At 61.7% G+C, this 50,357-nt stretch carries 40 protein-coding genes, 1 pseudogene and 1 riboswitch (1 of these 42 only partly in view); of the genes and pseudogenes, 25 read left to right on the top strand and 16 right to left on the bottom strand.

Annotated elements, in window-relative coordinates; translation table 11 throughout:
• From ACKAMS_RS19360 to metE, 6 genes are all read left to right on the top strand, one after another.
• On the top strand, positions 1-630 hold the 3' portion of the coding sequence (locus ACKAMS_RS19360; RefSeq protein WP_019745004.1) for an ABC transporter ATP-binding protein. Its footprint begins 327 nt before the window's first position; 630 of the gene's 957 nt are visible here — the last part of the coding sequence; the start codon falls outside the window, past its left edge; the stop codon is at positions 628-630.
• Positions 630-1,424 (top strand): ABC transporter permease, encoded by a 795-nt coding sequence (locus ACKAMS_RS19365; RefSeq protein WP_019745005.1) that lies wholly within the window; start codon positions 630-632, stop codon positions 1,422-1,424. The genes ACKAMS_RS19360 and ACKAMS_RS19365 overlap by 1 nt, the downstream gene beginning before the upstream one ends.
• On the top strand, positions 1,425-2,549 hold the full coding sequence (locus tag ACKAMS_RS19370; RefSeq protein WP_021332163.1) for a sensor histidine kinase: 1,125 nt from the start codon (positions 1,425-1,427) through the stop codon (positions 2,547-2,549). It begins immediately after the preceding gene.
• Positions 2,546-3,175, top strand: a complete 630-nt coding sequence (locus tag ACKAMS_RS19375) for a response regulator transcription factor (protein ID WP_019745007.1) — start codon at positions 2,546-2,548, stop codon at positions 3,173-3,175. Before ACKAMS_RS19370 ends, ACKAMS_RS19375 begins: the two co-directional genes overlap by 4 nt.
• 220 nt (positions 3,176-3,395) lie before the next feature.
• A complete protein-coding gene (locus ACKAMS_RS19380; RefSeq protein WP_019745008.1) occupies positions 3,396-3,833 on the top strand; it encodes a helix-turn-helix domain-containing protein in 438 nt (145 codons plus the stop codon).
• Positions 3,834-3,938: 105 nt separating this feature from the next.
• Positions 3,939-4,140: riboswitch (cobalamin riboswitch) on the top strand.
• A 158-nt stretch (positions 4,141-4,298) separates the two neighbouring features.
• Positions 4,299-6,563 carry a 5-methyltetrahydropteroyltriglutamate--homocysteine S-methyltransferase gene (gene metE / locus ACKAMS_RS19385; protein WP_256063182.1) on the top strand — a complete coding sequence of 755 codons (2,265 nt, stop codon included), beginning with the start codon at positions 4,299-4,301 and terminating at the stop codon, positions 6,561-6,563.
• Between the two features lie 58 nt (positions 6,564-6,621).
• Here the strand turns inward: metE and ACKAMS_RS19390 are convergent, their stop codons facing one another.
• Complete coding sequence (locus tag ACKAMS_RS19390; protein ID WP_317830550.1) at positions 6,622-8,220, bottom strand: ABC transporter substrate-binding protein; 1,599 nt, start codon at positions 8,218-8,220, stop codon at positions 6,622-6,624.
• Positions 8,221-8,394: 174 nt separating this feature from the next.
• Positions 8,395-9,009, bottom strand: coding sequence for a TetR/AcrR family transcriptional regulator (locus tag ACKAMS_RS19395; RefSeq protein WP_113683316.1), 615 nt, complete (start codon positions 9,007-9,009; stop codon positions 8,395-8,397).
• A gap of 104 nt (positions 9,010-9,113) precedes the next feature.
• Between ACKAMS_RS19395 and ACKAMS_RS19400 the strand changes: the two genes are divergently transcribed.
• The 5 genes from ACKAMS_RS19400 to ACKAMS_RS19420 all read left to right on the top strand — a co-directional run bounded on the left by ACKAMS_RS19400 (position 9,114) and on the right by ACKAMS_RS19420 (position 15,096).
• Positions 9,114-9,665 carry a MarR family winged helix-turn-helix transcriptional regulator gene (locus tag ACKAMS_RS19400; protein WP_019745012.1) on the top strand — a complete coding sequence of 184 codons (552 nt, stop codon included), beginning with the start codon at positions 9,114-9,116 and terminating at the stop codon, positions 9,663-9,665.
• Positions 9,666-9,774: 109 nt separating this feature from the next.
• A complete protein-coding gene (locus ACKAMS_RS19405; RefSeq protein WP_019745013.1) occupies positions 9,775-10,974 on the top strand; it encodes a homogentisate 1,2-dioxygenase in 1,200 nt (399 codons plus the stop codon).
• The gene (locus ACKAMS_RS19410) at positions 10,971-11,840 is read left to right on the top strand and encodes a hypothetical protein (protein WP_019745014.1); all 870 of its coding nucleotides are present in this window, start codon (positions 10,971-10,973) and stop codon (positions 11,838-11,840) included. The genes ACKAMS_RS19405 and ACKAMS_RS19410 overlap by 4 nt, the downstream gene beginning before the upstream one ends.
• Positions 11,837-13,027, top strand: coding sequence for a fumarylacetoacetase (fahA, locus tag ACKAMS_RS19415; protein WP_408989393.1), 1,191 nt, complete (start codon positions 11,837-11,839; stop codon positions 13,025-13,027). The genes ACKAMS_RS19410 and fahA overlap by 4 nt, the downstream gene beginning before the upstream one ends.
• 203 nt (positions 13,028-13,230) lie before the next feature.
• Entirely contained in the window at positions 13,231-15,096 is a 1,866-nt protein-coding gene (locus tag ACKAMS_RS19420; protein WP_408989394.1) for an FAD/NAD(P)-binding protein, read from the top strand.
• A 52-nt stretch (positions 15,097-15,148) separates the two neighbouring features.
• Here ACKAMS_RS19420 and ACKAMS_RS19425 read toward each other — a convergent pair whose 3' ends face one another.
• The 4 genes from ACKAMS_RS19425 to ACKAMS_RS19440 all read right to left on the bottom strand — a co-directional run bounded on the left by ACKAMS_RS19425 (position 15,149) and on the right by ACKAMS_RS19440 (position 20,313).
• The gene (locus tag ACKAMS_RS19425) at positions 15,149-17,572 is read right to left on the bottom strand and encodes an ATP-dependent Clp protease ATP-binding subunit (protein WP_408989395.1); all 2,424 of its coding nucleotides are present in this window, start codon (positions 17,570-17,572) and stop codon (positions 15,149-15,151) included.
• 114 nt (positions 17,573-17,686) lie between these two features.
• The gene (locus ACKAMS_RS19430; RefSeq protein WP_283384010.1) at positions 17,687-18,202 is read right to left on the bottom strand and encodes a hypothetical protein; all 516 of its coding nucleotides are present in this window, start codon (positions 18,200-18,202) and stop codon (positions 17,687-17,689) included.
• Positions 18,203-18,214: 12 nt separating this feature from the next.
• Complete coding sequence (locus ACKAMS_RS19435) at positions 18,215-19,414, bottom strand: MFS transporter (RefSeq protein ID WP_283384011.1); 1,200 nt, start codon at positions 19,412-19,414, stop codon at positions 18,215-18,217.
• Complete coding sequence (locus ACKAMS_RS19440) at positions 19,411-20,313, bottom strand: NAD(P)-dependent oxidoreductase (protein WP_408989396.1); 903 nt, start codon at positions 20,311-20,313, stop codon at positions 19,411-19,413. The genes ACKAMS_RS19435 and ACKAMS_RS19440 overlap by 4 nt, the downstream gene beginning before the upstream one ends.
• A gap of 102 nt (positions 20,314-20,415) precedes the next feature.
• Here ACKAMS_RS19440 and ACKAMS_RS19445 point away from each other — a divergent pair, with 102 nt between their 5' ends.
• The gene (locus ACKAMS_RS19445) at positions 20,416-21,000 is read left to right on the top strand and encodes a CGNR zinc finger domain-containing protein (protein WP_408989397.1); all 585 of its coding nucleotides are present in this window, start codon (positions 20,416-20,418) and stop codon (positions 20,998-21,000) included.
• Here the strand turns inward: ACKAMS_RS19445 and ACKAMS_RS19450 are convergent.
• Positions 20,997-21,626, bottom strand: coding sequence for a TMEM175 family protein (locus ACKAMS_RS19450; RefSeq protein ID WP_019745022.1), 630 nt, complete (start codon positions 21,624-21,626; stop codon positions 20,997-20,999). The two genes, ACKAMS_RS19445 and ACKAMS_RS19450, sit on opposite strands and share 4 nt — an antisense overlap.
• 216 nt (positions 21,627-21,842) lie before the next feature.
• On the opposite strand from ACKAMS_RS19450, the gene ACKAMS_RS19455 reads away from it, so the two are divergent.
• The 3 genes from ACKAMS_RS19455 (at position 21,843) to ACKAMS_RS19465 (ending at position 25,531) form a co-directional block, all read left to right on the top strand.
• Complete coding sequence (locus tag ACKAMS_RS19455; protein WP_408989398.1) at positions 21,843-23,093, top strand: MFS transporter; 1,251 nt, start codon at positions 21,843-21,845, stop codon at positions 23,091-23,093.
• Positions 23,094-23,109: 16 nt separating this feature from the next.
• Positions 23,110-24,774: an amidohydrolase gene (locus ACKAMS_RS19460; protein WP_408989399.1), complete on the top strand. Its 1,665-nt coding sequence runs from the start codon at positions 23,110-23,112 to the stop codon at positions 24,772-24,774.
• 97 nt (positions 24,775-24,871) lie between these two features.
• Positions 24,872-25,531 carry an LppP/LprE family lipoprotein gene (locus ACKAMS_RS19465; protein ID WP_021345351.1) on the top strand — a complete coding sequence of 220 codons (660 nt, stop codon included), beginning with the start codon at positions 24,872-24,874 and terminating at the stop codon, positions 25,529-25,531.
• A 94-nt stretch (positions 25,532-25,625) separates the two neighbouring features.
• Here ACKAMS_RS19465 and ACKAMS_RS19470 read toward each other — a convergent pair whose 3' ends face one another.
• Complete coding sequence (locus ACKAMS_RS19470; protein WP_408989400.1) at positions 25,626-29,081, bottom strand: indolepyruvate ferredoxin oxidoreductase family protein; 3,456 nt, start codon at positions 29,079-29,081, stop codon at positions 25,626-25,628.
• Positions 29,082-29,402: 321 nt separating this feature from the next.
• Between ACKAMS_RS19470 and ACKAMS_RS19475 the strand changes: the two are divergent.
• Positions 29,403-30,158 (top strand): annotated as a pseudogene (locus ACKAMS_RS19475) (MerR family transcriptional regulator).
• Positions 30,159-30,164: 6 nt separating this feature from the next.
• Here ACKAMS_RS19475 and ACKAMS_RS19480 read toward each other — a convergent pair.
• Positions 30,165-32,684: a response regulator transcription factor gene (locus tag ACKAMS_RS19480; protein ID WP_408989401.1), complete on the bottom strand. Its 2,520-nt coding sequence runs from the start codon at positions 32,682-32,684 to the stop codon at positions 30,165-30,167.
• Between the two features lie 364 nt (positions 32,685-33,048).
• Here ACKAMS_RS19480 and ACKAMS_RS19485 point away from each other — a divergent pair, with 364 nt between their 5' ends.
• Both ACKAMS_RS19485 and ACKAMS_RS19490 read left to right on the top strand, forming a co-directional pair.
• Positions 33,049-34,050, top strand: coding sequence for a helix-turn-helix domain-containing protein (locus ACKAMS_RS19485; protein ID WP_283384333.1), 1,002 nt, complete (start codon positions 33,049-33,051; stop codon positions 34,048-34,050).
• 50 nt (positions 34,051-34,100) lie between these two features.
• Positions 34,101-34,706, top strand: coding sequence for a hypothetical protein (locus ACKAMS_RS19490; RefSeq protein ID WP_408989402.1), 606 nt, complete (start codon positions 34,101-34,103; stop codon positions 34,704-34,706).
• Between the two features lie 411 nt (positions 34,707-35,117).
• Here ACKAMS_RS19490 and ACKAMS_RS19495 read toward each other — a convergent pair whose 3' ends face one another.
• The 3 genes from ACKAMS_RS19495 to sthA all read right to left on the bottom strand — a co-directional run bounded on the left by ACKAMS_RS19495 (position 35,118) and on the right by sthA (position 38,539).
• The gene (locus ACKAMS_RS19495; RefSeq protein ID WP_283384018.1) at positions 35,118-35,984 is read right to left on the bottom strand and encodes a bifunctional 2-polyprenyl-6-hydroxyphenol methylase/3-demethylubiquinol 3-O-methyltransferase UbiG; all 867 of its coding nucleotides are present in this window, start codon (positions 35,982-35,984) and stop codon (positions 35,118-35,120) included.
• A gap of 88 nt (positions 35,985-36,072) precedes the next feature.
• The gene (locus ACKAMS_RS19500) at positions 36,073-36,975 is read right to left on the bottom strand and encodes a hypothetical protein (protein WP_019745033.1); all 903 of its coding nucleotides are present in this window, start codon (positions 36,973-36,975) and stop codon (positions 36,073-36,075) included.
• Between the two features lie 151 nt (positions 36,976-37,126).
• Positions 37,127-38,539, bottom strand: coding sequence for a Si-specific NAD(P)(+) transhydrogenase (sthA, locus tag ACKAMS_RS19505; RefSeq protein ID WP_007733953.1), 1,413 nt, complete (start codon positions 38,537-38,539; stop codon positions 37,127-37,129).
• Positions 38,540-39,010: 471 nt separating this feature from the next.
• Here sthA and ACKAMS_RS19510 point away from each other — a divergent pair, with 471 nt between their 5' ends.
• The 6 genes from ACKAMS_RS19510 (at position 39,011) to ACKAMS_RS19535 (ending at position 45,299) form a co-directional block, all read left to right on the top strand.
• Positions 39,011-40,543, top strand: a complete 1,533-nt coding sequence (locus ACKAMS_RS19510; protein WP_408989403.1) for a condensation domain-containing protein — start codon at positions 39,011-39,013, stop codon at positions 40,541-40,543.
• Positions 40,476-41,948 (top strand): condensation domain-containing protein, encoded by a 1,473-nt coding sequence (locus ACKAMS_RS19515; RefSeq protein WP_269576980.1) that lies wholly within the window; start codon positions 40,476-40,478, stop codon positions 41,946-41,948. The genes ACKAMS_RS19510 and ACKAMS_RS19515 overlap by 68 nt, the downstream gene beginning before the upstream one ends.
• A complete protein-coding gene (locus ACKAMS_RS19520; protein ID WP_269576979.1) occupies positions 41,948-43,330 on the top strand; it encodes a condensation domain-containing protein in 1,383 nt (460 codons plus the stop codon). Before ACKAMS_RS19515 ends, ACKAMS_RS19520 begins: the two co-directional genes overlap by 1 nt.
• A 78-nt stretch (positions 43,331-43,408) precedes the next feature.
• The gene (locus ACKAMS_RS19525; protein WP_269576978.1) at positions 43,409-43,870 is read left to right on the top strand and encodes a MarR family winged helix-turn-helix transcriptional regulator; all 462 of its coding nucleotides are present in this window, start codon (positions 43,409-43,411) and stop codon (positions 43,868-43,870) included.
• Positions 43,867-44,295: an organic hydroperoxide resistance protein gene (locus ACKAMS_RS19530; RefSeq protein WP_003939720.1), complete on the top strand. Its 429-nt coding sequence runs from the start codon at positions 43,867-43,869 to the stop codon at positions 44,293-44,295. The genes ACKAMS_RS19525 and ACKAMS_RS19530 overlap by 4 nt, the downstream gene beginning before the upstream one ends.
• A complete protein-coding gene (locus ACKAMS_RS19535; RefSeq protein WP_019745038.1) occupies positions 44,292-45,299 on the top strand; it encodes an NADP-dependent oxidoreductase in 1,008 nt (335 codons plus the stop codon). The genes ACKAMS_RS19530 and ACKAMS_RS19535 overlap by 4 nt, the downstream gene beginning before the upstream one ends.
• Positions 45,300-45,377: 78 nt before the next feature.
• Here the strand turns inward: ACKAMS_RS19535 and ACKAMS_RS19540 are convergent, their stop codons facing one another.
• The 4 genes from ACKAMS_RS19540 to ACKAMS_RS19555 form a co-directional block, all read right to left on the bottom strand.
• Positions 45,378-46,253 (bottom strand): oxidoreductase, encoded by an 876-nt coding sequence (locus tag ACKAMS_RS19540; RefSeq protein ID WP_020970568.1) that lies wholly within the window; start codon positions 46,251-46,253, stop codon positions 45,378-45,380.
• A gap of 51 nt (positions 46,254-46,304) precedes the next feature.
• Complete coding sequence (gene yidC, locus ACKAMS_RS19545) at positions 46,305-47,261, bottom strand: membrane protein insertase YidC (protein ID WP_020908879.1); 957 nt, start codon at positions 47,259-47,261, stop codon at positions 46,305-46,307.
• A gap of 113 nt (positions 47,262-47,374) precedes the next feature.
• Positions 47,375-47,680, bottom strand: coding sequence for a DUF6412 domain-containing protein (locus ACKAMS_RS19550; RefSeq protein ID WP_021345368.1), 306 nt, complete (start codon positions 47,678-47,680; stop codon positions 47,375-47,377).
• A gap of 34 nt (positions 47,681-47,714) precedes the next feature.
• Entirely contained in the window at positions 47,715-48,611 is an 897-nt protein-coding gene (locus ACKAMS_RS19555; protein WP_021332143.1) for a LysR family transcriptional regulator, read from the bottom strand.
• A 203-nt stretch (positions 48,612-48,814) separates the two neighbouring features.
• Here ACKAMS_RS19555 and ACKAMS_RS19560 point away from each other — a divergent pair, with 203 nt between their 5' ends.
• Positions 48,815-50,281 carry an MFS transporter gene (locus tag ACKAMS_RS19560; RefSeq protein ID WP_408989404.1) on the top strand — a complete coding sequence of 489 codons (1,467 nt, stop codon included), beginning with the start codon at positions 48,815-48,817 and terminating at the stop codon, positions 50,279-50,281.
• Positions 50,282-50,357: the final 76 nt, after the last annotated feature.

The following is a 50,357-nucleotide window of genomic DNA, read 5'->3' on the forward strand; positions in this document are numbered from 1 at the left end:
CTGACGGTTGCCGAGACGGTGCAGCTGACCGCCAGCCTGTACGCCCAATCCCGTCCGGTCGACGAAGTGCTGGGGAGAGCCGGAATCCTCGACATCTCCGATCGCCTGGTCAGCAAATGCTCAGGCGGACAACAACAGCGGTTGCGATTTGCGATGGCGTTGCTGTCGAACCCGCAATTGCTCATTCTCGACGAGCCCACCACCGGCATGGACGTCGAAGGGCGTCGGGACTTTTGGTCCGCCATCCGCGCCGACGCAGATCACGGTCGCACTGTGCTTTTTGCGACGCACTACCTCGAAGAGGCCGATGTCTACGCCGACCGCATCATCCTGGTCAGGCAAGGCACCGTGGTCGCAGACGGGACCACCGCCGAGGTCAAGGCGATGGCGTCCGGGCGCACCCTGCGCGCGACTGTTCCAGGCATCACCGACGAACTTCTGCGAGCCATACCGAACTCCGACGCCGTCGAGGTGCGCGGTGAGTCACTGCTCGTGCACTCGGGTGACACCGATGCCGTTGCACGGTTCCTGTTGACCAATACCCAGGCTCGCGATCTCGAAATCGTCTCGCGTGGCCTCGAAGACGCATTCATCGCACTCACGTCGAACAACTCCGAAGGACAGAAATGATGACCACTGCAACCGAAGCGAACACCTACGGAGCCGAGCGAACCGTCGTACCTCTCGGCGGATTCAACACGACGCTACTGCGACTGGAATTTCGTCGCCTGACCCGCAATCGGCGCACGATGATCTTCACGCTCGTCATGCCGGTTGTCTTCTTCCTCGTCTTCGGTCTCGGTCAAGGCGACGACGACCACGGGATCGGACACGGCAATGTCGCCGCGTACATCATGATCAGCATGGCCCTGTACGGCGCGATGCTTGCAACTACCAGTGGCGGAGCGATGGTCTCGATCGAGCGAGCGTCGGGATGGAGCCGTCAACTTCGGCTGACTCCCCTGACCCCGGTCGCCTACATCGCCGTCAAACTGATCATGGCGATGCTGCTCGGTCTCGTCTCGATCCTTGTCGTCTACGTCGTCGGCGCGTTCACCTCGGCGCAGATGGACGGATCACTCTGGTTCACAACGGCATTGATCGCCTGGTTGGGATCGTCGATCTTCGCGGCCTTCGGCCTGTTCATGGGGTATCTACTCCCCAGTGAGAACGTCATGCAGTTGCTCGGACCGGGACTGGCTCTGCTCGCCTTCGGCGGCGGACTCTTCGTGCCGCTCACCGACGGTTCCGTATGGGCGACCATCGCACAGTTCACCCCGATGTTCGGCATCAACGCCCTCGCCCACGCACCGTTGACGGGCAATAGCATTCACTGGACCTGGATCGTCAATATCCTGGTGTGGTTCGCCATCTTCGCCGGCGGAGCGATCTGGCGGTTCCAACGAGATACGGAGCGTGTGTAGTTGTCGCAAACGACTGACCGAGAAGATTCCGTCGCGCTCCCGCGGCGGAATCGTTTCGGCGTTCTCTTCGCGGCGGTCTGGATGGTATTTCTCGGCGGGCCACTGATCGAGGGATGGAATCTGCGCGACGAACTGCGCGGCTGGACAGGGATTCTCGCGACGGTCGCCTTCGGTGCGCTCTATCTCTACACGTTCGCCACAACGCAGCAGCGGCGTCGAATGACAATGACTCGGCCGACGATTCGCGAAGCTGCACTGGCTTTGGCCGCCTTGACCGCGTTGGCCGCCGTGATGATCGTCAGCGTCGGGCCGACTGGTTTGGCAGCCGCACCGTATCTCGCGGTGACAGCGGTGACGCTGCTGCCGACCGTCGCGGGCGGCATTCTCGCCTTGGTGTTCGCGGCCTCCGTGGAGATAGTGAGCCTCTCGTCCGGGTGGGGGAACTACTCCGGACTCTCGCTCGGAGTCTGCGCGGCCGCATTCGCGACCTGGGGCATCATGTCCCTGATCAGCCGCAACTTCGCCATGCTCCATGAACGCGAAGAGCAGGAGCAGCGGGCAATCATGGAGGAGCGAACGAGGATGGCGCGCGATCTGCACGACATCCTCGGGCACTCGCTGACCGTCATCACGATCAAAGCCGAACTGGCCAATCGCCTACTCGATGTCGATATCGAACGTGCGCGCAACGAACTCGACGACCTCGAAAGACTTTCGCGTGACGCGTTGGCAGACGTGCGTTCAGCCGTCGAAGGATTTCGTGGGATTTCTCTTCCCGTCGAGATAGCCCGAGCACGAGAGGCATTGCGTGCGGCTGGTATCGAGGACGAGGTGCCGAGCAGTACCGACATGGTTCCCACGCGTCTTCGCGAACTCTTTGCATGGACGATCCGTGAGGGCGTCACCAACGTCGTTCGACACAGCGGTGCGACCCACTGCCGGATCACGGTCGACGAAAATAGTGCGTCGGTCGTCGACGACGGGCAAGGGGCCGGGTCGACGTCTTCCGGCAACGGTCTGATCGGATTACGCGAGCGCGCCGGAGCGTCGGGCGCACGAGTGATCATCACTCATCCCCAGCCGCAGGGGTTTGCACTTCAGGTAGTCGAACAGGAGACAGAGTGAACAGCCAGGGCGATCGAGCAACCATACGGCTGCTCTTGGCGGACGACCAGGCGCTCGTGCGAGGAGCGTTGGCCGCACTACTCGATCTGGAATCCGACCTCTCCGTGGTGGCCGAGGTCGGTCGCGGCGACGAGGTTGTGGCCGCTGTTCTCGAACACCGCCCAGATGTCGCGCTTCTGGACGTCGAGATGCCCGGCATGGACGGAATCGCCGCGACGGCGGCCCTTCGCGAGGCCGCACCAGACACCCGAGTCCTGATCGTCACCACGTTCGGACGTCCCGGATTTCTTCGCAAGGCCCTGCACGCCGGGGCCGGCGGGTTCGTCGTCAAGGACACACCCGCCAGGCAGTTGGCCGACGCAGTCAGGCGTGTCCACGCCGGACTGCGCGTCGTCGATCCCACCCTTGCGGCCGACAGCCTCGTCAGCGGCGAGTCGCCTCTGACGGAGCGTGAGACCCAAGTACTGCGCGCCGCTCACGACGGCGCACCCGTGGCAGCCATCGCAGGGGCGCTCTTCTTGTCCGCAGGGACGGTTCGAAATCATCTGTCATCCGCAATGGGTAAGACGGGTGCGTCGACGCGCGCGGAAGCCGTCAGAATCGCCGAGTCGAACGGCTGGCTCTGATCCGCGTGGCCGGAATCCACTTCCCCGGCAAATAGTTCGCGGTTCGATTCTTGACGGCGATTTGTCCAAATCACTCAAAGTAGGGACCTTCTACCCTAGGGATTTTCCCTGCAAACGACCCCCTTCGCGAGAATCCAAAACAGCTAATCGTTCGATAACTGGCTATGATGCAGTTAATTGAATCGACGGAGCCTGTGCGTAACGGGGGAAGGGACGTCTCATGTCGAACCAGTTCAACGATCGCTTGAACTCGCTGTTCGAGACTGCCGACTTTCACGTCACCAACGCGATGGTCGTTCGCGGCATGACCGAGTTCGGCTGCCGCATCTCGACGCCGTACCTGTCCCAACTGCGCACCGGCGTCCGAACCAACCCGTCACCCGAAGTGGTTGCCGCCCTCGCCCACTTCTTCAACGTCCATCCGGACTACTTCTACGCCCCGTCCGATCAAACTCCGCCCGCGATCTCGGGCGGCGAGGCGGACCTCTCTCTCCTCGAACAGCTGCACAACGTGCGCCTGCGAAACCTCACCTCTCGCGTCGTCGATCTATCGCCGTCTTCGCAGGATCTGCTTGTCGAAATGGCGGAGAATCTACGTTCCTCCGAGAATCTTCCGCGCGTACCACCGGACTCGAATTCCTACATGTCACGCGCGTAGCGCCCTTCGCCGACTCTCCTTGACTGCTCAGGGAGGGTTGGCCTTATGCTGGTCGATGCAGCTGGTTCGCCCGGCGCGGTCATGAGGAGCCCCGAAGACCGTTCCCGGCGTCGAAGCCCCGTCAGCGCAAGCTGTCGGAGTGAGAGGGAACCCGGTGAAAATCCGGGACTGTCCCGCAGCGGTAAGCAGGAACGACCGCCGTTTATGTGCACTGGGCATCCGCCTGGGAAGCGACGGCCAGTAGGTTCGATCCAACTCGATCGAGTGCCCGCGAGTCCGAAGACCTGCCGACTGTGTCGGGCACGCCGTGCCCGACGGTCCACCGCCTCGTGGAATGGGCGTGTAGATCTCCATCGGACCTCGTGTGCGGTGCGGGCAGTACTGTCCGCCGAAACTCGAGGTCTCGTGAGGTGTACCCGTCTGCCGGCAGTGGCCATCAATGCATTGGCAATCTGGAGAAACTCCGTGACAACAACATTCACTTCGACCGTGCTGGGCTCACCGCGCATCGGTCCTCATCGAGAACTCAAGCGGGCAACCGAAAGCTACTGGGCAGGGCGCATCGACGCCGACGCCCTGCAGGCTGTCGCCCGTGACCTCCGTCGGCAGGGCTTGGCCGACCTCCGTGACCTGGGCCTCGACTCCATCCCGGTCAATACCTTCTCCTTCTACGACCAGATGCTCGACACCGCAGTTCTTCTCGGCGCGCTGCCCGACCGCGTCGCGTCGGTCGCCGATCCGTTGGACCGCTACTTTGCCGCCGCCCGTGGGACGGACACCATCGCGCCACTCGAAATGACGAAGTGGTTCGACACCAACTACCACTACCTGGTGCCGGAGATTTCACCGTCCACCACGTTCGCACTCGACCCGTCCAAGGTCTTGTCCGAACTGGCAGAAGCACTTTCCGACGGCATTGCAGCCCGCCCGGTCGTCATCGGACCGGTCACCTTCCTGCTGCTCTCGAAGGCTGTCGGCACAGACGAGCCGCTGCTCTCGCGGCTCGACGAACTACTCCCCCTCTACGCGGATCTACTCGGTCGGCTCGCGAAGGCCGGTGCGAGCTGGGTTCAGCTCGACGAACCCGCCCTCGTGGGCGATCGCACCGATGAGGAAATCGAAGCGGCACGCGCTGCGTACGAACAGCTTTCAGCGCTGTCCGAGCGGCCGTCGATCCTGTTGGCGTCGTACTTCGGTTCGCTGCGTGACGCGTTGCCCGCGCTTGCGTCCACCGGCGTCGAAGGATTTGCCGTCGACCTGGTGGCCGGTCAGGATTCGATCGGCTCCGTACCTGAACTCGCCCGCAAACTAATCGTCGCCGGAGTGGTCGACGGACGAAACATCTGGCGGTCCGATCTGGACTCGGCACTGAGCACTTTGGGTGCCTTGCTCGGCAGCGTCGACACGCTTGCCGTCTCCACGTCGTGCTCCCTGCTGCACGTTCCGTACACACTCGACGCTGAGTCCGATGTCGACAAGGCCCTGCGCTCGTGGCTCGCGTTCGGCACCGAGAAGGTCAAGGAAGTAGTAACTCTCGCAACCGCTCTCACACAGGGCAGAGAGTCGGTGGAGGACGAGTTCGCTCTGGCACGAGCGGCCGCGTCGACCCGCAAGGACGATCGCAGACTCAATGATGCGAGTGTTCGAGGCCGTCTGGACGCGGTGCTGAACTCGGCAACCGGTCGCGCGCCCGCCGCCGAACGTCGCGCTGCCCAGGACGAGCTGCTTTCTCTGCCGCCGCTGCCCACGACGACCATCGGTTCGTACCCGCAAACCTCGAAGATCCGCATCGCTCGCGCAGCGCTGCGCAAAGGTGAGATCGACGAAGCCGAGTACGTCAACCGTATGCGCGCCGAAATTGCCGAAGTTGTTGCGCTCCAAGAAAAGCTGGACCTGGACGTGCTTGTGCACGGTGAGCCGGAACGCAACGACATGGTCCAGTACTTCGCGGAGCAGTTGGACGGATTCTTCGCCACCGCCAACGGTTGGGTCCAGTCGTACGGCACCCGCTGCGTGCGTCCGCCGATTCTGTACGGCGACGTCTCGCGCCCGAAGCAGATGACCGTCGACTGGATCACGTACGCACAGTCCCTGACCGACAAGCCGGTCAAGGGCATGCTCACCGGACCCGTCACCATTCTGGCCTGGTCGTTCGTCCGCGACGACCAACCCCTCGCCGACTCGGCAAATCAAGTCGCACTGGCCATTCGAGACGAGACCGTCGACCTGCAGGCCGCCGGAATCGGAATCATCCAGGTCGACGAACCGGCTCTGCGAGAACTACTCCCACTGCGTGCCGAGGATCAGCGCGCCTACCTGGACTGGTCGGTCGGCGCCTTCCGGTTGGCCACCTCGGGCGTCGCGGATTCCACCGCGATCCACACGCACCTGTGCTACTCCGAGTTCGGAGCGGTGATCGGCGCCATCGCCGGCCTCGACGCGGACGTCACGTCCATCGAGGCGGCACGCTCACACATGGAGGTCCTCGACGATCTCAGTTCGGTCGGGTTCGATCTCGGCGTCGGCCCCGGTGTCTACGACATCCACTCGCCGCGGGTGCCGAGCGTCGACGAAATTGCCGAATCACTGCGTGAGGCACTCAAAGCTGTTCCGGTCGAGCGGTTGTGGGTCAACCCGGACTGCGGTTTGAAGACTCGCGGTTCCGTCGAGGTCGAGGCGTCACTGCGTAACCTCGTCGAAGCCGCGAAGTTGGTACGAGCGGAGCTTTAGGGGCGAAGCCCCGGTGCGCCTTTTTGGTAGTGGGCACTACCAAAAAGGCGCACGGGGGTCAGCTCAACCACGTGTTGCCGAAGAGCAGAATCCCGTCCGCACTCGGCATCACTCCGTGCACGTTCTCGCGCCACGGGATGAAAACCTTGCCGGAGTTGACCACGGCCATCGGCGCTGTCTCGTTGACCACGGTCTGAATATCGTCGATGACGGCTCGCCGCTCATCCTCGCCCGACGCTGTTTGCAGCTTGCCGAGCAACTCGTCCATCCGAGCGTTCTTGTAGCCGAGAATGTTCGACGGCGATTCGCTGAACAGGTTGCCGTACATACGCACGAACGGTGACTCTTCCAGCACGTTGAACGCGAAGTAGGACACGTCGTAGTCATGCTTCGCGTACAGCATGGAAATCAGATCGTTGATGCTGGTTGCGTAGGTGATGTCGACCGTGAAACCCACTGCCTGCAAGAGCGACTGAAACGTCAGTGCGCTGCGCTGCGTCGCCGGATCGTTCATACCGACGTACGTCAGTTTTCCGTCGTAACCGTCGGCCTTCGCCTCGGCGAGATACTTCTTCGCCGCCTCGGGGTCGAAGCCGTTCCCGGCCACCGATCCGTGCCACTGCGACCACGACGCGAACATGTCGGTGCCGGGTTCGCCGAAGCCGCCCTGAACTCGCTCGTTGAACGTAGTCGGGTCCACCGCAGCGACAATCGCCTTACGCACGCGCTCGTCCTTCGCTGCCCGATCGTCGCGCTGATTGATTGCCAGAACGCCGGCCATGCTGGCCGAGTACACAAATCCTGGATCACCGGCTTCGAAAGCCTCGTGTATGAAATCGGGAGACTTCAGATAGGCGACCTGAATTCCGTCGGTGTGCAATCCCTCGAGTTTGCTCTTCTCGTTGACGATTGCCGGAAAGCGCAACTTCTCGAGGTACGGTGCCCCGTCCCAGTACGTCGGACGGGCAGCGAGCACCAATTCGTCCTGGGAGGCGAACTTCTCGACGGTGAACGGACCTGCCCCGATCGGGGTGAACGTGCCGGTAGCCATCGACGAGGGCGCGACGATCATGCCGGGACCGGTGGTGAACATGATCGGGAACTCGTCCCACGGCTGCGCCAATGTGAAGACGACCGTACTCGGATCCGGTGAATTCCTCTCGCGCACAGTGGTCTTCCACACCAGCGCGTGAGTTCCCTTCTTCTGCAGATAGTGATCGATACTCCACAGGACTGCCGCACTGTCCATCGGAGTGCCGTCGCTGAAGGTGACGCCGTCGCGCAATTTCAGTGTCCACACCGTGTTGTCGCCGTTGGCCGACAAAGACTGCGCCAAGTGGGGAACGTATTCGCCCGCCGCCGTATCGAAGCGCATCAGAAGGTCGTAGATGGCCGCCATTTCGCTACCACCGGTAGCGCCGCCGTCCTGACGGTCAGCCGGATCGAGACTGCTGATCCCGTTGTAGGTGGCAAACGACACGGTGCCACCCGAGCGCGGCTCTCCCCCGTTGTTCTGGTCACCGACAACTCCGACCGTCACGTCCGATGCATCCGTGGTCGTACCTTGGCTGCTACCGGCGCACCCCGTCACCACCAGTGTCGCCGACGCCAGGACAACCATCCAGATTCGAGAGCGAGCTCGGTACGAGCGCTTCATTGCGACTCACTTTCACAGTTCACGGACACGTCGATCCTTGGATCGGACATCCCGGCAGTTTTGTAAGTGAATTCTAGGTAAGGACGCTCCCTGCGTCTTCGTTTTCACAAAGCTGCAGCGATGATTCGCATTCACAGCGACAGAAACAAGAACTGAATTCTAGAGTGACACCGTTCAGCGAAGTACCAGTCCGATGACGTCTTCGACGTTCCGCTGGGCCTCTGCGAATCCGATCCGGCCACTGGTCCACAGTGCAAGGGCCGTCAACATCGTGCCGCCCATTGCCACGGCCGCAACCCGCGCCGTCTCGGCCGGAATACCGTCCATCAATTCGAACAGCATTCTCCGATGTGCAGCCGCGCGCTGATCCAACGACTCGATCACGAACTGATCCGAGGACGAATGGAGTTCGATCTCGAGTCGAGCGAAGTGAGGCCTACGCTCGAATGCCTTCATCTCGCGGCGATGAAGTGCCAGAACCCGTTCGTACGCATTGCTCTCTTCGCCGCCTGTTCGCGGCTCCTCAGGACGACGAGCGGATTCGAGCCCGCTCCACGCCGTCATCGCCGCAGCAAGAAGTTGCTGTTTGGTCGGAAAGTAGCGATAGAGAGTGCCTAGCGCCACGCCTGAACGCTCCGACACTTCTTTCATCTGGATTCGATCCGACGGCATCGCTGCAAGCATCTCGACCACCGCCGTGGTCAATCGTCGTCTCCGCTCGAGTTGCCCCACCGACATGAGGTCGGTATCCAGGGGAAACTCGTCGCTGCGCACAGTCACGCGCGTCACGATAGTTCAGAACCTCGACCGCAGTGCCAGGTTGCGAAGTTTCATCAGAACCCCGAAATCTAGTACATAGATTAATCACCTGCCGATCGCGCTAGGGTTAGTCCATGAATGACCGGACAACCGATGACCAGTCAACCGTCGGCGAACTCAATTTCTGGTCGTTCATCGAACTGGCCAACAAAAAGCTGGCCACCGAACACGGCTTTCGCGATCAGCTCGCCACCGAGGTTCTCCTGACGCTCAACCGAGCCTCCAACGTCGTCACGTACGATCTCGAGTCGTCGATCCACCGCCCTCGAGGCTGGTCATGGTCCTCCTTCCGACTGTTGTTCGTCACCTGGCTGGCCGGTCCGATCGAGCCGAAGGCTGCCGCCGAGCTCACCGGAATGAGTAGGGCAGCGGTCTCCAATCTGTCCAAGTCGCTGCTGGCAGACGGATTGATCGATCGTCGGCCCACCGAGAACGACGGCCGTTCGGTCCAGCTGTACCTGACCGACAAAGGCCGAGAAGCCATGGTCGAAGCGTTTCGCGAGCAGAACGAACGCGAACACGCCTGGGTCAGCGTCCTGAGCGAGGCCGAACAGCGAATTCTTGTCATGCTCCTGGACAAACTGATCACCAACCGCAGCCAGTTCGACGTACGCGGACGTAACTGACATAGACCCGAACCCCCTTGAAGGGTTGCGCCCATCACATCATTTTAGTTAATGTATTTACTATCTGGTGGAGGTGAGCCAGGCAGAACAGCACAGAAGGAGCCCCGTCATGGCGTTCTATCGACAACTCGGCAACATCCCACCGAAGCGTCACACCCAACACCGTGACGAGTCCGGCAACCTCTACTACGAAGAACTGATGGGCGAGGAAGGTTTCTCCTCGGATTCTTCGTTGCTCTACCACCGCGAGATCCCGTCGGCCATCGTCGACGCAACAGTCTGGGAACTGCGCGATCAGAGCACAACCCCCAACCATCCCCTCAAACCGCGCCATCTGAAACTCCACACACTGTTTCCCGAAAGCACCTGGAACGAGACCGACGTGGTAACCGGCCGTCGTCTCATCCTCGGAAATGCCGACGTGCGACTGTCCTACGTCGTTGCGGCGGCGCCATCTCCCCTGTACCGCAATGCAATCGGCGATGAGATGGTCTACATCGAATCTGGCGAGGCGACCGTCGAGACTGTCTTCGGCACACTCGAGGCCTGTGAAGGTGACTACGTCCTGATCCCGATGTCCACAACGCATCGATGGATCCCCAAGGGTGACAAACCACTTCGTGCCTACGCCATCGAAGCGAACAGTCACATCGTCCCGCCCAAGCGCTATCTTTCCCGCTTCGGCCAGCTACTCGAGAACGCACCGTTCTGTGAACGAGACCTGCACGGACCGACCGCGCCCATGATCGCCGAAGGCACCGACATCGAGGTACTGGTCAAGCACCGCACGTCGGCGGGCATCGTCGGCACCCGAATGGTTTATCCCACGCACCCTTTCGATGTCGTCGGTTGGGACGGATGCTTGTACCCGTACACCTTCAACATCTCCGACTACGAGCCGATCACGGGCCGTGTTCACCAGCCGCCGCCCGCGCACCAGGCATTCGAGGGGAACAACTTCGTGATCTGCAACTTCGTGCCCCGCAAGGTCGACTACCACCCCCTGTCGATCCCCGTGCCGTACTACCACTCGAACGTCGACTCGGACGAGATCATGTTCTACTGCGGCGGTGACTACGAGGCACGCAAGGGTTCCGGCATCGGGCAGGGTTCGATATCGATTCATCCCGGCGGCCACGCCCACGGCCCACAACCCGGCGCGTACGAGCGAAGCATCGGCGCCGAGTTCTTCGACGAGCTGGCCGTGATGGTCGATACGTTCCGGCCCCTCGAATTGGGTGAGGGAGCCTTGGCCTGTGAAGACGAAGCGTACGCCTGGAGTTGGGCAGGGCGGGGGCCTCAGCAATGACGATCATCTCCCCACTCCTGCGCGGCCTGTGCGACGACGCAGCACTCTTCCCACCCGGCAATGCTCCTCTCGCCGAGGCAGTTCCGGCCCACGCGGCCTACCAGCAGGCGGACTATGACGCACTGGTCGGGCCCTTCGTCTTTCCCGCGCCGCGATTGAGCGAACTGGCCGCGTACGTTTCAGCTGACAACCCGGTGACGCTGAGTCTGACTGTGCCGGCCGGTCCAGCCGATACGGCGGCGGCACTGTCGAACGCGCTCGCTATCCCCGGTGTCAGCGTCGCCGCCGTCGAAGTGGGAATTCCTGACGGGTTGGACGCCGAAGCCGCCTTCGAGGAACTCGCTCCCGTCCATGCCGCTCATCCCGACCTGGACATTTTTGTCGAGGTACCCCGCGGTGATCGACGCGTGGACTTTCTGACGGCGCTCGAAACCGCCGGGTACTCCGCGAAGTTTCGCACCGGAGGAATTGTCGCCGAAGCGTACCCGGACGAGGACGAGCTCGCCGATGCCGTGATATCCGTTGTCCGAGCGGGTATCCCGTTCAAGGCGACCGCGGGACTGCATCACGGCGTGCGCAATACCGATCCGGAGACAGGTTTCGAGCAGCACGGCTTCCTCAACATCATGGTGGCCGTCAACGCTGTGAGGCGGGGCGCCGACCGCTCGGAAGTTGTTGCTGCTCTGGCGCAACGCGATGGCGAATCGATCGCGCAAGCCCTGGCCGAACTGACCGCGGACGAGGCCGGCGAGGTGCGTCGCCGCTTCCTCTCGTTCGGGACCTGTAGCATTTCGGACCCTCTCACCGAACTCGAAGGTCTCGGATTGATCGTCCGCTCCGACAAAACCGAAGGAACACTCGTATGACCGTCACGACCATCGACATTCCCGCCGACTCGTTGTTCGGGATCGACAATCTGCCATACGGCATCTTCTCCCCCGCCGGAGGATCACCGCGTGTTGGTGTTCGGGTCGCCGACTCGGTGGTCGATCTCGCAGCGACACTGGGAGATTCCGTCTTCGCCGAACCGAGTCTGAATGCGTTCATGGCGCTGGGCCGAGATCAGTGGGTATCGGTGCGTGATCGGATCACGGATCTAGTGACCGGCGAAATAGTCTCGGACGCAGTGTTTCCCGTCGACTCAGTCACAATGCACTTGCCGATCGCGGTGGCCGACTACGTGGATTTCTATGCGTCGGAAAATCATGCGACCAACCTCGGACGCCTGTTCCGACCCGACGCTGCCCCCTTGATGCCGAACTGGAAGCACCTTCCGGTCGGATACCACGGGCGCTCGAGCACCATCGTCGTCTCCGGCACCGATATCGTTCGCCCCTGCGGACAGCGCAAGTCACCCGATCAGGAGAACCCGGATTTCGGACCGTCCCGCCGCCTCGACATCGAGGCCGAAATGGGCTTCATCGTCGGAACTCCCTCGAAGATGGGCGATTCCATCACCCCGGACGACTTTGCCGAGCACGTCTTCGGCGCCGTCGTCGTGAACGACTGGTCCGCCCGGGACATCCAGGCGTGGGAATACGTCCCTCTCGGCCCGAATCTCGGGAAGAGCTTCGCGACGTCCATCTCTGCGTGGGTTGTCCCGTTGCTCGCGCTCGAAGAGGCCCGAATCGATACGCCGGTGCAGGACCCCGAACCTCTCTCTTACCTGCGCGGCGAGGAGAAGTGGGGGTTGGACATCGACCTGGCCGTCGAATGGAACGGTCACGTCGTCTCCCGGCCGCCCTACGCCCAGATGTACTGGTCGCCTGCGCAGATGCTTGCGCACACCACCATCAACGGCGCAGCAGCGAGCACCGGCGATCTCTTTGCATCCGGAACCATTTCCGGACCGGACAAGGATCAGCGCGGCGCCTTCATCGAACTGACCTGGGGTGGCAAGGAACCCGTGACTGTGGGCTCCGAGACTCGAACCTTTCTCGAAGACGGCGACACCATCGCCATCTCAGCCACCGCTCCCGGCGTCGGGGGATCACGAATCGGCTTCGGGGATGTTCACGCTCGGATCCTGCCGGCAACGCAAACCGAAAGATAACGATTGACAACTGTTTGATTCACGCTGATCTGATGTCCGGAATTCCTTGCCTCACGATTCTCCGAAGATAAGCTGGACTAACCATCCAGAGCGATCGAGAGTCCTGGCTCCGTGACGTCGCAGCAACCCCCTCTGCTGAGGTGCGGGTGCTTTCTGCCAGGTCCGATGGAGGACTCGTGCCAGGCGATCGACCCCGTACCTCAGTGGGGACAGCAGCTGTCGTCGTGATCGTGGGCGGTGGCCCCCGCGGGACCGGCGTACTCGAGCGAATCCTCGCTCACGAATCGGTGAACGCCGATCCCATACCGATCGACATTCACGTCGTCGACCCGTATCCGGCAGGCGCCGGCCGCATTTGGCGAGGCAGCCAGGCGCCGCTTCTGTGGATGAATTCGACAACCGCGGACGTCACGATGTTCACCGACGAGACCACCGCCGTGACCGGCCCGGTTCTGCCGGGTCCGACCCTCGCGGAATGGGTCGCCGAGCACTCGACTGAACTTGCCGAATTTCCCGAAATCGCGGCAGAAGTTCCGATGATCACCCCGTCGTCGTTTGCATCGAGGTCACTGCAGAGCCGATACCTGAACTGGGTGTTCCAGACTGCGGTCGACTCTGCACCAGCGCACGTCGACGTTCGGGTTCATCGACGATCCGTGGTCGACATCGTGAACGTCGGCGAGATACAGACGGTTCATCTGGACGACGGAGTTGTCATCGAAGCGACGGCCGTCCTTCTCGCGCAAGGGCACCCCGATGCGTTGGCTGCCCCGCGTGAAACCGCGCTGACCAGCTTCGCGTCCGAGCACGGGTTGACCTACGTAGGTCCGGGATACACCGCCGACCTCGACGCCGATGTCATTCCCGAACGCGAACCGGTTCTGATCGCCGGACTCGGGCTGGCTTTCATCGACTGGATGGTTCTCCTCGCCGAGAGCCGCGGCGGCGTCTTCGAACGCGGTGAGGACGGCACCCTCACTTACACTCCCTCGGGTCGGGAACCGCTGTTGTACGCCGGATCTCGTCGAGGCGTGCCGTACCACTCCAAGATTTCGTACTCGATCGCCGACGCGCGGCCACCGCTACCCCGGTTCTTCACCGCTGATCTTGTGCCCGGCGACGGGCCGTTGGATTTCCGAAACGACATCTGGCCGCTGGCGTCGAAAGAATTGGCAGGCGCCCACTATCACGAACTGTTCGCGTCGCACCCGGATCGGACGGTGGGCACCTGGGAGGAGTTCGACACCGAATTCGCCTCGCTGGCTTGGGGATCGTCTCGATTGCAGGAACTGGTCGAGAACGCAGTTCCGAAGCCGGAAGACCGTATCGATCTCGAGCGGCTGAACCGCCCACTCGGCGGTGAGCGCTACGACGGACTTGCCGAGGTCCAATCCCGGATCAACGAATACATCTCGGCAGACGTCGCGCGGAGGTCGGACCCGTATTTCAGCGCCGACGCCGCTGTCTTCTCAGCGCTGCTGTCGACGTACATGACTGTCGGAGAATTGCTGCGGCGCGGCAGAATCCCGGCCGAATCCGTCGCCAAGGACGTCGAGGGTTGGCTTCATTCGTTCTTCAGCTTCATCGCCAGTGGTCCGCCACCCGAGCGACTGGAACAGTTGATCGCGCTCAACGAGGTCGGCATCGTCCAGTTCCTCGGGCCGGATTCAGCGTTCTCCACCGAGATCGACCCGGCAACGGGGGTTGGGATCTTTGTCGCTCGCAGTGCGTCGCACACCGACATCGTGGCCGCGAACACCCTCGTCGAAGCACGCTTGCCGGTTGCTTCCATCAGCGCGAGCGGTGACTCGCTCCTGCGGACGCTTCACGGTCGAGGCGAGGCAGTCGAACTTCGTGCGACCGTGGACAGTTCGGCGAAGCTCGCCGTCGACGGTACTTCACGAATTCTCGACCAGGACAACACAGCTCATCCTCGCCGCTTCGCGGCCGGGCCGTGGGTTGCAGGCCACAACTGGTCGGCGGCTTTCCCTCGTCCCCGTACCAATGCGGGGTTTTTCCGGCACAACGACGCCCTGGCGGCGGAGATTTTGGGCGCTGCGCGCCTGTGAGCGGTTAGGGAGTCCAGGGACTCCCTAACCGCTCACGGGGGCTGTGCCCCTCCTAGCTGAACACCAACTCACCCTCGTCAACCGCGACGGTGATGCTGCCGCCCTCTTCGAGGAGATCGTCGAGCAGCATGTCGGCGATCTTGTCGTCGACCACACGCTGGATCGAACGTCGCAACGGGCGAGCCCCGAACTCGGGTTGATGCCCGTGCTCGGCAATCCAGTCCACTGCGTCGGCGGTGAACTCGATGTCGATGCCCTTGGACTGCAACCGCTTCCGGCTGTCGTCGAGCAACAGATCAGTGATCCGGTGCAGTTGCTCGGTGTCGAGCTTGCGGAAGATCACTATCTCGTCGATGCGGTTGAGGAACTCCGGCCGCATCGATTCGCGCAACCTGGCCATCACGCGGTCGCGCAGTGGCTTCTCCGCCGACTCTGCATCACCTGTGGTGAAGCCCAGTCCACCGGACTTGCTCGAAATGATGTCCGAGCCGAGATTGCTGGTCATGATCACGACGGTGTTCTTGAAGTCCACCGTTCGACCCTGGCCGTCGGTCAGACGCCCATCGTCGAGCACCTGGAGCAAGGTGTTGAACACGTCCGGGTGTGCCTTTTCGATCTCGTCGAGCAGGATCACCGAGTACGGGTTACGACGCACCTGTTCCGTGAGCTGTCCGGCCTCGCCGTAGCCGACATATCCGGGAGGAGCACCGACCAATCGGCTTACCGTGTGCCTCTCACCGAACTCGCTCATGTCGAAGCGCAGCATCTTGTTCTCGTCACCGAAGAGTGTGGCAGCCAGAGCTTTTGCGAGCTCCGTCTTGCCGACACCGGTAGGTCCGAGGAACAGGAAGCTACCGACGGGACGATCCGGATCGCTCATACCGGTCCGGCTACGACGCACCGCACGCGCGATTGCGCGAACGGCGTCATCTTGCCCGATGACACGACCGTGCAGTTCCTCTTCCAGACGGCGCAGGCGATCTTTCTCTGCTTGAGTCATCTGGCTGGCCGGAATACCCGTGGCACGGGCGACAACCTGGGCAATCTGTTCAGCAGTCACATCCGGAGTTTCCTCGGAAGGAACCGAGGATCCTGCCTTCTCCAGACGCTTTGCGACGCTGTTGATCTCGTCACGCAGGGTCGACGCCTTCTCGTACAATTCATCGGCGACGGCTTTCTCCTTGTCGCTCTCGAGCTGCTCGAGACGTTGCTGCAGTGCAGCGGTGTCCACGGTGGCCGTCTTCAACCGAAGCCTGGCGCCGGCCTGGTCGACCAAGTCGATTGCCTTGTCCGGCAAGAACCTGTCGCCGATGTAACGTGCCGACAGCTCCACCGCAGCGGTGATCGCCTCGTCGGTGTAGTGGACCTTGTGGTGATCCTCGTACCGACTGCGCAGTCCGCTCAAGATGGCGATCGCGTCCTCGATCGACGGCTCTCCGACCTGTACGGGCTGGAAGCGCCGCTCGAGCGCGGGATCCTTCTCGATGTTCTTGCGGTATTCGTCGAGCGTGGTGGCGCCGACGATGTGCAGTTCACCGCGAGCGAGCTTGGGCTTGAGGATGTTTCCGGCATCCATCGCACCTTCGGCGCCGCCTCCGGCACCGGCGATGGTGTGCATCTCGTCGATGAAGACGATCAGCTCGTCCTTGTGTGCGGTGATCTCGTCGATCACCTTGGTCAGCCGTTCCTCGAAGTCTCCGCGGTAGCGAGTACCCGAGACCATGCTCGAGAGTTCGAGCTGGACTATCCTCCTGCCCACCAACGATTCCGGGACATCCCCGTCGACGATGCGCTGGGCGAGACCTTCGACGATGGCAGTCTTGCCGACGCCTGCTTCACCCACCAGGACGGGGTTGTTCTTGGTGCGGCGGGAGAGGATCTCGATGGTCTGTTCGATCTCGTCGGCGCGGCCGATCACCGGATCGACGCCGCCGTTGCGTGCGCGATCGGTGAGATCGACGCCGTACTTGTCGAGCGTCGGTGTGGTGGACTCGTCTTCGACTGGACCGGCTGCAGGATTCTGAACCGCTGCCTGCAGCTTCTCCGGCGTGATACCGGCCGAAGCGAGCAGACGACCCGGAACATGATCGGGGTCACCAGCCAATGCGATGAAGAGGTGTTCGGGATCGATGTACGTCGATCCCAGGGCTCGGGCCAGTTGATGAGCCTCGAGTAGAGCGGTTTTCACGGCGCTGCTGAGCGCAGGAGCAGAGTAGGCCCCCTGCTCACGGCCTTGTGGCAGCCGCAGGTCGACGGCGTCGACCACGGATTTCGGGTCGGCTCCGGCGCGCTGCATGAGCGTGCGGACCGGATCCTGCTCCGCCATGACGCGGAGAACGTGCAGTGCATCGAGATCCGAATCACCGCGAGCAGCCGCTACACGTGCAGCGTCAGCCATGAGTTGCTGGGTGGCCCTGCTCATGAGCCGGGAAATATCGATGCGACCGGGACCCTCGGGCCCGAAGAATGCTGGCATTCCGAAGCCTCCTTGCAGAAAGTTGAGCGTTACTGACTCAATTAACGTGCATGGGGCTCGATCAATTCCCGCGGGCTCAGATTTGTTTCAACACCTTCGGGCCACAGATCGTTCTCAACTACCGAAGGATCCGGTAGATCGACCGACCGGGTACGCCTCGACGTGCATGATCACCGATCCCTCGCAGGGACCACTCGCGATGTCGGTACGCCACGAACCTTTCAGACTGCCATCGGGCTGAGGTGTGTAATACGCCTCGGAGTGCGCCGGTGCCCACACCTTGGGCACGCCTTCCCCCTGGTAGCAATCCCACTCCCAGTCATAGGGGTGCACCCAACTGGTTCCGTCCCAGGTGTATCGCGCAGGCTGCGGCAACGTCGGATTGGCGGGAGCCGGACCGCCGACCACTGTGGCGATACAGACTCCGCTCGAGCAATCCGTCTCGAACGTGTATGTATCGGAGAAATCCGGCTCCCACTGGCTGGCGGCCAGACTTGTGCCCGTCTTGGTCGCGGCGAAACGCTTGAGCGAGTAATCACCGGACCAGTTCGCATCCGCAGCCCCCGCGGGCATCGCTCCGGCGACAAACCACGTAGCAAGGAGAGCAACCACCAGCAATGACTTTCGCATGCGTGAAGTGAATCACAAGCTATGTCCGAATTGTCGGATACTGACCACAAGAACACCGACGACGATCAGCACCAGCGAAACCAACGGCAACGCTCCCGCACCCCTGTCCGCCAAGATCAGCCCGCCCACGACGCCGCCCGCTGCGATCGCCGCATTGAAGATCGTCACGAAAACCGATTGCGCAGTGTCCACAGCGTCGCCCGTCGTGTCGGCGAGCGCAGTCTGAAGGAGAGTGGGAGCGCCTCCGAATGCCACGCCCCATACCGCAACGCTGAGTGCGATCACTGCGAAGCTGTCACCGCCGACGCCCAACGCCGTCAAAGCTGCGGCAAAGACCACCAAGCTCAGCACGGTGAGACTTCGAAGGGCCCGGTCGACAAACACCCCGACCACACCGATGCCCACGAAGGCGAAAAGTCCGAACACGAACAAGACGATTCCCAACCGATCGCCGAAACCGATGCGATCCAGAAACGCCGCCAGGTACGTGTACACGATGTTGTGCGCGAAGATCCACAAGAACGCGACAAACAGAATCGGTCGTACGCCCGGCAGGACCAGGACTTTCCGCACCGACAGCTGCCGATCCGCTTGTTGCCCGGGAAAGTCCGGCATCACCGTGAGTATCCACACGACCAGAAGTAGCGCAGCAACCGACATCACGGCGAAGACTACGCGCCAATCGGCCAGGGTCCCGAGCAATGCACCCATCGGAACGCCGATTGCCAGCGCGATCGGCTGTCCGACGGAGGCAACCGCAACGGCCCGCCCCTGCAGATGAGGGGGCGCCATCCTGCGTGCGTACCCAGCAAGCAACCCCCACACCACACCTGCTGCCATGCCCGCCAGAAACCGAACACCCAAGGTGAGAACAAGATTCGACGACAGCGCTGTCACCAGATTGAAGACACCGAATCCAACAGTCGCCGACACCAGGACAGCACGTCGTCGCAATCCTCGGGTCAATGCGATCAGTGGTACCGCCCCGACGACCGAGCCCAACGCGTATGCAGTGACCAATTGCCCGGCGCCGGAGACAGATACGGACAGCCCTGACCCGATCTGCACCAGTAGTCCGGCCGGCATGGTTTCGGTTGTGATTGCTATGAAACCTGCCATTGCGAGTGCCGACAACCCGGCCAGCGGTAGCGTCCGGACGGAATCGGTCTCCGCCAGTGCCGAAGTCGCAGTCCCGTCCGAGTTCGCGCTCACCTCGTCGGTGTTTCGGGACTGCCTTCACCCGACTGGCCGGAACGGACCAGTTCTGCAATCGACGCCCAGTCCATCTCGCCCTGACCGTTCGCCAGAGCCTGAGCGAGCACGCCTCGAAGTACGCCGCCGAACGGCAAATCCAGATCGACGCTGTCGGCGGCGTCGAGCGCAAGCCTCAAATCCTTGAGGCCCAGAGTGGTGGTGAATCCTGCAGGCTCGTACTGACGCGTCGCGACGAGGTTTCCGTAGCTGGAGTAGACCGGCCCCGGGAAGGTCGTCGAGGTCAGCAGTTCTACGAGTTGGCTTCCGTCCACACCTGACCTCTCCCCCAATGTGATTGCCTCACCCAAGGATTGAATCGCGGCAAGGATGAGGTAGTTGCCGATGATCTTGACGATGTTGGCCTGCTCCGGACGCTCACCTTGTGGCCACGTGCGAGCCCCGATGACGTCGAGGAAGGGTTGCACTCGCTCGAGGAGGGAACTGTCGCCGCCGGCGATGATGTTCAACTGGCCGGCCTGAGCAACAGAAACGCGTCCGAATACCGGCGCCGCGATGTACCCGATGCCGTACTCGGCGTGCAGTGCGGCGGCGCGCTTGGCAAGGCCGACGCTGACGGTGGCCATGTTGACGTGCACGGTTCCAGTCGGAACGGATGCGAGTACGGCGGGATCCAGAATGGCCGCAGACACGGCCGAATCATCCGCCAACATCGACAGCACAACACCGGACTGGAATGCCTCGGCAACGGTTTTCGCGCCGGTCGCCCCTTCCGCGACCAATTCGGCTACCGCTTCAGGGCTGCGATTCCACACCGTCACGTCGAAGCCTGCACCCATCAGATTTCGAGCGATGGGACGACCCATCGCACCCAAACCGACCACGGAAACAGAAGTCATGGATTTCCCTCTCGAAAATGCTGAACCATCTAAGACGGTTCAACACTCTCACACAGGTACAGTTGCTGTCGAACCGGTTGAGATGGTTCGTTACAAAGGAGGATGAAAGTGAACGAAGCAGGAGCTGATCAATCCGCTCGGGACGTGTTTCGACTCGACAACGACACGCTCGCCTTCCGCTTCACCGCCACCCTCACCAATCGGAACGGCTCGAGGTTCGAACGACTCACGAACCCGCAGCGACTCGAATTATGGTTACGCGCCAACGATCTGATAGACACCCCAGCAACCGCGACAGAAGACGACCTCCGCGGCGCGCAGGATTTACGTGAGGCCATTCATCGCATCGGAACCGCCGTATGCGAGGACCGCCGCGCCTCACGCGCCGATGTCGGGATCGTCAACACCGCATCCGAACTCGGTGATGCCCACCTCGTCCTCGAGAGTGGCCGGGCCCTCTGGAAATCAGCCGGAGACAATCCGATCCGCGACGCTTTGTCGATAGTGGCTGCCGACGCGATCGCGGTGCTCGGTGGACCCGACCACGACCGCGTCAAAGCCTGCCAGGGCGACGGGTGCACCGGCCTCTACGTCGACACCAGCCGCGGCAACAACCGACGCTGGTGCTCGATGAACATCTGCGGAAACAAAGCCAAGAAATCCGCGATGACCGCTCGCGCCGACTAGCTCATCTCACCTTCACCGCGACTCCATTTCGCCGCCACTCGGTTCCACAGCTTCTCGATCGGCGTCGACAGCAGGAGAAGAAACAGCGGGAAGTACGACGTCACCGGAACGAGCACACTGACGAGCAGCGCCACCACCATGATCAGGAAAGTGACGATTTCAGCGGTGAAATGCGGCTTCGCATTCTCTTCACTCAACGAAGGGTTGCGAACCAGACCCCACGCGACCACCGCCAGGCACGCAGCACTGGCTGCCATTGTCCCGATGTAGAGAGCCCTGGTTCCGAGATCCTGCGACGGCGCTGCAACGAGCGCAGTCGGGAACGGCAAGAACACGATGGTCATCACCCACAACCCCAGCCCGCGCACAACCACCTTGTCTCCGTCGACCACGAAACGAAGCAGCCGATGCTGCGACCACCAGAGACGGAAGATCACCAGAAAGCTCAGGGCGAACGAATAGAACTGCGCAGCGTGATCGCGCAGGAGTTCCGACGTGGTGCCGTGGTGGTCACTGGTGAGTTCGACCAGCGGCAGGACGAGCAGCGTGATCGCAATGGCGACAATCGCGTCGACGAAAGTGACGTAGCGCTCGAAGTAGCGGGTGCGTTCCGCAATCTCAGCCATTGCGGAAGCATAAGCCTCACAACAAGAAACAGACCGGCGACGCCACTTTGCGGGAGGCGGTATCCCGAAACACACAATTAACGAATCAAATTCGTTATACCCCTTGACCGAGGCAGGGCCCATCCCCATACTTAACGAATCACATTCATTAAGTGACTCGCATCACGCCATCAGGGGTCGGTTCCGCCACCCCCTTCAGGACATGGGGTTGCCCTAGTGCCAATCAACGCTTCTGCGATTACGCAGTCCGACCGGGTTCCACTCACCGCCAACCGCGGTATTGCCGTCTTCAGCATCGGTGTCATGGGATTCATCACCGCGAACCTCATCCCCCTGATGATCGTGGCAATGGTCGAGGACCTCGGTGTCACCGAATCCGCCGCCGGTGCCGTCCTGACCGCATCGCTGCTGGTCTGCGCGTTCACCTGCCTCGCCACCACTCGTATCGCATCGGGTCGGCATCGTCATCTCCTCGGCCGCGTCAGCCTGATGGCAATGGCAGCCGCATTCGGCGTTGCGGCCATCGCACCGTCCACGATGATCGCGTGTACCGCGATCATCGTCGGCGGCATCGGCGCTGGTGGATCTGCATCCGTTGGTGGAGCGGCACTGGCCGCGCTCACGAACCCGGACCGGGCGTCAAGCATCAGCGGCCTCGTGAACCGTGTCGTCGTCACAGCCGTCCTCGCTCTCATACCCATCCTCGGCACACACATGACCAACGCATTCGGCATCGTCGCAGTCCTGGCACTGGCTACCGCAGCAACGGTCACCTGGTTGCCGTCATCCCCGGTGAAAGAGTCGCCGGAGACGGCGAAGTCCGCCAAGACGACCACCACTCTCCCCGCCGGGGTAAGCGCGAAACGACTCACTTTTGCCGGAACCGCATTTCTCGCGATGCTTGCAGTCTGGGCGATCAGCGAAGACTCACTGTGGGCAGTACTCGGCATCATGGGTTCCGAGCACGCCGGACTCTCGGATCAACAAATGAGTCTCGCGCTGAGCGCATCAACGGCGGGTGGCGTGCTCGCGGCTGTTACTTTGACCGCGTTGGGTTCTCGGGTCAGTCGGACAGTATCGATCTCCGTGCTACTGATACTCGGGGCAATCCTGAAGCTGTCTGCCAGCCTCACCACCGATCCCACGCTCTACCTGGTACTGGTCATCGCCTGGAACACTGTCTACGCGGCCACGTTCATCGTCTTGGTTGCCATCTCGGCCGCGCTCGACGCCGCCGGCCGATGGTCGGCCCCACTACTGGGCACCTACCTCATCGGCTCCGCGTTCGCGCCGCTGTTCGGCACTTCGGTGACGGCCAGCCTCGGGTATCCGACCTTCGGAGTCATCATCTCCGGCATCAGCTTCGTTCTATTAGTCCCGTTCGCCTTGGTTTCCCGACTCTCCGCACGTACCGAGGGTGCGTATCGTCACCACAGCGCCGCCATCACTACTACCGTCATCGCGTAAGGATCACGTAGAAGTCATGAATGACAGCATCACTCACTACCGCAACGGAAAGATCTTCACGGCTGCCGACGACGGATGGGCCGAATCGATAGTCGTCGAGGACCACAAGCTCAGATTCGTGGGCGAAACCGTCTATGCCGATATCCTGGCTCCCGACGCCGAGGTGATCGATCTCCAAGGCGCCGTCGTGCTACCCGGTTTCGTCGACGCCCATACACATTTGGTCATGATGGGATTCGCGCTGCAGAAGTTGGATCTGCGTGATGCCACCGATCTCGCCGACATTCAGTCCAGCATCAAGCAATTCGCGGAATCGAACCCGGATGCACCACGTCTGCTGGGGCGCAGTTGGTTGTTCTCCGCGCTGGATGGAGGGCACCCGACGCGAGAGATGATCGACGCCGTCGTGCCCGATCGCCCGGTGTACCTCGACGCCAACGACGTACATTCGGTCTGGGTGAACACTGCAGCACTGCGAGAACTCGGCATCGACGCGAACACGCCCGATCCGATCGGCGGTCGTATCGGCCGGGATCCGGACACCGGAGAAGCCACCGGAATGCTGTACGAGACGGCCATGATGCTCTACGTCTGGCCGAAACTGGCGGAGCTCGCATCCGACGAGGACCGGGACGCCGCCCTCGCGCTCGCGTTCCGCCACTATCTCGAGGACGGTGTGACCAGCGCGGTCGACATGGCTCTCGGCGCGGACGAATTAGCCTCGCTGGAAAGAGCATTGGATGCAGGAGACGGCACATTGCCGCTGCGCGTCGCGGCTCATTGGCTGATGACCCGCGAGGACAACGAGGCCGACAACGTCCGACAAGTTCACGACGTGATCGAACTCCACGAGCGCGTCCAAGGTCCGTGGCTCCGTATCGCCGGAATCAAGATCATCATCGACGGTGTGATCGACAGCTGCACTGCCGCAATGAAAGAGCCGTACTCTGACGGCACCAACGCCGAGCCCATCTGGGATCTCGAGTCCTTGATCCCCGTCGTGACAGCCGCTGACGCCGCAGGCCTGCAGATCGCGATGCACGCGATCGGCGACGAGGCGTCGGAGATCGGATTGACGGCACTCGAGTACGCGATCGCCGCCAACGGAGACATTCCCCGCAGGCACCGAATGGAACACTTGGAGTCCATCACCCGGGACAACGTCGAAAGGCTTGCCCGCCTGGGAATCATCGCCTCGATGCAACCGGTTCACGCTGACCCTGCTATCCAAGAGAACTGGCAGGCGATGCTCGGCGACTACCGGGTGAATCGCGCGTACCCCTGGCCCGAATTCACCGAGGCCGGAGCGGTTCTGGCGTTGGGTTCGGACGCTCCGACGGCGCCCCACCCGCCGCTGCCGAACATGTTCATCGCCACCACCCGTCGATCCGCAATCGATCCGTCACTGGCACCCAACCTGCCGGGGTACGCACTCCCCCTCGCGGACGCGCTGGCTCACGCAACCCGCGACGCTGCCTACTCGTGCCGGTGGGAAGATGTGACCGGCCAACTGGTTCGGGGAAAAGCAGCCGATTTTGTCGTACTGAAACAAGATCCGTTCACCGAAGGGGTCGATTCTCTCCTGACCACGGAAATCGCGATGACCGTGGTTGCCGGATCCGTGCGATACGACTCCGCTCGAGCCACAAACACCGAAGCCGTCAACACCGAAGCCCGATAGCTGATCGTTATCAGTTGTTCGATAACGCACGCATGCGGCCCGGCGACAGAACGAGGGAGGGACTTGAACACGTGAACCCACACTCTCTGGAGGACGCATGCGCAGGAAAGCTCCGATTTCGGCCGCCGTCGCTGTCTCGGCACTGGTGACGGCCACTGCCCTGATGGTCGCCGGTTGCGGGTCGACCGAAGGAACACCCGAGGCGGCGGCTAGTTCAACAGCGTCAAGCTCAACGGCGTCGGCGACCTCGACGGCAAACGAATCCGGGACGACGGTAACGAGTTCTCCCCCGCCGCAATCGGGCACCCCAGCAAGCGAATCCGTGCCGGCGACGACGCCTGCAGTCCCGGCTTCAGGTCCCTGTGTCGACGTCGACTCCCCGGTTGTCACGGACGCAATCGGTACCTTGGGAACCGACGTCAACGGCGGCAGCTGGATACCGAGATCCGCGAGCGAGGAGCAGATCGGTAATTGTCCTGACCTGCTCTGGGTTTCGGTCGATGGTGACGGCGTGGGCGATGCGACGTATCAGTCACACGTCCTGTTCTTCCACGACGGGACTTACCTGGGCACGGCTACCAGCAAGCCGTACTCGTACACACACGTCATCGACAGCAACAAGAATTCGGTGTCCGTCCAATACCGATGGTTGCTCGACGACGACGCATTCTGCTGCCCTCAAGGCGGACCGAATATCGTGAATTTCACGTGGAACGGCAGCGCTGTGGTCGCCGACGGCCAGTTCCCGCCCTCCTGAACCCGTTTCCGTCCGATACAGCTCTGAATACAACTGTGCCCCAGCGACAACGGTCGCTGGGGCACAGTCTTCTTCGATCTACTCGCCGACGCTCCTACTCACCTACACCGAGTTCACGCAGGCGAGTCTTGTACAGCTCGATGTTGCCGAGCTTGATGTCCTCGTAGCCGCGAACCACGTCCGGCAGCGCCGCGATCTCGACGGCGCGATCGTATCCGTCGGTTGCGAGCGTACGAGAGAGATCAGCGATCATGACCTCGTACTCGGCGAGCAGTTCACGCTCGACCTTGCGGACGTGCATGTAGCCGAAGGGATCGAGCTTGGTACCGCGCAGCTTCTTGCCCTTGGCCAGAACCTTCAGTGCAACATGCGACTTGGGCCCGAGGCCGATCTTCTTCTTGCGGCCCATCACTCGGAGGATCGGGGGGTGGAGCTTGTAGGTCAGGTTCTCCCCGGCCGGCACCTGCGACTTGACGTCTTCGATGAAGGCAGGATCGACCAGCATGCGAGCAACTTCGTACTCGTCCTTGTACGCGGTGAACTTGAACAGGCCGCGGGCGACCGCTTCACTGAAATCGGTCCGCTCGGTTGCGGCACGTTCAGCAGTCCAGACTGCCTGAACCTGATCGATGTAGCGCTGGGCGATCTTGACGGACTGGAACTCGATGAGCTGTGCCGCACGCAGTTCGACCAGTCGCAGGGTTTCACCGGTGAAGGTGGTTCCGGCGAACATGTGAGCCGGTGCGACAACGGGTTCGCGGACGGACTTGGCCGGCGTGGTGACGGCCGAGAACGCTGCAGTGTCGGCAATTGCTGCACGGCCCCAACGGAATGCCGCGATGTTCGCGTCCACGGCAACGCCGTTGATGCCGATCGCTTCTTCGATGGCCTCGGCCGGCAGACGAAGTCCACCGCTCTGGTAGGCAGCACCGATCAGCAGGAAGTTGGCGGCTGCGGTGTTACCGAACAACTCCTGTGCCGCGGCGAGTGCGTCGAACGAGCGCAGGGTGCGCGACACCTTGTCGAGACGGGCGAGGAGTGACGTCTCCTCGGGGTAGCGAACAGCCTTGTCGTAGACCATGTCTCCGGTCGGCGTCTGCGACGTCGATGCGATGGAGACCGTCTTCTCGGCGTTGCCGTAGTCGAGGTTCTTGTTGTCCGTCGCGGTCAGCAGGTCGAAGGCGACGATGCAATCCGCGCTGCCCGGGGTGAGGCGGTTGGACGGCTCGAGCGCGCTGGAGCTGAAACGCAGGTGCGAGACAACCGGTCCGGCCTTCTGGCTCAGGCCGATCTGGTCAAGGCTCTCCACCTCGAGGCCGGCGCGCAGTGCCGCCGTTGCGAGCACCTGGTTGACGGTCACGATACCGGTGCCGCCGATGCCCGCGAGGAACACGTTCTGCGTGCTGGTGAGCGGTCCGAAATCGGGATCTGCGACGACGGGCGGGACGGGACGTGCGGCCTTGGGAGCCTTCTTGCCCGGCACCAGTTCGACGGTCACGAATGAGGGGCAATCGCCGTCCATGCAGGTGTAGTCCGTGTTGCAGGACGTCTGGTCGATCTTCGTCTTGCGACCGTACTCGGTGTCCACAGGCTGGACCGAGAGGCAGTTCGACTTCACACCGCAGTCACCGCAGCCCTCGCACACTGCCTCGTTGATGACGACGCGAGTGTTGCGAGTGGGCAGCGTGCCACGCTTGCGCTGGCGACGAGCGTCGGCCGCACAGTGCTGGTCGTAGATCAGTACGGTGACGCCCTTGATCTCGCGAAGCTCCTTCTGAGCCTCGTCGAGGCGATCGCGGTGCCAGAGCTTGGTGCCCTTGGCCAGGGCGCGCTTGTTGTGGCGCGAAGGCTCGTCGGCGCAGATGATGATCTGCTTGACGCCCTCGGTGGTCAGCTTGTGGCTGAGTTGAGCAACGGAGAGGGCACCTTCTGCGTCCTGTGCACCGGTCATCGCCACTACTTCGTTGTAGAGCAACTTGTAGGTGATGTTCACGCCTGCGGCGATGCATGCCTGGACAGCCAACTGACCGGAGTGGAAGAAGGTGCCGTCGCCGATGTTCTGGAACAGGTGAGGCACGTCGGTGAACGGTGCCTGCCCGATCCACTGGCTGCCCTCGCCGCCCATCTGCGTCAGGCCGGTGACAGCGCTGTCCTCACGGCCGGACATGGTGACGAGTGTGTGGCAACCGATTCCGCCGCCGCCGATTGAACCCTCGGGGATAGCGGTGGAACGGTTGTGGGGGCACCCACTGCAGAAGTACGCGGTTCGCTTGGCGGAGAGCACGTTCAGTGACAGCGGTGCCGGGAGGGTGCGCTTGAGCTCGACGTGCGGCTTCAGTACGCGCCGCAACGGGGCGAGCAGCCGGCCTGCGGTCAGTTCACCACTGGCAGGCATGAGCAGACGGCCCTGGCCGTCACGCTTGCCGATGATGCGAGGAGCATCGTCGGTGCCGTACAGGACTTCCCGGATCTGAGCTTCGATGAACGCGGTCTTGTCCTCGACCACGACGATCTGCTCGAGACCTTCGGCGAACTCCTTGATCTTCTCGCCAACGACGGGGTAGCACATTCCGATGCGAAGGAGACGGATCCCGGCGCGGTGCAGCGCCGCATCATCGACGCCGAGGTCTGCCAGAGCTTGGCGGACGGAGTCGAAAGTTGTACCGGTGGCGGCGATACCGATCTTCGCACCGGAGGGGTTGACCTCGATCACATCGAGATTGTTGGCAGTTCCGTACGCGTGAACAAGATCCCATCGCGGGCCGTACAGATCTGCCTCGGCGATGACACTGTCCGGCGGCGCAGCCATCTGACGCTGCTTGTAGACGAAGGGCTTGCCCTCGAACTGAACTTCCGGAACCACGATGTCGAAGTCCGCGATGCTGCCGTCGATCGTCCAGGCACCGTCGGCGACGTCGGCGACGATCTTCAGCGCTACGACGCAACCGGACACCCGCGAGAGTGCAACGGCGTGCATACCCATCGTGATGATCTCTTCGGCATTGCGCGGAAAGAGAACCGGCACACCCATCGCGGCAAGCGAGCGCTCGCTGACGGCCGGCACCGTGGAGGACTTCGACGCCGGGTCGTCGCCCACCAGCAGGACGACGCCGCCCTTGGGGTTCACGCCGTACATGTTGGCGTGGCGAATGGTGTCGGTAGCGCGGTCGACGCCGGGGCCCTTGCCGTACCAGACGCCGGTCACGCCGTCGTGGGTCGCGGTTCCGGCCGGGAGATCCGTCTGGCTTCCCCATACCGCGGTGGCAGCGAGCTCCTCGTTGAAGCCGGGGATGAAGGTGATGTCGTGTTCCGCGAGAACCTTGGGCATGCCGTGGAGCATCTTGTCGACGCCGCCGAGGGGGCTGCCCTGGTAACCGGAGACAAAAGTGGCAATACGCTTACCCGCCCGGATGTCGCGAACATGCTGCTCGACGAAACCGCGTGCGATTGCCTGAACACCGGTCAGCAACACCGGTCCCGATCCCGACCGGTACCGATCATCGAGGTCATAGGGCTTGGCCTGGGCTACGCCCGACACCAGTTCAGTCATCGTGGACCACCGTTCCGTCTGCAGTGCATTTCAACTACCGTGCATTTTCAACAACCGCGTAACTCGATCTGTTCAGATGATCGTGGTCGAGGTATGTGAAAGCGTCAACAGAGGCTTGTTCAACTATTCAAATTGGCAATTTGTGAGCCAAATCACGTGACCTAGGTCATCGAATCAATCAGTTGGAGACCCGTTCGTCGCGATACGGCGAAACGGACATAAAACGTTCCCGACAATGCACACCGAGAACTTTCTTGACATTGACGCAACGTCAACTTGCATGCTGAATGAGCACAACCGATCCGAGAGTAGGAACTCCACGTGAGCGAATGGTCCATCCAAGAACTCGCCAAATCCGCCGGTACCACCAGCAGAACGCTGCGCCACTACGGCGATCTCGGACTCCTGGAACCAAGCCGCATCGGCGCCAACGGCTACCGCTTCTACGACGAAGACGCCCTGGTGCGACTGCAACGCATCCTGCTGCTTCGGGAACTCGGACTCGGATTGCCGGCCATCGCCGAAGTCCTCACCGGTGAACGCGACACGGCCGCCGCGCTGCGTACGCACCTCGAACTCCTCGAGCAAGAGCGCACGCGGATCTCGAGACAGATCGAATCGGTCAACAGGACGTTGAACAAGACGAAGAAAGGTGAATCACTCATGCCGGAAGATGTTTTCGACGGGTTCGACCACACCCGATACAAGGACGAGGTCATCGAGCGTTGAGGCAAGGACGCCTATACCAGCGGCGACAACTGGTGGCGGTCGATGTCCGAGCAGGACCGGAAAGCACATCTGCAAGCTCAAGCTGACATCGCAGCGGCATTCGGAAAAGCACTGACAGCGGGCCTACCCGCGGAAAGCGACGACGTCCAGACGATTACCCAGAGACAGTTCGAGTGGATAAAAATCGGTTGGCAGGGAAGGACTCCCAGCGCCGACGCCTTCACCGGACTCGGCCAGATGTACGTCGACGATCCCCGCTTCACCGCAAACTACGACAAGTACGGAGAAGGCACCGCTTCGCTGGTCCGTGACGCGATGAAGATCTACTCCGAGCGCAATTTGCACTGACGTCGATCAGTCCTGCCCACTGCCGAGGAGGTTGTGTCGGTGCGCTGCCGCGACGGCCTCTTCGCGGGAATGCGCACCGAGTTTGCGATACAGGGCTCGCAGGTGACTCTTCAATGTGTTGTTGGATACGAACAACTTTCGCGCTATCTCGCCGATCGGAATGCCGAGACCCAGTTCCACGAGAACGTCCATCTCCCGCTTCGTCAATTGGACTTGAACGATAGCCGCCGGATACATCTGCGGCACTTCGGATTCGAGAAAGGTTGCGACGGCACTGCTCGGGCCCTCGGCCCGCTCTTCCAGTTGCCTGATCAGATCACGCGGTATGGTCGCCAGCGCCGACAGGACACCTGAGGTTTCGAGTAGTCCGCGAGCCTCCTCCCACGGACTGGCGGCAGCGGGGATTCTGCCCAGTTCGCACAGCGCAGCGCATTCGATCAGCAGGGACTCGAGCCGAAACCTCGTGAGATACTGCTCGCTCCAGTCGATTTCGCGACACAATTCCAATGCCTGTGACGGAGCCCCCGTCAGGAGATGCGCACGAGCGACAGAAACCGTGACAACAGCAAACGTATGCGGCGCAGCGACTGATTCCTCCAGCGCCTTGGTACCCTCCCCGGACGCCAACAGAAGATCGATACGCGCCGCGGTGAGAAGTGCGTCACCGAGTGATCGTTCACACGGATTCACGTGCCCGTGCGTTGCCACTGCGCGCTGGAGCGAAATCAGCCCCGAGAACGGATCCGATTGCAGCAGTGCAAATCTGGTGTAAGTGTAGGCCGCGAACGCCCACAGGTCGCCCGGCGGTGTGATCTCGGCGAGCGCGTCCATCGCGGCAGCGCCGGCATTCAGGTCCACGCGATCGCACGCCACCAGTGCCCGCGCGATCGCTCCCCCCATATGCGAGGGCGGTCCCAACCATCCCGAAACGTCCGGGTGTGTGCTTTCGAGGTGAAGCCAGTCTGTCGCGCGCGCGACGTCCCCGATCAGCGCGGAGTTGAGCGCGGCATTGCCAGCGGCGTGCCGCAGGACGAACTCCGGACCGTGTTCCATCGCACCCTGATAGGCGAGTCGCAATTCCACCGCGGCATCACCGAGGTCACCGGTCAGTTGATGCGAAACACCCCAGATCAGGCGCAGGGCGGGCAGTTGAGACCCCAACGCGCCCAACGACTCGTCACCGAGTCCGTACACGACGTGAGCCAACTTGCGCGTGATCTCGGTAGAGCGTTGGTACTTACCGGATGTTCTCAGCACAACCGATTGGACCGTCCCGACGTTCAACAAGCTGTGCGCATGCGAACTACCACCTATCGCACGCAATTCCGCCGGTTCCGTCGGCAACGAATCGCCGTTGACCAACTGCGGCCGTAGGCGTGATTCGAGCAGGTCACGGCCCACCAGAATCGAAGAGTTCGAACTGAGTACGTCGCCGGGTATGGATTGCAACGCAGTCCGGACCAATCCGGTGTGATCGACCAGAAGATCGGCCCAGTGACGCTCGAGTATGTCGAGCACCCTGGTCCAATGGCGTCCGTCCAAGGCGTAGTGAACGGCACCGGCTATATCCGAAGTCCCGAGAGCGTGATCGACGAGAACCTGGAAGGGATCGTCGAATCCATCCCCTTGTTCGGTCCGTATCTGCATGAAAGCCAGTCGAACTGACGGCGCAAAGTACCAGGATGCTTCTCCCTCGGGACCGTCCCGAAAGATCAGACCGAAAGACTCGAGCAAGTCCAGTTTGCCCTCCACGTCAAGATCGTCGGACAAGACACGAGCGATCTCTGGTGTGACGGTGCGGGCGGCGGCGATCGTAGTCGCGAAGTCGAACAACTCGAGCGACTTGCCCGATCGAGGAGCGGTCCGACTGACGTACGCGTGGATCGCCTGGTCCACTCGCTGCTGAACGCGTTCGCGCCCACGACTCGGTTCACTCAGCCCCGCAACCGCACTCAGAGCAACCTTCATCAGCACAGGAACACCGGCAACACGCTCGCAGATCGAATGGACGATGCCCGAGGGAAGGTGGATCCCTGCCTCCGCGAACAGAACTGTGGACTCGTCGAGCGTGTACCTGAGGTCGTTCGCGCACAGGTACTCGTCCACGCGGACGTCCTCGAGTAAGTCCGTCGCAGACCGATCCTGCAGCGTGACGATTACTTTCAATCCGGGAAGCCGCACGATCAGATCCACGATTCGGCGTCCCACCTCGTCACCCTCAACCAGGTCGATGCGGTTGAACACCAACACGAATGGAGTGGGCGACGAGTCGAGAAGTGATTCGATTGCCCCCACCGGATCCTCGCGCATTCGTGGCGGGGCCTCGAGTGATTCCAGAGAATCTTGAATCACTGCGAGCGCAGTGTTCCAGTACTCGAGGGGGGTCATCCGATTCGATGGCGCCGGCACCCAGACAACTGGTCTGATGGGCATGTGCCCGAGAGTCGTGAGCCACAACGCGGCGAGGTCCGTCTTCCCGAACCCACGCGGCGAATCGATGACCGTCAATCCCGCCGAGCGTTCCATCAACCCGAGCAGACGAGGACGAATCGCCGTGGCTCCACGCCCGGCGAGCCGTCTTTGCAGCGTGCCCCTTCCTCGAGGATTTCGCTTTGCTCGAGATAGCTGCGACCGATTCGAAGTGGATGTCATGATGGCCGACAAACGAGCAGTCGATCCCCGCCGAACTCGAGATTTCGTTCGAGCATCGAACTCCCAACCTGTCCACCCATAACGAACAACATAGACAGAATCACCGCGACACGCGAGCACTGGCCGTCTCACAAATACGCCCGATTTGTCTCATTATGTGGGCTCGGTCACTATTGACGTTTATTTGCGGGAGAGTGACTGCGACCTGCGGGATCTGACATATCATGCCCGCGTGCCGATGAATTCCGCCCGCATTCGCGTGTCGACTCGATCGGTGGACCCTGCGGACGCCAACGACTTCTGGCGTGTCGTCACGCGTCCGTTCTTCGTCACCGAGCCGATAGGCGCCGACGCGCCCCTCCAAGGCTCGATCTCCGCCCTGCCTATCGGGACCTCGCTGATCGGTGAAACGACCTTCAACGCGCAGAAGTACAACCGCAGCAAAGTTGTGATCGCCGAGAGCGGACTCGACGATCAGTACATGATCCAGGTCGTTCTCGGCGGACAGGTCAGTGGTGACGCCGACGGAGTGGATTTTGTCGCCCGCCCGGGGGACATCGCGTTCTTCGACCTCGGGCGAACCTGGACTGCTGACGTCGAAACCGAGGCGACCGGACGCACCATCACACTCCTGGCGCCGCGCTCCCTCGTCGAAGCGGAGTCGAAGGGTCGTTCTCTACACGGGACGGTACTGCGCGGAGCTCCTGCCGTCGTGCTCGCTCAGTGCATGCAATCGGTCGTACTCGCGCTACCGCATCTCGATCCCGATGCTGCGGCCGGCTACGAGGACGTCGTCGCTTCCCTCCTGCGTGTCAGTTTGGGTATCGCCGAACCTGATCTGTCGCCGCGGCCCGATCACTCTCTCCGCGATCGTGCGTACGCCTACATCGCCGAGCATCTCTCGGAGACCTGGCTCGGCCCGACGAGCATGTGCGCAGCATTGTCGGTCTCCCGAGCACAGCTCTACCGCGCATTCGCATCCGACGGCGGAATTGCTCTTGTCATACGGCGCAAGCGCCTCGAACTCGTCTACCGCGAGTTGACCAGAGCCGAGATGTCGAACGAAACGACCGACGCGTTGGCCCTGCGATGTGGCTTCACCTCGAAATCCCAATTGGCGCGCGCGTTCAAAGACTTCTACGGGATGACTCCGAGCCAAGCTCGTACCGATGGCAGGCGCACGATCGGGGACCCGTCGATCGCACGGCTGCACCGTCGACTCGAGTTCTTCAGCCCCTGAATCCGAAATACTCCACAGCCTCGGGATCGCGCCTGTGTTCTAGTTGATCCATGAGCTGGGTCGACAAGGAACTGAGTCTGGCTGCGCTCACAGGCGCGGTCACAGGTGTTGCCGTGGTGATCCCGATAATCGGCGATGGAGCCTGGTCCTGGGTAGGACTGTTCATACCCGCTTTCATCGGAGCGCTGGTCGGGCTGATTGTTGGCTCGAGCGCTATTGCAGGCGGGCGCTGCGCCCTGAGAACAAGCCACACATGGCCGGCGCGCACAGTCTGCTGCTGGAAGCATCGGTTCGCTGCGTGCTCTGCCTTGGCGGTGACATTGCTGGTAATCGGAGTGTTCATGGCGGCCGTCACCGCTTCAGGTGCCCCGGTGCGAGATGCCGCAGGGTTCCCGACGTCCTTGATCGTACTGGCGGTCATCGCCGCAGTTACGTACGTGTTCTCCTACCTGCTCGCCCCCCGCCCAGGCCTCCCAGACCCCGTAAGAACCTCTGCTTCATCACGATTCGGCCTCCGAACCGCGGTGGAGATCAATAACTCCTTGCCAGGCAGCGAGCTCAGATCACTTCAGCTGGAAATGAACCGGAGAACAAACTGCTCGATGCCTTCCGAAATGACTTTGGTCAGCGCAGTGAAGTCGTTCGACCAACGTTGAATATCCAAGCTGCTCATTACTTTCCTCCGGTCTACGACCCGGTGCCTGTGACCGCACAACGTATGCGAGGCATCGGTCGTGCATTAGAACTATCTGCGAAAATGCGGTTTCCGTTACCGCTGGACCGACCGAACAGCGCCGCAGGTTCACTCGAACCTCATATTGCAAATTCGTCGAACGGTTGCAACAACGCCGAGCAGAGTTCGAGCGAAAAGCACTATCCACCAAAAGTATTAGCTTGAAAGAACTACGATTCACTCGATCCCTGGACACACGACACTCGACGCGCCGACTTGCGATAGGGGCGAGTTGGCAGGCAACAACCGGGACAAAGCCATCCGACGATCATGCACGAAATACGGCCACGCCACTCCAGGAATTATTCGAAGTCTCCCAAGGGATCGGATCTGCTCACTCACTTCGCTGATTTCGCCTGGCGACGATGGCGAAGTTCAAAGGGATCCGCGGAGAGTCGCTCGGCAGAGTCCATCCGTTGGCGCATGGAACGAGTTCGGGGAAGGCCGGCCAGTCCATGTAGGGAAGTTCCGAAACTGATTCGATATGAAGTCCCACATCCAGCAAGGAACCAATGACCTCGCCTAAGTCGTGGCGCCATTCGTGGTTGGCGGTGTGCGCTATCTGTCCGTCGGAGTTCCCGGTATAGGTCGCCGAGTCTTCGTACGATCGCATGCCGCCTCCGGAGAGGTAGTCGTCGGTGATCATCCACGGCTCGAATGCCATTGCGCCGAGGATCGGATGATCGTCCCGGATCTGAAACACCCCACCCGGCTCGAGGAGGTCGTGGATCGACTGGGCCCAGGTGGCGAGTTCCGGCAACCAGACGATTGTCCCGGCGCTGGTGACGATCGTGTCGAAACGTCGGTCGATCAGCGTCGAGGCGAATCGCGCATCACCTTCCACCCAGGTGATCTCGCGGTCGTCGGCCTTCGCGATACGCGCTGCGTGGCGCAGAGAGTTGGGCGAAAGATCGAGCCCGTGCACCTCCACCGCACCAAGGCGCGCCCAGGAAATGGTGTCGATACCAATGTGACACTGCAAGTGCAGGAGCGAGCGATCCCGCACTCCCGACGCCGGCAGATGCGTAGACAGACTCGACAGATCGTTCTGCACGACTCTGGAAATGGCCGCTCTGTCGGCGAGAAACCCTCCGACGTCATACATTTCGGAGCGCACATGCACCTCGGCGCGATCGTCCCAATTCGACCGGTTGCCGGCGATGGCTTCTGCCTCGTGCTTCGCTTGGCCCTCGTGCACCATTGACCCTCCGCCATCGACTTGAAGTGTCTTTTTAACACGTCTGTGGTCGTGTTCGCGTTCCAGTTTTCGAAGGGCTGTGGTTTTCGAATCAGACGGTCACTTCTTCGGCAGGTTTCCCCTCGTGGCTCGCCGCGCCGAAGACGGCTACGGCGACGGCGCCCGCGATCGCTCCGACGAATCCGACGATGGCAAGCCATTCCAGGCCAGGTCTCGACGCGTCGCCGAGCACCACGACGCCGACGATTCCCGGAACGACCGTCTCGCCGACAACCAGTGCCGCTGTCGCTCCGTTGACGGATCCCAGTTGCAACGCCACCGTGTGCAGATAGAAACCGCCCAGGCCCGAGACGAGGATTGCCCAGCCGGCCGGATCGCGGAGCATCGTGCCGATTTCGAACGGATCGATTCCGTAGACCACGCGTACGGCAATGGCCAGACAGCCAAACAACACACCCGAGATCAACCCGGCGACAACTGCTGCGCGTGAGCCCAACCATCGGATCAAACCGATACCGATCGACAAGATCAACGCCGAGCCCACCAGGACACCCCAGTGGACGACGTCGTTGGAACTCCCGCCGCCCGCGTGACCCGAAGACAAACCGAGCAGCAGGAGCGATCCGATCACCGCGGCGATCGCGAACCAGTCGCGACGATGCAACTGGATGCCCAGGACCACGGTCCCCAGCACTGCCGTGATGACGAGATTGGCACTGACCACTGTCTGCGACAAGAACAGTGGAATGAGCCGCGCGGAGATGGCACTACCGGCGAATCCGACCGCATCGAGCACGGTGCCCAGGATGAACGACGCCGTCAGCGCTGCGGCGAACGTCGAACGCAAGGTCGGGCCACCCGTCGCCGTCACGTGTCCGGCCTCGCCTCGCTGCTCGGCGGCCGCTGCCGACTTGCGCGCGCCGTACGCCTGCAACACCGACGCCACGCCGTATCCGACGCACGCCACGATCGCGGCAATCAGTCCGATCAGCATCGAAATTCCACACGAAGTTCATGGGCAATGGTCATAGAGATAGACCCTGCCCTATTTTCCCAGGCCTGACATCACCCTCAGGTATTCGAACAAGTGCTACCCGAGAAGTACACCGACCGACCCTGACCGGTACCTGGGGACACCCCGACCCCTAGTGGAATTGCTTGAGAGCCCTGATCTTGTTCATGACGTCGAGCGCCGCCACCTTGTACGCCTCGGACAGTGTCGGATAGTTGAAGACGGCGTCGACAAGGTATTCGACGGTCCCGCCGCACCCCATCACCGCTTGGCCGATATGCACGAGATCCGTTGCACCCGAGCCGAAGATATGAACGCCGAGCAGTTTCAGGTCATCCGTCGACACCAGGATCTTGAGCATCCCGTAGGTGTCGCCTGCGATCTGCCCGCGCGCGAGTTCACGGTAGCGGGAAACCCCGACCTCGTACGGCACCGATTCCTTGGTCAGATCGACCTCGGTGGCGCCTACGTACGACACCTCGGGAATCGAGTAGATGCCGATCGGCTGCAGATCCATCAGCTTCGCGCCTGGTTCGTCGAAGGCGTGGTAGGCCGCGAGTCGACCTTGATCCATCGACGTCGCCGCCAACGCCGGGAAGCCGATGACGTCACCGACGGCGTAGATGTGTTCGACCTTGGTGCGGAAATTGTCGTCGACGTAGATGCGGCCACGTTCGTCGGCTTCGAGCCCGGCGTTCTCCAGCGCGAGTGGCGCTGTGAGGCCTTGCCGTCCCGCCGAGTACATCACGGTCTCGGCGGGAATCTGCTTGCCGCTGCGCAGCGTCGTAAGTGTTCCGTTCGCTCCGACGTCGACGGCCGTCACTTCTTCACCGAATCGGAAAGTGACCGCCAGATCGCGTAAATGGAACCGAAGCGATTCGATGACCTCGGGGTCACAGAAGTCCAGCATCGACGTTCTCTTCTCGACGACGGTGACCTTGGTGCCGAGTGCCGCGAACATCGACGCGTACTCGATACCGATCACTCCCGCGCCCACCACGACCATGGTGGTCGGGATGGAGGTCAGATCGAGGATTCCGTCGGAGTCGAGCACCCGGTGACTGTCGAAGGACACCCCCGCCGGGCGGGCAGGCAACGTTCCGGTCGCGATCACAACGAATTTTGCCGTGATCGTCATCTTGTCTCCGCGCGAGGCGTCCTCGACGAGGATGGTGTGCTCGTCGACGAACGAGCCGACCCCTACCAGCAATTCGACGCGGTTACGCAGGAGCTGAGATCGCACGACTTCGATTTCTTTGGTGATGACATGCTGGGTTCGCGCCAGCAGGTCGGCCGGAGTGATGTTCTCCTTGACGCGGTAACTTGCGCCGTACAGTTCGCGTTGGTTCATCCCGGTGAGGTAGAGAACCGCCTCGCGCAACGTCTTCGACGGAATGGTGCCGGTGTTGACGCACACTCCCCCGAGCATGTTGCCCTTCTCGACCATCGCTACCCGTTTACCCAGCTTGGCCGCCGCGATGGCGGCCTTCTGCCCACCCGGGCCGGAGCCGATCACAACCAGGTCGTATTCCATCGGATCAGTCATCGCTTACAAATACCGTCTGCATACGACCGGCAGATGCCGAGCATGTCAATACTCGGTGAACAATCCGCGCGCCGAACGGGCACGACGGATGTACACGAACCCTGTTGCAATTAAAAGAGATACAGTCAAACCCTTACGAAAATTGCTACACACAAACATATTCCGACATTCGCATGCGCACATTCTTCGCCGTCCGACGGAATTCACAACGGTCTGTTGAAATTTGTTTCACCACAGAGTGATTGATCGATCAACTGACAGGTGACCAGGGCAGTAAACCGGATGTCCAGTATTCGAATTGTCCGAAATAACGAGCAGAATGTTCCTCGTCACATCCCGGACCGAAGCAGTTGCGCGGAGCCTCAGGTCGCGTTCTACTTGCCTTGACTAATCATCTGTCACTCTCGGTTACAAACATCCGCCCCGTTCACGATCCCCACCTTTCGCCATCTCGAGAGATCAGGTTTCCCAATGGAATTCACGGAACTTGCCGACTATCCCCTACCTCCTGGGACCGTCACCGAGTGGACTCCTGCCGCAGTGAATCCGCCCGAGCTGTGGCCTGTCGACCAGCGTCCCGCCAGCTACATACACGAGGCACACTTGAAACATGCCGAGCAGGCGAAACGGCAGGCGCACCATCACAACGACGGATGCACTCCGTCGTGGCTGGGCACCTCGTTTCGCATCCACGACCGACTCGACCGAAGGATCTGGGCGGCCACTCTCGATCACTGGATCGATCGCCACGAAGTGCTCCGAACACGAGTCGCCATGGAGGGCGAAGCGATAGTCCGACGCACCGCGGGTCCTGGAGACGTCCGAATTCTGGGTAACGAAGTCGGACATCTTGCATCCTCGATGTCCGTCTTCACGCATCTGCAGCAACTGCTCGACCGGTCGACCGATCCACTTGTCTGGCCTGCGTATCAGTTCGCGACGATTGAAGGTCCCAACCATTTCACCGTGGTCTTTGCCGCTGATCATGCTCTGCTGGACGGATATTCGGTGGCGTTGACCGCGCACGAACTGCAGACGATCTACCGTTCGTCGAGCGAGGGAAGCCCTCCCTCGCCGCCGGAGACCGGAAGCTACATCGACTTCGGCACCAGGGAACGAGATCTCGTGGGACACGCGGACTGCTCTCACCCGGCGGTGCAGACGTGGCGCGAGTTCTACGCGCAGGGCGAGGCTCCGCTCTTTCCAGCGCTGCCCGAACCGGTCGCCGGACGCCGAGGCCCTCAGCAGAGCCTGTCCGCCTGGCTTCTGAGCGCCCGGGGAGCCGAACGCCTGGCAGAAGCGAGCAAGCGCAGCAACCAAGGATTCCTGGCCGCGATACTCGCGTGCGCGGCCAAGGTGACCGGTGATCTCACCGGTGCAGACGAATTCCGCGTCGTGGTGCCGCAACACACCCGTTCGGAGCTTCGATGGGCCGCGTCGCTGGGATGGTTCATCGGTGTTGTGCCGGTGAGGATCCCGATTGCTCCCGCAGCAACCGTGAGCGATCTGGCCAAGGTTGCCGGCACGGAGATGCGACGCGTCCGCCCCGCAGCGGCCCTGCCGTACTCGAAAGTGTGCGAGCTGATCGACTCCCCGCAGCACCTGCCGTTCGTGCTCTCGTACATGGACGTTCGTCACGTTCCTGGTGCCGAGCAATGGACGAGCTGGCAGACCAGAGGCCTTCGTAGTCGCGATCATTCGGGAACCGACGTCTACATCTGGCTCACACGGACTCCCGAAGGGCTCAATCTGGCCATACGCCACCCAGGCAACGCGCGCACAAGCCGCCACATCCATCAGTTCGCGGGACTCCTACGCCGCGAAATGGAGGACTTTGCCTTCTCGACCGACACATGCTCACCTCCGACCAACACCGCTGTACCGATCAACACCGCTGTACCGATCAATACCGCTGCACCGATCGAGGAGAACTCTCATGGAAATGACACCCATCGATCTCTGGGCACCGAAAGCCGGGACGCTCACCGAGTTCAGGCCTACTGAGCAGTCCCTGACGGCAGCATCTCGAGCACCGCTGAGCGACCAACCTCTCTCGTTCCTCCAAGAGGGACACATTCGTACCGCCGATCACAAGCGCGCACAAGGCGTCGACTGGTCACCGTGGATCGGATTCACGTTCACCCTGCCCGGTGATCTCGATCGGGAGGCACTGCGTCGGGCTGTCCAGACATTTGTCTTGCGGCACAACACACTTCACAGTTGGTTCGAGGTGAGACCATCCGAAGATCCTGGCGGCAGCGGGGTCATCGACCGTCACGTGGTGGATGAATCGACGATCGAACTCGCGCCGCACAGCGTCGGTTCCCTGAACACGACCGATGCGGTTCGCGAGCATGTCAGCCGAAGTTTCGCAGGCGATACCAGCCCACTGCAATGGCCTTCGTTCACCAGTGGCGCCGTCGAGCACGGCACCGGCGCCGGTTTCACCATCTACTACGGCGTCGATCACTCGCACACCGACGGCCTGTCGCTGATGCTGGGCGTCGAAGAACTTCGTGCGCTGTACATCGCCGAAAGCGCCGGCATCGACGCTCAACTTCCCTCTCCCGGTAGCTACGTCGAGTACAGCGGCGAAGAACGGACAGCGGCGAAGAACCTCGACCTAGCCGCAGAACCTGTGCAGCAATGGATTTCGATTCTCGCCGCCAACGCCGGACAACTCCCGACGTTCCCCCTCGACCTCGGCGTCGCGCAGGGCGAACAGACCCGGTCGACCCGCACACATATCGACGTTCTCGACAGCGACGAGTCAGCCGCGTTCGCAGCGCTGTGCAAGTCCAATGGCGTCGGATTCTCCACGGGGATCTTCGCAGCCCTCGCCCTCACCGAGATCGAAGTTGCTGACAGAGCGAACTACTTCGCGCTCAACGCAGTCGGTACTCGTTCCGATCCGAGATACCTGTTTTCTCAAGGCTGGTTCATCAATCTCGTCCCGGTCTCGTTCACGCTGAGTGGTGTCACCACCTTCACCGATGCACTCCCCCTTGCTCACGCTGCTCGCGCAGCCGTGAAGGGACTCGCGGACGTGTCCATTCACTCGGTGATCGCCCAGGTGTCGAAGTTGACCGGATCCGACATCGGCGGAACCTCGGTCCCGCCGATGGTGTCGTACATCGACATGCGCCTGATTCCAGGTGCCGAGCACCACGACGAACTCGAAGCGCGCGCACTCGGTGGGCCAGGAACGACGGGTGATCTGTCGATGTGGATCAACCGGAAGGAAGACCGTACGTACGTGATGGTCAGTTTTCCCGATACCGAGCAAGCGCACACATCGGTGGATCGGTACCTTCGACACCTCCGCAACGTCCTGAGAACGGTCGCCGATACCGGCGACTACCGTGTCGTTCGTCAGGCGGATGCACGTCAGGAAGTGGAGACCGCCTGATGCACATCACCTTTCTCGACAGGTTCGAGGCACGGCCGGGCCGCATCCTGCAGTGGACGCCGAGCGAAATCTCCACCGGATCGACATATCCGGTTCCTCCGACCTCGAATCAGCAGCTGCATCTTGCCGGGAGCCGCGGCGATACGACTTGGCTCGCTGCCACTTTCGACGTTCCCGGCCCGATCGACACGGACGCACTCCGGGCCAGCTTCGAGGAATGGACGTCCCGTCACGACGCCCTGTCGTGCTCGTTCTCCCAGGCCGAAGAAGCGGATGAATCCTCGGCGCTGTCCGTCGACGTCGCCGATGTCGTCGATCTGCGCCTCCGTGAGGAAACAGTGGCGGACGCGCGAACGCCGGAACAGGTGCGAGAACTCTTGGGCGAGCGCTTGGATCGATGGTGCAATCCTTTTGCGTTTCCCGCCTACTTTCTCGGGGCCATCACCCGCGAGGACCAGTCGACAGTGATCTGCGGATTCGACCATGCCATCTGCGACGGCTGGTCCATGAGCATCGCAATTACCGAGATCAGCACTCTGTATCGTGAATACACGCGGGCGGACCGTAATCCGATCGCGTCGGATCTCTTGCCCGAGCCCGGGAGTTTCCTCAACTACTGCTTCCGTGAATCGGCAACCGCGGATCCAGAGCCCGGCGACCACCGCATTTCGGGGTGGCGGTCTTTCCTTCGATCTTGCGGGGGTGACACTCCCCATTTTCCCGTAGATCTGGGGCTGCCCGCCGGGACCATGTCGCCCCAGGGCACAGACACCCGAATGCTCCTCGACGCCGACGAAGCAGAGCTGTTCGACCAGAACTGCGCCGATCATCGACACTCGTCGTTCGGTGCGATTCTTGCGTCGATCGGTTTGGCCACAACACAATTGACCGACAAGAGAGACACACGCCTTCTGTTCCCTGTTCACACGCGTCGGGAACCGCGGCACAACCACACCTTCGGCTGGCTGGTGGCCAATGCACCCATCACCGTGACGAGCATGGATGATCTTCACAGCACGGCTCGGGCAGTCAATCTCGCTTTCCACGAGTCACTTTCACTGTCGTCCGTGTCGTCGAGACAAGTGTTGAGGAGCTTGGGACCCGAGGTTTCGCCCACTCGCCGAGACATCTTCTCGGTGTCCTACGCCGACTACCGGACCATGCCCGGTGGATCTCGCCCCCGCGAATCACGGCCCGGCGACTCACAACCTGCGCCGATCAATCCGCAGCAACTCAGTCGCGTGTCGAGCGCCGACGACGTTCAGTTCTGGTTTTCGCGCACCCACGACGGGCTGGCAGTGCGCACCCGATTTCCGGCACCCGCGGCCCAGGCAGTGCTCACCTTCCTCGAGTGCGTATCCGAGATTCTGTCGACGCCGTAACCAGACGGCTGTGCATCCGCAGATCTATTTGACACTTCTTTGTTGTGCACAACTTAACTGTGCGCTACAGTTGTTCTCGTGACCAACCCACTCGCTCTCGAACGCCAGGTCTGCTTCGCCCTCTATTCGGCGTCGCGGGCCACTACGGCCGCGTACCGGGCAATGCTCGACGACCTGGGAATCACGTATCCCCAGTACCTCGTCCTGTTGACACTCTGGGAACGAGACGGCCGGGGCGTGCGTGAGATCTGTGAGGCACTCGATCTCGATACCGGAACTCTGTCGCCGCTGCTCAAGAGGCTGGAGGGTCTGGGATTCATCGAGCGCCGACGCCTCACCACGGACGAGCGTCGCGTCGAGATTCACCTGACCGAGGCGGGTTCCTCCTTGCGCAGCAAGGCCGAGGACATCCCGGCCAAGCTCGCAGGCGCCACTGGTCTGAGTAACGACGAACTCACCGAACTCCGAGACGTTCTCACTCGTCTCGGTGAGTCACTTCAAGCATCCAACGCCCACTCCGACGGAAAGAAGAAGTCATGAACATCGTCTACACCGCAGAAGCACTTGCCACCGGCGAAGGCCGCAACGGTCACGCTCGCACTTCGGACGGACGCCTCGATCTCGGCCTCGCCATTCCCAAGGAAATGGGTGGCAGTGGCGAAGGCACCAACCCCGAGCAGCTCTTTGCCGCCGGATACGCAGCATGCTTCCACTCCGCTCTGCAGATGGTCGCCCGCGCCGAGAAGGCCAACGTGGCTGATTCCGCAGTCGGCGCGCGGGTCGGCATCGGCCCCAACGGTGCAGGAGGCTTCGGACTCGCTGTGACACTGGAGGTTTCACTCCCCCATCTGCCCCATGATCAGGCCGTCGAGTTGACGGAGAAGGCGCACCAGGTGTGCCCGTACTCCAATGCAACTCGCGGCAACATCGAGGTCACCCTCGAAGTAAGTAAGGACGACGAATGAGCACCACCACTGTCAGCCGGGAAATCCGTCTCGCTTCACGCCCGAACGGTTGGCCCACCTCGGAGAACTTCGCCACCGCCGAAGTAGAACTCCCCGAACTCGAAGACGGCCAGATCCTGGTCCGCAACATCGCCATCTCCGTCGACCCGTACATGCGCGGCCGAATGAACGACGTGAAGTCCTACCTTCCGCCGTTCCAGGTCGGTGCGCCGCTCGACGGTGGTGCTGTCGGCGAGGTCGTCGAATCCAAGTCGGCTGATCGCGCTGTGGGCGACGTTGTCGTCCACGGCCTCGGATGGCGTGAATACGCCATCCTCGACGGATCCGCAGTGACTCCGGCCGACACGTCCATCGCGCCGGCGACGGCCTACCTGGGTGCCCTCGGCATGACTGGCCTCACCGCGTATGCCGGCCTCACTGCGGTTGCGGAGTTCAAGGAAGGCGATACCGTATTCGTCTCCGGCGCAGCCGGTGCCGTCGGATCGCTCGTCGGTCAGATCGCCAAGTTGCTCGGAGCGAAGCGAGTAATCGGTAGCGCCGGTTCACCGGCGAAGGTTGCCCGACTTCTCGAACTCGGATTCGATGCGGCATTCGACTACCACGACGGCCCGATCACCGAACTGCTCGCCGCTGCCGCCCCTGACGGCATCGACGTGTACTTCGACAACGTCGGTGGCGAGCATCTCGAAGCCGCCATCGATGCCATGAACCAGGGTGGCCGGATTGCCCTGTGCGGAGCCATCGCTCAGTACAACACCACCGAGAAGCCCACCGCTCCCCACAACCTGGCACTGGTGATCGGCAAGCAGCTCACACTGCGCGGATTCCTTGTGGGCGGCTACCGTCACCTCGGTGGCGAATTCCGCACCCACATGGCAGGGTGGCTCGCCGACAACAAGATTCAGTGGGACGAGACCATCGTCGAAGGCCTGGAGAATGCACCGCAGGCTTTCATCGACCTGATGCGCGGCGCAAACACCGGCAAGATGGTTGTCACGCTGTAACCCGAACAACATCTGGCTCGAACGAATATGAAGGTGGCCGCGAACTTCTCGAAGTTCGCGGCCACCTTCATATCTGAATCAGATCCCGAACGAGACTCCGGTCAACTTCTCCGACAGTGTCCATAAACCCGAGGCTGTCTTCGAATCGTGTGACTTCTTGTTCGACCCCACGACCTTCGGATAACCTCGCTGCTCGAACGGACCGTCCGGTCCGATGTAACTGCCGCCGAAGGCATCCGGCGCGGTTGCCGCCCACAGTTCAGGAAGGGCACCCATCTCCGCAGACTGCGCGAAGATCGAATTGCCGATTCCCATCAGCTTGTCCTGGATCGACTCGGTGTGCCCCTGCAGGTTCGTCGACGCGTATCCCGGATGCGAAGCAAGCGCTTTGAGCGAAGATCCCGAGGCCGCAAGCCTGCGTTGAAGTTCGTACGTGAACAACAAATTGGCAAGTTTGGACTGCCCGTAGGCCAACCAGCGGTTGTACTTCCGACGCTCGAAATTGAGATCGTCCAGATCGACAGTTCCGAGCTGATGCAGGGCACTGGACATCGTCACGACACGGTCGGTGAGCTTGTCCTTCAGCAATCCGGTCAACGCGAAGTGCCCGAGATGGTTTGTGCCGATCTGCATTTCGAATCCGTCGACAGTCCGGCGAAACGGAACCGCCATCACGCCGGCGTTGTTCACCAGGACGTCGACCTTCTCCGTTGCGTCGGCAAAGGCTCGTACCGACGACAGATCCGAGAGGTCCAATTTACGGACAACCGCGTTGGGTCCGATCTCGGCGGCTACGGCGTCGGCCTTCGTGGTGTCACGACAGGCGAGGACGACGTCGGCCCCGGCTTTGCCAAGCGCCCGTGCGACTACCTCACCCAGTCCGCTGTTCGCCCCCGTGACGACAAATGTGCGGCCGGTCTGATCGACTACGTCTTCTGCGGTCCATTTGGTCATGCATTCCAGCGTACGTGCCTTACCCGCCGGTAGGGAGGGGTCGCTTTTCTGTCATCGCTTGCGTTTGGCGCGGATCGGCTTTGCACCCGGCAGCGGCGGTGCTGCAGCCACCCTGGGCGACGGGGGCGCAGTCACTCCGGGTGTCGGCGACGATTCAGCTTCCTTCTGCTCCGCCGCGATCCGGCCGTAGACCAAATGCTGTTGTCCCAGCGTCCAGCAGTTGTTACTCACGAAATACAGCAGGATCGCCACGGGCGCGAAAGCACCGAAAGCGATCACACCCACCGGAAACACCCACAATGCGAGCTTGTTCATGATCGCTGTTTGAGGGTTGACGGTTCCGGTGTCCACTTGGCGCGCGATGGACGCCCGCGACGTGAAATGTGTAGCGACGGCGGCGAAGATCATCAGCGGTACGGCAACCAGAATGATGGAGATACGGCTGACGTCGCCGAACGCTTCCAGTTGCGCTGCCGGACTCGAAATCATGGCGGACAACGGCGCGCCGAACAGTTTGGCGTCGAGAAACGACTGCACGTCCGAGGCACTGAAGAAGTAGTTGGCCGTATTCGCGTTGTCCGCCACCGACATCGGTTCGGTCGGGCTCAGAAACGGGACGTGCGATGCCGCTCCAGTCCGATTGAACGATCGCAGGACGTGATAAAGGCCGATGAACACCGGTGCCTGAACGAGCATCGGCAGACAGCCGAGCAACGGACTGTAGTTGTGTTCCTTCTGCAGCTTGGCCATCTCGACAGTGAGTTTCTGCCGGTCACCCGAATACTTCTTCTGCAACGCCTTGATCTGAGGTTGCAGCTTCTGCATCACCAGTTGGGTGCGGACCTGCTTGACGAAGGGTTTGAACAGCAAAGCCTTGAGCGTGAAGACCAGAAATACGACCGACAACGCCCATACGACGCCGTTGTCGGGTGATCCGGAGATCAGTGAAAAGACCTTGTGCCAGAACCAGAGGATTCCGGACACGGGGTAGTAGACAAAATCGAGCATGACGAATGAACCTCACCGAGAGGCACGCTCACAGGAGATGAGAGCGCGGGAATGGTCGTGGACGCAAGACGTCTGACCGACCTACGACGAGTTCACACCCGCCGACGGCCGATCTACAGACCGATTCCCGGAGCTCGAGGCTGTGGACGGCCGGGCGCGTCCGGGCTGCTCTGCCTGCGGAAAGCGCCACGCAGGCAGCGTTCGTCATCAGAGGGGCCAGTGGCCGAAACCGTGCACAGCTGCAGAAGTTCGTACTTCGACGACGTTGCGAGGGCTGCGACCACGAAGACGGCAATCGCAGTTCCCAGCACCGCGGCGCTACCCGACGATCCAAGCGGAGGCACGGCGAGAAGAGCGATGAACGGCAGCAGAAGCAGCAACAGTGACCGTGTCACCGTTCCCGTGCTCCGCTGTTGCATGACTGCGAGAGTACAGAACATCTGCCGAATCCAGCTAGACGCTTGCCTCACGTACTTGTTCGCGCAGCCATTTGTGTGCTGGATCGTGGTCCAGCCGACCGTGCCACTGTTGGTGGATGGTGACGGCCGGTAGTTCGGTCGGCACCGCAAACCAGGCGACATCGAGGCGAGCGGCAAAGTATCGGGCAAGCCTTTCCGGCACCAGTGCAACGAGATCGCTGTCGGCCGCCATGAGCGCCGCCGCAACGGGCGAGGCAACCACCGCGATCACCCGCCGGCGCATGCCGACTGCGGACAACGCGTCGTCGATCGGTCCGTGTGTCCGGCCACGTCTGGATGTCGAGACATGTGGATGCTCACACAACTGCGCGAGTGTCGGCTGAGCCGTGCGGGCCAACGGCGACGACTTCGATACCAAGCCCACATGACCCTCTCGGTAGAGAATCTCACTGCACACATCAGAGGACGGCAACGGATCAGCGCCGATATCGAGATCGATCGAACCGTTCCGCAGCGAGTCGACGTCCTCGTTTCCCTCTCCGACACAACGGATTACAGCGTTCGGCGCTTCCGCCGCGAAACGCCTGACCAGAGCCGGGGTGAGGCTGGCCGCCGTGCCCTCGTTGATTCGGATCACGAAAGTCCGCTCGAGCTCTGCTGGTTCGAAGTTCTTGCGGTCGATCAACAGGCCTTGCGCCCCTTCCAGGAGCGATCGGACCTGAGGTGCTGCACGCAACGCAAAGGGCGTCGGTACCAACCCACGCCCGGCACGAACAAAGATCGGGTCACCCATCGCACGCCGGAGACGCCCCAAAGCCCTACTGGTTGCCGGTATCGACAAGTTCAATCGCTCGGCCGCGCCGGTGACACTGCCCTCCGCTACCAGAGCGTCGAACACTCTCAAAAGATTGAGGTCCATATCCATCGCCATAGTTGCACCATACGCAACTATCTACTGCAATCTTTGCAGTAGACGCACGTTACCGAGATCCCTACTGTCGTTTCAGTAGCCGAATTGGCTGTCGATCAACAACTCCCGCAATAGAACAAATTTTTGCAAAGAGGTGCGTCTTGTCCACAAATACTTCGATACCGACGGAGGGTCGGGCGAACTCGGACGCGCGACAAGGATTGGTGCTCGCAACGTTGTGCGCGGTCACCGTCCTCGTTATTGCGTTCGTCGCTGCCATCAACCTGGCAGTTCCGCTCCTGACGTCCGGTTCTCTGCATCCTTCCTCGACGCAGCTTCTATGGATCGTCGATTCCTACGTCACGGTCTTCGCCTGTCTGGTGATCCCCTGCGGGGCACTCGGTGATCGCTTCGGACGCAAAGGGGTGCTGACCATCGGGTTGATCCTCTTCGCAGCAGGCGCCGCCGTGTCCGCGAGTTCCCCCACAGTGGCGGTGATGCTGATCGGCCGCTGCGTCACCGGAGTCGGAGCCGCCTGTGTTCTGTCGAACAGCCTCGCAATCCTCATGCACGCGACTCCCCCACAGAAGCGTCCTCGCGCAATTGCCATTTGGGCATCGTCGACCGGATTCGGCGGCGTGGCAGGGAATGTCGGTGGTGGCGCGCTTCTGCAGACCGGGTCCTGGCGCTGGTTGTTCGTCGCCGTCGTACCCATCGCGTTGGCAGGTGCTGCCGCAGTCGCCTATCTCGCTCCTCGCACCCCTCGAAATCACCGCGGTCTCGACCCCGTCGGAACCGTGTTGCTGACGGCGGCGACGTTCGGGTTGCTGGTCGGCGTCATCGAAGGACCCGAAAGTGGTTGGGGCAGTGTCACGGTGATCTCAGCATTCGTCGCGTCGGCGGCGCTTTATGCGGCATGGATCATCGTCGAGCTCCGCGTCGAGCAACCCTTGCTGGATCCGCGGTTGTTCCGCCTTCCTCTGCTTCGCGCGGGATGCCTGGGAATGACCGTCGCGTTCTTCGGTCTGTTCGCACTGTTCTACGTCAACGCTTCATTTCTGCAGTATGCCAAGGGTTTCAGCGTTCTCACCACCGGCCTGGCGGTGATACCGCTGACCATTCCACTGCTGTTCGGTGCTCGCTTCGTGCCGCTGATCTCGGCTCGTCTGGGTTCCACCATCACCGTGGCGGCAGCGTTCGTGTTTATCGGGGTTGGCATGTTCGGGCTGTCGACCAGCACAGCCCACACTCCCTATTTCGCCTACGCGTTGTGGCTCGTTGTCATCGGCATCGGCGCGGCAGCCGCGCTCCCCGTATTGACTCACGACATCGCGGACTCGCTGCCCCTCGAACAGGCAGGCGTCGGTTCAGGACTGCAGGCGACGGCACGAGAATTCGGCAGCGCCTTGGGCGTCGCCGTCATCGGCACCATCTTGACCAGCCGTTTCATCAGCGCATTGCCCGACTCGATGCGCGACGGAGACGGCGCCGCGCCACGCACGGTCGCAGACGGACTCGAGATGGCCGACACTCCCCTCGCTCACGACGCCGTCCTGAGTGCCTTCACCACCGGCGCGGACAGCGCCGTGCGCGTCATCGCGATCATCACCCTGATCGCCGGCTGCCTGGTCACTGCGCAATCCGCGTGGTCGAACAGAACACGAACGAAGGAGACAGAACAGGTGCACTGACAGCTCGTCCGCTATGTGTCAAGTCAAGTGAGACAGTGACGTTCAGTTGATCTGCGATTCCGAGACCGGTTCGTTG

Origin of the sequence: Rhodococcus sp. 5A-K4 (assembly GCF_046097995.1) — a bacterium.
GTDB lineage: Bacteria > Actinomycetota > Actinomycetes > Mycobacteriales > Mycobacteriaceae > Rhodococcus_F > Rhodococcus_F erythropolis.

Coding starts and splice junctions, on each gene's coding strand:
- ACKAMS_RS19440 (WP_408989396.1), bottom strand. CDS start 20,313: ATGACTTCTGTTTCCGTGGTCGGTTTGGGTGCGATGGGTCGTCCCATC.
- ACKAMS_RS19540 (WP_020970568.1), bottom strand. CDS start 46,253: ATGACCAAATGGACCGCAGAAGACGTAGTCGATCAGACCGGCCGCACA.
- ACKAMS_RS19535 (WP_019745038.1), top strand. CDS start 44,292: ATGAGCACCACCACTGTCAGCCGGGAAATCCGTCTCGCTTCACGCCCG.
- ACKAMS_RS19500 (WP_019745033.1), bottom strand. CDS start 36,975: ATGCTGATCGGACTGATTGCCGCGATCGTGGCGTGCGTCGGATACGGC.
- ACKAMS_RS19510 (WP_408989403.1), top strand. CDS start 39,011: ATGGAATTCACGGAACTTGCCGACTATCCCCTACCTCCTGGGACCGTC.
- ACKAMS_RS19495 (WP_283384018.1), bottom strand. CDS start 35,984: ATGGTGCACGAGGGCCAAGCGAAGCACGAGGCAGAAGCCATCGCCGGC.
- ACKAMS_RS19430 (WP_283384010.1), bottom strand. CDS start 18,202: ATGCGAAAGTCATTGCTGGTGGTTGCTCTCCTTGCTACGTGGTTTGTC.
- ACKAMS_RS19450 (WP_019745022.1), bottom strand. CDS start 21,626: ATGGCTGAGATTGCGGAACGCACCCGCTACTTCGAGCGCTACGTCACT.
- ACKAMS_RS19470 (WP_408989400.1), bottom strand. CDS start 29,081: ATGACTGAACTGGTGTCGGGCGTAGCCCAGGCCAAGCCCTATGACCTC.
- ACKAMS_RS19515 (WP_269576980.1), top strand. CDS start 40,476: ATGGAAATGACACCCATCGATCTCTGGGCACCGAAAGCCGGGACGCTC.
- yidC (WP_020908879.1), bottom strand. CDS start 47,261: ATGCTCGATTTTGTCTACTACCCCGTGTCCGGAATCCTCTGGTTCTGG.
- sthA (WP_007733953.1), bottom strand. CDS start 38,539: ATGACTGATCCGATGGAATACGACCTGGTTGTGATCGGCTCCGGCCCG.
- ACKAMS_RS19480 (WP_408989401.1), bottom strand. CDS start 32,684: ATGGAACGCTCGGCGGGATTGACGGTCATCGATTCGCCGCGTGGGTTC.
- ACKAMS_RS19400 (WP_019745012.1), top strand. CDS start 9,114: ATGAATGACCGGACAACCGATGACCAGTCAACCGTCGGCGAACTCAAT.
- ACKAMS_RS19405 (WP_019745013.1), top strand. CDS start 9,775: ATGGCGTTCTATCGACAACTCGGCAACATCCCACCGAAGCGTCACACC.
- ACKAMS_RS19390 (WP_317830550.1), bottom strand. CDS start 8,220: ATGAAGCGCTCGTACCGAGCTCGCTCTCGAATCTGGATGGTTGTCCTG.
- ACKAMS_RS19530 (WP_003939720.1), top strand. CDS start 43,867: ATGAACATCGTCTACACCGCAGAAGCACTTGCCACCGGCGAAGGCCGC.
- ACKAMS_RS19380 (WP_019745008.1), top strand. CDS start 3,396: ATGTCGAACCAGTTCAACGATCGCTTGAACTCGCTGTTCGAGACTGCC.
- fahA (WP_408989393.1), top strand. CDS start 11,837: ATGACCGTCACGACCATCGACATTCCCGCCGACTCGTTGTTCGGGATC.
- ACKAMS_RS19485 (WP_283384333.1), top strand. CDS start 33,049: ATGAATTCCGCCCGCATTCGCGTGTCGACTCGATCGGTGGACCCTGCG.
- ACKAMS_RS19490 (WP_408989402.1), top strand. CDS start 34,101: ATGAGCTGGGTCGACAAGGAACTGAGTCTGGCTGCGCTCACAGGCGCG.
- ACKAMS_RS19460 (WP_408989399.1), top strand. CDS start 23,110: ATGAATGACAGCATCACTCACTACCGCAACGGAAAGATCTTCACGGCT.
- ACKAMS_RS19410 (WP_019745014.1), top strand. CDS start 10,971: ATGACGATCATCTCCCCACTCCTGCGCGGCCTGTGCGACGACGCAGCA.
- ACKAMS_RS19465 (WP_021345351.1), top strand. CDS start 24,872: ATGCGCAGGAAAGCTCCGATTTCGGCCGCCGTCGCTGTCTCGGCACTG.
- ACKAMS_RS19520 (WP_269576979.1), top strand. CDS start 41,948: ATGCACATCACCTTTCTCGACAGGTTCGAGGCACGGCCGGGCCGCATC.
- ACKAMS_RS19550 (WP_021345368.1), bottom strand. CDS start 47,680: ATGCAACAGCGGAGCACGGGAACGGTGACACGGTCACTGTTGCTGCTT.
- ACKAMS_RS19425 (WP_408989395.1), bottom strand. CDS start 17,572: ATGCCAGCATTCTTCGGGCCCGAGGGTCCCGGTCGCATCGATATTTCC.
- ACKAMS_RS19445 (WP_408989397.1), top strand. CDS start 20,416: ATGAAAGTGAACGAAGCAGGAGCTGATCAATCCGCTCGGGACGTGTTT.
- ACKAMS_RS19365 (WP_019745005.1), top strand. CDS start 630: ATGACCACTGCAACCGAAGCGAACACCTACGGAGCCGAGCGAACCGTC.
- ACKAMS_RS19555 (WP_021332143.1), bottom strand. CDS start 48,611: ATGGCGATGGATATGGACCTCAATCTTTTGAGAGTGTTCGACGCTCTG.